This is a genomic window from Pseudomonas sp. NPDC090592, assembly GCF_044769185.1.
Taxonomy (GTDB): Bacteria; Pseudomonadota; Gammaproteobacteria; order Pseudomonadales; family Pseudomonadaceae; genus Aquipseudomonas.
On the sequence record NZ_JBIVXJ010000032.1, the window covers coordinates 1 to 55,774 of the forward strand.

The following is a 55,774-nucleotide window of genomic DNA, read 5'->3' on the forward strand; positions in this document are numbered from 1 at the left end:
AAGCTGCTGCACCTGGTTTACGGGGTGGTGAAGTCGGGGATACCGTTTGACCCCAAAATCCCTCTTGCGGGGTGAGGGTCAAGACGGTATCTACAAGGGACCGCGTAGCATGAGTTGACGCGATTCCCTGTAGGAGCGGCCTTGCGTCGCGATGGGCTGCAAAGCAGCCCCCAGGGCCCTCAAGCCTTGATAAATGCCTGATGCATCTCGGCCAAGGTAGCAAAGTGGAAAGCCGGTTCTTCGGCCATCAACTCTTCCCGGCTACCAAACCCATACCCCACCGCCACGGCCTGCAAGCCATTGCTGCGGGCTCCGATCAGGTCATGCTTGCGGTCGCCGATCATCAGCGTTTGCGCCGGGTCCAGGCCTTCTTCATCCAGCAAATGACGAATCAGCTCGACCTTGTTGGTACGCGTGCCGTCCAGCTCGCTGCCGTAGATCACCTTGAAATGGTGGTCGAAGGCAAAGTGCCGGGCAATTTCGCGGGCGAATTCCCAGGGCTTGGAGGTAGCGATGTACAGCGTGCGGCCCTGCCCGTTCAGGGCTTCGAGCAACTCCGGCACGCCCTGGAATACCAGGTTTTCGTACAGGCCGGTGACGCGGAAGCGCTCCCGGTAGAAGTTGACCGCCTCCCAGGCCTTGGCTTCGTCGAAGCTGTAGAACTGCATGAAAGCCTGCAGCAGGGGTGGGCCGATGAAGTGCTCGAGGCGGGCCAGGTCCGGCTCGTCGATGCCCAGCTTGGCCAGGGCGTACTGGATCGAGCGGGTAATGCCCAGGCGCGGGTCGGTCAGGGTGCCGTCGAGGTCGAACAGGATGTTTTGCTGGTGCATGTACGGGGTCCACTTGAGTGCTTTGTGGCCATCTTCGCGGGCTCGCCCGCTCCCACAGGAATATCACAAGGCCTGAGGCCGGCGCTGTCCCTGTGGGAGCGGGCGTGCCCGCGAATGCGGTCATTCAGGTTGGTCGTAGCCTTCGGCCAGGTGCTGGTCCTTGAGCTTCACGTAGTTGCCGGCACTGTAGGAAAAGAACGCGCGCTCCTTGTCGTTCAGCAACCGGGCCTGCTTTACCGGGCTGCCCATATACAGGTAGCCACTGACCAGGCGCTTGCCCGGTGGCACCAGGCTGCCGGCACCGATGATCACTTCGTCCTCGACGATGGCGCCATCCATGATGGTGCTGCCCATGCCCACCAGGATGCGGTTGCCCAGGGTGCAGCCATGCAGCATCACTTTGTGGCCGATGGTCACCTCGTCACCGATGATCAGCGGGAAGCCGTCCGGGTTGAACGGGCCGGCGTGGGTGATGTGCAGCACGCTGGCGTCTTGCACGCTGGTGCGCGCACCAATGCGGATGCGGTGCATGTCGCCGCGTACTACGGTCATGGGCCAGATCGAGCTGTCTTCACCGATCTCCACGTCGCCCAGCACCACCGCCGAACGGTCGACGAAGGCACGTAGTCCAACTTTCGGAGTGTGTTGCTGGAAGCTTCGGATGGCCATGATAGCGTCTCTCATCTGTGCCGATAGGCAGGCTGCCTGCTGCGGTCGGCGTCGATTGTAATTAAGATGGGGCAGTGTTTCTTCTGCCAAGGTATCCAAACCGTGACTGCGAACAACCCGCTTCTGCAATCCCACGATCTGCCGCCCTTCTCGCAAATCCGTGCCGAACACGTGTTGCCGGCGATCGAAGCGATCCTGGCCGACAACCGTAAAGCCATTGCCGAGATCCTCGACAAGCAGGGCAAGAACCCATCCTGGGCTGGCCTGGTGCTGGCCATGGACGAACTGAACGACCGCCTGGGCGCTGCCTGGAGCCCGGTCAGCCACCTCAATGCGGTGTGCAACAGCGCCGAGCTGCGTGAGGCCTACGAGTCGTGCCTGCCGGCGCTGAGCGCCTACTCTACCGAACTGGGCCAGAACCGTGCGCTGTTCGACGCCTACCAGGCGTTGATCAACAGCCCTGAAGCCGCCGGTTTCGACGTGGCGCAAAAGACTATCCTCGAGCATGCCCTGCGTGATTTCCGCCTGTCGGGTATCGACCTGTCGGCAGACAAGCAGCAGCGCTACGCCGAAGTGCAAAGCAAGCTCAGCGAGCTGGGCAGCCGCTTCTCCAACCAGTTGCTCGATGCCACCCAGGCCTGGACCAAGCACGTTACCGACGAAGCCGCGCTGGCTGGCCTGACCGACTCGGCCAAAGCGCAGATGGCTGCCGCTGCCCAGGCCAAAGGCCTCGACGGCTGGCTGATTACCCTGGAATTCCCCAGCTACTACGCGGTGATGACCTACGCCAGCGACCGCAACCTGCGCGAAGAGCTGTACGCCGCGTACTGCACTCGCGCCTCGGACCAGGGCCCGAACGCAGGCCAGAACGACAACGGCCCGGTGATGCAGGAAATCCTTGGCCTGCGCCAGGAGCTGGCCGAACTGCTGGGCTACAAGAACTACGCCGAGCTGAGCCTGGCCACCAAGATGGCTGAGTCCAGCGACCAGGTGTTGAGCTTCCTGCGTGACCTGGCCAAGCGTTCCAAGCCGTTCGCCGCCCAGGACCTGGAGCAGCTTAAGGCCTACGCTGCTGAGCAAGGTTGCCCTGAACTGGCCAGCTGGGACGCCGGCTACTTTGGCGAGAAGCTGCGCGAGCAGCGCTACAGCGTGTCGCAGGAAGCCCTGCGCGCCTACTTCCCGATCGACAAGGTGCTGGGTGGCCTGTTCAGCATCGTGCAGCGCCTGTACGGCATCGAAATCGCCGAGCTCAAGGGCTTCGACAGCTGGCACCCGGACGTACGCCTGTTCGAAATCAAGGAAAACGGCCAGCAGGTCGGCCGCTTCTTCTTCGACCTTTACGCCCGTGCCAACAAGCGTGGCGGTGCCTGGATGGACGGCGCCCGCGACCGCCGCCGCACTGCGGCCGGCGAGCTGCAGAGCCCGGTGGCCAACCTGGTGTGCAACTTCACCCCGGCCTCACCCGGCAAGCCGGCGCTGTTGACCCACGATGAAGTCACCACCCTGTTCCACGAGTTTGGCCACGGCCTGCACCACATGCTGACCCGTATCGAGCATGCCGGTGTATCCGGTATCAACGGCGTGGCGTGGGACGCGGTCGAGTTGCCGAGCCAGTTCATGGAAAACTGGTGCTGGGAGCCGGAAGGCCTGGCGCTGATCTCCGGCCATTACGAAACCGGTGCTCCCCTGCCTCAGGACCTGCTGGACAAGATGCTGGCGGCAAAGAACTTCCAATCGGGCATGATGATGGTGCGCCAGCTGGAGTTCTCGCTGTTCGACTTCGAACTGCATGCCACCCATGGCGACGGCCGCAGCGTGCTGCAGGTGCTCGAAGGCGTTCGCGACGAGGTATCGGTCATGCGCCCACCGGCGTACAACCGCTTCCCTAACAGCTTTGCGCATATCTTCGCTGGCGGTTATGCGGCGGGCTACTACAGCTACAAGTGGGCCGAGGTGCTGTCGGCTGACGCCTTCTCGCGCTTTGAGGAAGAAGGCGTGCTCAATGCCGAAACCGGCCGCGCGTTCCGTGAGGCGATCCTGGCCCGCGGTGGTTCGCGCGAGCCTATGGAGCTGTTTGTCGACTTCCGTGGGCGTGAGCCTTCCATCGATGCGTTGCTGCGCCACAGTGGCCTCACCGAGAGCGCTGCAGCATGAGCGAGGTTGCTGTGAACAAGACCAAGAAGCGCTTCATTGCCGGGGCGGTCTGCCCGGCGTGCAGCGAGCCTGACAAGCTGATGATGTGGAGCGAAGACGACACCCCGCACCGTGAGTGCGTGGCCTGTGGCTTCACCGACACCCTTAACGAGCAGGGCCTGTCGGTGCCCAAGGAGCTTGGCACCCGGGTCAACCACCTGGCACCCAAGGCTGCGCCGGCCAAGGTACAGACGGTGCAGTTCTTCCCTAATCCGAAGCTCAAGAAGCCGGCAGAGTAAGGGCAGGCTGGCGGACCAGAGGTGCTGGTGGATTCAAGGTTGTTGCGATACTGTATGTAAATACAGTATCTGGAGCAGCCATGAATTCCCCAGCGCCGCTAAAGGGCCGTGGCACGGCACACAATCCGCACAACCGGTTTGCCCCGAACCATTCTGTGGTGGAGGACGACGGCTGGTATCAGGAAGTGCCGCAAACCCAGGGTACCGAGGTACGCAGCGAGACGGCCAAGTCGGTCATCTCCCGCAATACTTCGCCCGACCTGCCTTTCGACCGCTCCATCAACCCCTACCGCGGCTGTGAACATGGCTGCATCTACTGTTATGCCCGCTCCTCCCATGCCTATTGGGACCTCTCACCAGGCCTGGATTTTGAAACCAAGCTGATCGCCAAGACCAACGCTGCCGAAGTGCTCGCGCAACAGCTGAGCAAACCAGGCTATGTGTGTGCGCCGATCAACCTGGGCTCCAATACCGACCCGTACCAGCCGATCGAGCGCGAGCAGTTGCTGACCCGGCGCCTGTTAGAAGTGCTGCTGCGGTTTCGCCACCCGGTGACCATCGTCACCAAGGGTGCACTGGTGCTGCGCGACCTTGACCTGCTGGCTGAAATGGCCCGGCAGCGCCTGGCGCGGGTGATGATCAGCCTGACCACGCTGGACGACGACCTCAAGCGAGTACTGGAGCCACGCGCGGCTTCGCCCAAGGCCCGTTTGCGGGCCATCCGGGTGCTGCGTGAGGCAGGTGTGCCCGTGGGCGTCTTGTGTTCACCGATGATTCCGATGATCAACGACAGTGAGCTGGAGCGCCTGCTGGAGGCGGCCAAGGAAGCAGGTGCGCAGAGCGCGGCCTACATGATGCTGCGCCTGCCGCTGGAAGTGGCGCCGCTGTTCGAACAGTGGCTGCAAGACCACTACCCTCAACGGGCGGCGCATGTGTTGAGCCTGATCCGCCAAAGCCGCGGGGGGGAGCTGTATGACAGCCGCTTTGGTGCGCGCATGCGCGGTGAAGGCGTGTTTGCCGAGTTGCTGGCGCAGCGTTTTGCCAAGGCCATGAAGCGCCTGGACTTCGAAGGGCGGGAAGCGCAGGCGCTGGACTGCTCCGCCTTCTGCCCGCCCGGCGGGCAGATGCCCCTGTTCTGACATGCCCCTGTGGGAGCGGGCGTGCCCGCGAACACCGGCGCAGCCGGTGCCATACACCGAGTTGCTCTCTTCGCGGGCATGCCCGCTCCCACAGGGACTGTGCAGGGCTCGGGCTCCCAAGTGGGGGCCCATTGCCACCCCTGAGTACAACTAATCCGAGTGGATAATTGCGCTAATACATATTGGTGTTTGATGTTTTTTTGCTATTATCCAGTTCCCGCCTTTTCCATCTGGAACACCCGTTCTAGAGCCTTCGAATTAAGTTTCAGTTAAGTTTTCCCCGCTAGCGTAGGAAATCAGTCCACACCGACTGTGATCTATGGCCCGTGCGTGTCATCTAAATCCCTGCATAGCCAGAATCTTTCACCGGTAAAATGGATTTACCTACACACCGTCAAGAGGATGAATCATGCCCGTCAAGGACCCATCCAAGGTCGTTCCGCAGGTCCCCGCGGAGAGCGCCGATGCCGCCCTGAAGCACATTGTCGATGGCTTTCTGCGCTTTCACCATGACGTCTTCCCCGATCAGCAAGAGCTGTTCAAGAAGCTCGCCACTGCGCAAACACCGCGCGCCATGTTCATCACCTGCGCCGACTCGCGCATCGTCCCCGAGCTGATCACCCAGAGCTCGCCAGGCGACCTGTTCGTGACCCGTAACGTGGGTAACGTGGTACCACCATACGGCCAGATGAATGGCGGCGTTTCCAGCGCCATCGAGTACGCCGTACTGGCACTGAAAGTGCACCACATCATCATCTGCGGCCACTCCGACTGTGGCGCCATGCGCGCGGTCCTCAACCCGCATTCGCTGGACAAGATGCCGACCGTCGGAGCCTGGCTGCGCCACGCCGAGGTGGCCCGCACCGTGGTCGAGAACAACTGCTCGTGCGGCAGCGAACATGAAACGATGCAGGTGCTGACCAAGGAAAACGTCATCGCCCAGCTGCATCACTTGCGCACCCACCCTTCGGTGGCTTCGCGCCTGGCCGCTGGCGAACTGTTCATCCATGGTTGGGTGTACGACATCGAGACCAGCAAAATTGAAGCCTATGACGCCGCCAGCGACAGCTTCATGCCCTTGGCTGCTGGCGAGCCAGTCCCCTGCGCCACCCCGAGAGGCCGCTACTAAGCGACCCGTCCACCGCTAGAACCTTGATAGCCGGCTGCACCCTGTAGGGGTGTGGCGCGGCCTTCGGCTGCCTTGAATTCCCTGACTGCCTTGCCGGCACGCCCGCTGGCGGCCCGCGCCTGCGCGTTTGTCAGGGGCAAATGTGCCCACGGCCAGAGGAATGGCCGTGCGACTAAGAAAGGAGAAACACGGTGAACATTACACAGTTGAAAGCGGCCATGCCGCGTGAGTTGCTGGCGTCGGTGGTGGTCTTTCTGGTGGCCCTGCCGTTGTGCATGGGCATTGCGATCGCCTCGGGCATGCCACCGGCGAAAGGCCTGATTACCGGCATTATCGGCGGCATTGTGGTGGGTTTTCTCGCCGGTTCGCCGCTACAGGTCAGCGGCCCCGCTGCCGGCCTGGCGGTACTGGTGTTCGAGTTGGTGCGTCAGCATGGCATGGCCATGCTCGGGCCGATCTTGCTGCTGGCGGGGCTTTTGCAGTTGCTGGCCGGGCGCCTGCGCCTGGGGTGCTGGTTCCGCGTCACCGCGCCAGCGGTGGTGTACGGCATGCTGGCGGGGATTGGCGTGCTGATCGTGCTGTCGCAGGTGCATGTGATGTTTGATACGGCGCCGCAGCCTTCCGGGTTGCAGAACCTGCTGGAATTCCCCTCCACCGTTGCCGCAGCCCTGCCACAGGAAAGCTCAGGCTCCGGCTGGATGGCCGGTGCGCTGGGCCTGGGCACCATTGCCATCATGTGGGGTTGGGAGCGCTTGCGGCCGCAGCGGCTACGGTTCGTCCCTGGTGCCTTGCTGGGTGTTGCAGCGATGACCGCGATCAGCATGTGGCTGGCCTTGCCGGTAAACCGGGTGCAAGTGCCGGCAGACCTGTCCGAGGCCATCGACTGGATTCGCCCGGATGACCTGATGCAACTGGCCGACCCTGCCCTGCTGGTCGCCGCCTTTGCCCTGGCTTTCATCGCCAGTGCAGAAACCTTGTTGTCGGCCGCGGCGGTCGACCGCATGCACAGCGGCCAGCGCTCGGACTTCGACCGTGAGCTGTCGGCCCAAGGCATCGGCAACATGCTATGCGGCGTGTTGGGTGCATTGCCAATGACCGGGGTGATCGTGCGCAGCTCGGCGAATGTGCAGGCGGGCGCGCAAACCCGCGCGTCGGCGATCTTCCATGGCCTATGGCTGCTCGCGTTCGTGGTGGCGTTGAGCAGCGTGCTGCAGCAGATTCCGGTGGCGAGCCTGGCGGGTGTACTGGTGTTCACCGGGGTCAAGCTGGTCGACTTCAAGGCGTTTCGCGGGCTGGGTCGTTATGGCCGCATGCCGATGTTTACCTACGCGGCGACAGCGCTGGCGATCATCTTTACCGACCTGCTGACGGGCGTGCTGCTGGGCTTTGCCCTGACCTTGCTGAAACTGGCGTTCAAGGCGGCGCGGCTGAAGATCAACCTGGTGAGCCTGGAGAAGGCTGGGCATATGGAACTGCGGCTTAGTGGCGCGGCGACGTTCCTCAAGGTGCCGGCGCTGACCCAGGTGCTGGATACCGTACCGGTGGGGACCACGTTGCATGTGCCGCTGGGTAACCTGAGCTACATCGACCACTCGTGCCTTGAGTTGCTGGAGGACTGGCACCGAAGTAATGCTGCGAATGGGTCGCGGTTGTTGATCGAGCAGCGGCGGTTGAAGCGGCGGATCGAGGGGCGGTTGCGGACTACGGCGGGGGTTGGGGCTTGAAGCTGAAGTTTTGTATTGCCTGAACTGGCCTCTTCGCGGGCACGCCCGCTCCCACAGGGACCGCACATAATTCAGATGCTGTGCGGTCCTTGTGGGAGCGGGCGTGCCCGCGAAGAGGCCGGTGCAGGAATATCAGGCCGGCTGACCCAACTCGACACCCAGCTGACGCGACAGGCACGGCCAGCGCTTCCACGCCGCGCCGGTTTGCGGGCTGCTCAATTTCTCGCGATAAGCCTCTACCGACTCCACCGCAAAGCTCTCGTCATTGAGCATTTCATCAACCGAGTGGTGCACCACTTCGTCCAGCTGGTTGGCAAAGGGTTCGCCAATCAACTGGTGAGCAATCAGGTTTGCCACCGTGGTGTCGACCGGAATAAGCGGCTGCTTGAAGTGGCGGATGTACAGGTCGTTCACCTCCTCCACCAGGCGGTGCGCCAGGTACGCCTCATCCAGCAGGCAGTCCAGCCCCACATGCCCGTTCATGACCTCGGGTGGCTGCAGGAAGTAAGCCTCGGCAATTTTCAATACAGGTTTGATCTGCGATTCGATCCCGGCCTCAATGGCGACCTCGTGCGCGGCCTCTAGCAGCTCCGGAACCTGATCGATGTAGGCGCTGACGAAGCGCGCCAAAGTACCCTTGGCGTCCTGCTCAGGCAGTTGGATCGAGGGGTGCAGGTGGGGCAGTTGCAGCTCGAGACGCGCTTTCAATTGGCCGGTCTGGCCTTCATGTTGATGGGCTTGGCTTACCTGCTCGCGTACAGCAGCGATGTTCATGACAACTCCAGGGACATTACGTTTCAAACGGAAGACACTAAATTAGCTCGGTATACAGAATACCTAAGACGCATTTGTTATAAGCCACGCAAACGTGTGCGCTCTCAGGCATATCGAGATGCCATTATATGGCCATGAGCTGTCAAGCCTGCGGTTTCCAGGGCATCTGGCCATTTCGTGAAGTTCATTTCACTGCCTTCATTGCGTGCCATTGGTCGCTGTCTATACTCCCGTTGAACGTGATTCGTTGATGAGGCCCGACTGCTTTTGCAGGGGCTCGGTCGTCGAAGCCAGGCAGTCTTGACCGCCGTTCCCTCTTGCCGCAGGCCACGCCTCCGGGACAACAAGAATTAGAAGGGGAACCCGCAATGATGCGACATCCACATGTCTGGATGGTCCTCCTGTTGTGGTCGGTTTTTGGTCAGGCCAACGCCGCCTGGACCGTGAACATGCACCCGGGGGCGACGGAAGTCTCCAACGCCGTCTTCGACCTGCACATGACCATCTTCTGGATCTGCGTGATCATCGGCATCGTCGTGTTTGGCGCGATGTTCTGGTCGATGGTCATCCACCGCCGTTCCACCGGCCAGCAGGCCGCGCATTTCCACGAGCATACCTGGGTGGAAATCCTCTGGACCGTGGTGCCCTTCCTGATCCTGGTGGTCATGGCCATCCCGGCGACCAAGACCCTGATCGATATCTACGACGCCAGCGAGTCGGACATCGACATCCAGGTCACCGGCTACCAGTGGAAGTGGCACTACAAGTACCTGGGCCAGGACGTGGAGTTCTTCAGCAACCTGGCCACCCCCGCCGACCAGATCCACAACAAGGCCCCCAAGGACGAGCACTACCTGCTCGAAGTCGACCAGCCGCTGGTGCTGCCGGTGGGCGCCAAGGTGCGTTTCCTGGTAACCGCCGCCGACGTCATCCACTCCTGGTGGGTGCCGGCCTTCGCGGTCAAGCGCGATGCCATCCCCGGCTTCGTCAACGAAGCCTGGACCCGTATCGAGAAGCCCGGCATCTACCGCGGCCAGTGCACCGAGTTGTGCGGCAAGGACCATGGCTTCATGCCGGTGGTGGTCGAGGTGAAATCCAAGGCCGACTACGACACCTGGCTGGGTGAGCGCAAAGCCGAAGCCGCCAAGCTCAAGGAACTGACCAGCAAGGAATGGACCCTGGAAGAGCTGGTGGAACGCGGCGACAAGGTCTACCACACCACCTGCGTGGCCTGTCACCAGGCCGAAGGCCAGGGCCTGCCACCCATGTTCCCGGCGCTCAAGGGCTCGAAGATCGCCACCGGGCCGAAGGAAGGCCACCTGAGCCTTGTCTTCCACGGCAAGCCCGGCACAGCCATGGCGGCATTCGGCAAACAGCTCTCGGAAGTCGACATCGCGGCTGTGGTCACCTACGAGCGCAATGCCTGGGGCAACAACAAGGGCGACATGGTCACGCCGAAGGACGTGCTGGCGCTGAAGCAGGCAGAAGCCAAGTGAACCGGGTTACTCGCGGCAATCAATGGGTTGCAGGAGACAGGACATGAGCACAGTGATCGACGACCACGCCCACGGCCATGAGCACGCCCACGGCCCGGCCAAGGGCCTGATGCGCTGGGTGCTGACCACCAACCATAAAGACATCGGCACGATGTACCTGTGGTTCGCCTTCATCATGTTCCTGCTCGGCGGCTCGTTCGCCATGGTGATCCGCGCCGAGTTGTTCCAGCCTGGGCTACAGATCGTGGAGCCGGCGTTCTTCAACCAGATGACCACCATGCACGGCCTGATCATGGTGTTTGGCGCGGTGATGCCGGCCTTCGTCGGCCTGGCCAACTGGATGATCCCGCTGATGATCGGCGCGCCCGACATGGCCCTGCCGCGCATGAACAACTTCAGCTTCTGGTTGCTGCCGGCGGCGTTCCTGCTGCTGGTCTCGACCTTGTTCAGCCCTGGCGGCGGCCCCAACTTCGGCTGGACCTTCTACGCCCCGCTGTCCACCACCTACGCCCCGGCCAGTGTCACCTTCTTCATCTTCGCCATCCACCTGATGGGCATCAGCTCGATCATGGGCGCGATCAACGTGATCGCCACCATCCTCAACCTGCGCGCACCGGGCATGACCCTGATGAAAATGCCACTGTTCGTCTGGACCTGGCTGATTACCGCGTTCCTGCTGATTGCCGTGATGCCGGTACTGGCGGGGGTGGTGACCATGATGCTGATGGACATCCATTTCGGCACCAGCTTCTTCAGTGCCGCTGGCGGCGGTGACCCGGTGCTGTTCCAGCACGTGTTCTGGTTCTTCGGCCACCCCGAGGTGTACATCATGATCCTGCCGGCGTTCGGCGCGGTCAGCTCGATCATCCCGGCGTTTTCGCGCAAGCCGCTGTTCGGCTACACCTCGATGGTGTACGCCACCGGGGCCATTGCCTTCCTGTCGTTCATTGTCTGGGCCCACCACATGTTCGTGGTCGGCATCCCGGTGGTGGGTGAGTTGTTCTTCATGTACGCCACCATGCTGATTGCCGTGCCCACCGGGGTGAAGGTGTTCAACTGGGTCAGCACCATGTGGGAAGGCTCGCTTACCTTTGAAACGCCGATGCTGTTCGCCATTGCCTTCGTCATCCTGTTCACCATCGGCGGCTTCTCCGGGTTGATGCTGGCCATCGCCCCGGCGGACTTCCAGTACCACGACACCTACTTCGTGGTAGCGCACTTCCACTACGTGCTGGTGCCCGGGGCGATTTTCGGCATCTTTGCCTCGGCCTACTACTGGCTGCCGAAATGGACCGGCCACATGTACGACGAAACCCTTGGCAAACTGCACTTCTGGCTGTCGTTCATCGGCATGAACATGGCCTTCTTCCCCATGCACTTCGTTGGCCTGGCAGGCATGCCGCGCCGCATCCCGGACTACAACCTGCAGTTCGCCGACTTCAACATGGTGTCGTCGATCGGTGCCTTCCTGTTTGGCGCAACGCAGATCTTCTTCCTGTTCATCGTCATCAAGTGCATCCGCGGTGGGGCGCCGGCACCGGCCAAGCCTTGGGATGGCGCCGAGGGCCTGGAATGGTCGATCCCCTCCCCTGCGCCCTACCACACCTTCCAGACACCACCGGAAGTGAAATAGGGAACCCGCCATGAAAGGCCTGTCGCTGAAACGCCTGGTAACGCGCCTGCTGATGCTGACGGTGGTGATGTTCGCCTTCGGCTTCGCCCTGGTGCCGATCTACGACGTGATGTGCAAGGCGTTTGGCATCAACGGCAAGACCGGCGGGCAATACGAGGGCAGCCAGGTCAGCGACCCGTCGCGTTCGGTGCGGGTGCAGTTCATGTCGACCAATGCCAGCGACATGGTCTGGGACTTCTATTCCACGGCTGACCAACTGGAGGTCAACCCGGGGGCGGTGAACCAGATGATCTTCATTGCCCACAACCCGACCGACCGGCCGATGAGTGCGCAGGCGATACCCAGCATCACCCCGGCCGAGGCCGCGGCGTACTTCCACAAGACCGAGTGCTTCTGCTTTACCCAGCAGGTGCTGCAGCCCGGCGAACGCATCGAGATGCCGGTGCGCTTCATTGTCGACCGCGACCTGCCGGCCAGCGTGAAGCACCTGACACTGGCCTACACCTTGTTCGACATCACCGCTCGCCACCCGCCGGTCGCTCATGTTGCGGCCCAGGACGTCCAGGGCGCCCGTTAAGGGAAGGAGAACAGCAATGGCAAGTCATCAGCACTACTACGTTCCGGCGCAGAGCAAGTGGCCGATCATTGCCACCATCGGCATGTTCATCACGGTATTTGGCCTGGGCACCTGGTTCAATGACATGAAGGCCGGCCACGCGGATTCGCACGGGCCGCTGATTTTCTTCATTGGTGCGTTGTTCCTGGCCTACATGCTGTTTGGCTGGTTTGGTGCCGTGGTGAAGGAGAGCCGAGCAGGGTTGTACAGCCCGCAGCTGGACCGCTCGTTCCGCTGGGGGATGAGCTGGTTCATCTTCTCCGAGGTGATGTTCTTCCTGGCCTTCTTCGGTGCGCTGTTCTATGTGCGCGTGCTGGCCGGGCCCTGGCTGGGCGGTGAAGGGGCCAAAGGGGTTGCGCACATGCTGTGGCCAACCTTCGAATTCACCTGGCCGCTGCTGCACACGCCTGACCCGAAACTGTTCCCGCCGCCCAAGGAAGTGATCGACCCGTGGCACTTGCCGCTGATCAACACCATCTTGCTGGTGAGCTCCAGTGTGACCATCACCATCGCCCACCATGCATTGCGCCGTGATCACCGAGGGCCGCTGAAATTCTGGATGGCGCTGACCATCCTGCTGGGCCTCAGTTTTATTGCGCTTCAGGCTTTCGAGTACCACGAGGCCTACACCAAGCTGGGGCTGACGCTGGGGTCGGGGATCTATGGTGCGACGTTCTTCATGCTCACCGGCTTCCACGGTGCCCACGTGACCTTGGGCACGATCATCCTGATCGTGATGTTCGTGCGCATTTTGCGTGGGCACTTCAACCCGGAGAAACACTTTGGCTTCGAGGCAGCCAGCTGGTACTGGCACTTCGTTGATGTGGTTTGGGTGGGGTTGTTTATCTTTGTCTACGTACTTTGAAGGCAGATAGAGAACCCTGTGGGAGCGGGCGCGCCCGCGAATGCGTCGGTACATTCAACATCGCATTCGCGGGCATGCCCGCTCCCACAGGGTCAGCTGAAAACTTCAGAAAGGGGCATGAGATACCAGCTGACCGCTGATGAAACCCCAGGCGACCAGGCCGATGGTCAAGGCCGCCAGGGTTACCCGCACGGTCAGCGCTTTCAGCAGGCGGGTCGAGTTTTCATCGTCTTTGACCAGAAACACCAGGCCACTGAACAGGCTGGCAATCGTGGCCATCAGCATCAGGACAATCGCGGCCTTGAGCATGGCGCTACTCCGGGGGGATGCGGTGATGTGGATAAGTATAGCGAGGCGCCCGTGAGGCCGTTTCGCCCAGGCTGGGTACCGACCCTGGTGGTGCTTGCACTTCTACCGGGGCTGATCGCGCTTGGCTGCTGGCAACTTGGGCGGGCCGAGGAAAAGCGCGCATTGCTGGCCAGCTACGCCGAGCGACGTATCGAAGCGCCGCTGGCGACCAGCCAGCTGAATGGCAACGAAGACAACGCCTTGCGCCGCGTGCACCTGTATGGCCGCTTCGACGCCGAGCACAGCGTGCTACTGGACAACCGCATGCGCGATGGCCAGGCCGGTGTCGAATTGCTGCAGCCCTTCCATGACCAGCCCAGTGGCCAGTGGCTTCTGATCAACCGTGGCTGGCTACCATGGCCAGACCGCCGCGTGCCGGTGCATTTCGATACCCCTGCCCAGGCCTTGGCACTGAACGCTTCCGTCTACGTATCGCCCGGTAGCACGTTCCAGCTGCATCCCGACCCTGAAGGCGGCCAGTGGCCCCATCTGCTCACCGCCGTTGATGCCGCGCAGCTATGGCCGCAGTTAGGCCGCGAAGGCTACGCCCATGAGTTGCGCCTGGAGCCCGGCCCGGCAACCTACCGCCTGGACTGGCCGGTGGTGGCCATGGGCCCGGAAAAACACCTGGGGTACGCCGTGCAGTGGTTTGCCCTGGCGACCGCGCTGGTTCTGCTCTACCTCTACTTCGGCTGGCACCAAAACAAGGAGAAACGCCATGGCCACCGCCACTCCACTGGACGTGCCTGAACGTAGCAAACCCAGAGCCCGCGGGCGTTTGCAGCTGTTGCTGATCCTGTTTGTAGTGCTTGGGCCGATGATTCTGGCTACCAGCATGTACAAGCTCAACTTCTGGGTGCCGGAAGGCCGTAGCTACCACGGCGCCATGATCGGCAATGGTGAAACCCGTGCGGATATCGGCGTGGCGGGTGAAGACCAGCGCTGGCAGCTGCTGGTCAGCGCGCCCGAGACCTGCGCCGAGGACTGCCAGCGGCTGGTGTACCTGGCCCGGCAGATCCAGGTCGGCCTGGGCCGCGATGCCAGCCGTGCCAGCCATGCGCTGGCCGCTGCGCAACCGCTGGGCGCCGACTACCAGGCGCTGCTGGGGCGCGAGTACCCGCAACTGCAACGCTACCCGCTGGACGCACCACGCTACTTGCAGAAGGTCGGTGAGCCCGGCCCGCAACTGTGGATCGTCGACCCCCACGGCAACCTGGTGCTGCGCTACGACGGCAAGGGCAACGGCAAGCATGTGCTGGACGACCTGCGCCACCTGCTCAAGCTGTCCAATATCGGCTAGGAGCCTGCCATGGCCAGACCCGGATTCCGCTTAGCTGTGTTCGCCACCCTGCTGGCATTGCTGGTCGTGCTGCTGGGTGCCTACACCCGCCTGACCCACGCCGGCCTCGGTTGCCCCGACTGGCCGGGTTGCTACGGCTTCATCAGCGTGCCCAAGAGCGAAGCCCAACTTGCCCACGCCGAGCTGCATTTCCCGGATCACCCGGTGGAAGAGGCCAAGGGCTGGGCCGAAATGGTCCATCGCTACTTCGCCGGTACGTTGGCTGTGGTAATCGCCCTGCTGGCCTTCCAGGCGGTGCGCCGACATGCCCGCGACGGTCAGCCGTATCGTCTGCCTGTGCTGTTGCTGGGCGTGGTGCTGGCACAGGCGGCCTTCGGCATGTGGACGGTTACCCTGAAGCTGTGGCCACAGGTGGTCACCGCGCACTTGCTCGGCGGGTTCACCACGTTGAGCCTGCTGTTCCTGTTATCCCTGCGTCTATCCCGGGCTTTTGCGCCATTGCCCAAGTTGCCGTTGAGCTTGCGCCGCATCGCTGCGTTGGCGCTGCTGGTGGTGATCGGCCAGATTGCCCTGGGCGGTTGGGTCAGTGCCAACTACGCAGCGGTTGCCTGCATCGACCTGCCCACTTGCCACGGCCAGTGGTGGCCGGCGGCAGACTTCAGCAACGGCTTTCACCTGACCCAGCACGTCGGTCCCAATTACCTGGGCGGGCAACTGGACAGTGATGCGCGCACCGCTATCCACATCAGCCACCGCCTGGGCGCCCTGCTGGTGACCTGCGTGCTGCTGATGCTCAGCTGGAAGCTGCATCGCTGTGGCCTGCCCGGCCTGGCGCGGCTGGTGCTGCTGGCGCTGGCCCTGCAAGTCGGCCTGGGCATCAGCAACGTACTGTTCCACCTGCCGTTGGCTGTCGCGGTGGCGCACAACGCGGGTGGCGCGCTGTTGCTGCTGAGCATGGTGCTGGTGAACTACCGCATTCGCGTGGTCGACAAGGTGCGCGTGGGTGTCGGCCATGGCTGGCGCCTGCGGCCCGTGACCGGTGTGGGCATTTCCCATCAGATGAGGAACGATTCGTGGCGACGCTTCTGAGCGCACGGCGGGCCAATTGGCGCGATTATCTGGAGCTGACCAAGCCCAAGGTGGTGGTGCTGATGCTGATCACCTCGCTGGCAGGCATGTTCCTCGCCACCCGCGCGGGCGTGGACTGGAGGGTGTTGCTGTTCGGTAACCTGGGGATTGGCCTGTGTGCTGGCAGCGCGGCGGTGGTCAACCATGTGGTCGATCGGCGCATCGATGCGTTGATGGCCCGCACCCAAAAGCGGCCCTTGGCCCAGGGCCGGGTCGAGCCACTGCCGGCGCTGTTGTTCGCCCTGGCCCTGGCGCTGTCGGGCATGGCCCTGCTGCTGGTGTTCACCAACGCCCTCACCGCCTGGCTGACGCTGGCTTCCCTGCTCGGGTATGCGGTGCTCTACACCGGCTTTCTCAAGCGCGCCACGCCGCAGAACATCGTCATCGGTGGCCTGGCAGGGGCTGCACCGCCGTTGCTTGGCTGGGTTGCGGTCAGTGGCCATGTCAGTGCCGAGCCACTGTTGCTGGTGCTGATCATCTTCGCCTGGACCCCGCCGCACTTCTGGGCCTTGGCCATCCACCGCAAGGAGGAGTACGCCAAGGCCGATATCCCGATGCTGCCGGTGACCCATGGTGAGCGCTACACCAAGCTGCATATCCTGCTGTACACCCTGATTCTGTTGGCTGTGAGCCTGCTGCCCTATGCCATCCACATGAGTGGCCCGCTGTACCTGGCCTGTGCCTTGGTGCTGGGCCTGCGCTTCCTGCATTGGGCCTGGGTGTTGTACCGTGGCAGCCGGCCGCACGCGGCAATCGGCACGTTCAAGTACTCTATCGGCTACCTGTTCGCGCTGTTCATCGCGTTGCTCCTCGACCACTACCTGTTGCTGAACCTATGACCCGAACCCAGAAAACCGTCTTCATCCTCGTTGCCCTGGTCGCGCTGATCATGGGCCTGACCGTCAACAAGGTGCTAAATGGCCGCGACCAGCCCAACCCCACCGAGCTGATCGATGCGGGCATCATCCTGCTGCCGCAGAGCCGCACCGTGGCCGATGTGACCATGACCAACCAGGATGGCCAGCCAGTACAGCTGGATGACCTGAAGGGCAAATGGTCGTTGCTGTTCTTTGGCTACACCTATTGCCCGGACATCTGCCCGACCACCCTGGCCCAGTTGCGTCAGGTGAAGAGCGAGCTGCCCAAGGAAGCCGTTGACCGGCTGCAGGTGGTGCTGGTGAGCGTGGACCCGAACCGCGACACGCCGAACCAGCTGAAGCAGTACCTGGGCTATTTCGACAAGGATTTTGTCGGGGTGGCAGGGTCGATCGAGGATACCCAGAAGCTGGCCAATGCTTTAAGCATTCCGTTCATTCCGGCGGATACCAGCAAGCCGGGGTATACCGTGGATCACAGCGGCAACCTGGCAGTTGTGGGGCCGGATGGGCGTCAGCGTGGGTTTATTCGTGCGCCGTTCAACAACCAGAAGCTGGTGGCGCAGTTGCCGGGGCTTGTGAAGCGGGATTGATGGGGCTTTAAAAGCTTCGCGGGCACGCCCGCTCCCACAGGTACATCGCTAGCCTCAGGCCTTGTGATATCCCTGTGGGAGCGGGCGTGCCCGCGAAGAATCCAGCGCGATTGTTCGGCTTAGAACGCCGGAACCACAGCGCCTTTGTACTTCTCGTTGATGAACTGCTTCACCTCTGGCGAGTGCAGTGCAGCTGCCAGCTTCTTCATGTCTTCCGAGTCCTTGTTGTCCGGGCGGGCAACCAGGATGTTCACGTAAGGCGAATCGCTGCCTTCGATGGCCAGCGCGTCCTTCTCGGGGTTCAGCTTGGCTTCCAGCGCGTAGTTGGTGTTGATCAGGGCAGCATCGACCTGGGTCAGCACGCGCGGGATGGTGGCCGCTTCCAGCTCACGGAACTTGATGCTTTTCGGGTTCTCGGCAACATCCTTCACGGTGGACAGGATGTTCTTGTTGTCCTTCAGCTTGATCACGCCGGCCTTGTCCAGCAGCAGCAGGGCGCGGCCGCCGTTGGTGGCGTCGTTGGGGATGACCACGGTGGCGCCGGAGGACAGTTCGTCCAGCTTCTTGATCTTGGTCGAGTACACGCCCAGCGGCTCGATGTGCACGCCGGCCACGCTCACCAGGTTGGTGCCCTTGGCCTTGTTGAACTCATCCAGGTACGGCTGGTGCTGGAAGAAGTTGGCGTCCAGGCGCTTTTCGGCCACCTGTACGTTCGGCTGGATGTAATCGGTGAATTCCTTCACCTTCAGCTCCACGCCCTCTTTCGCCAGTTGTGGTTTGACGAAGTTGAGGATCTCGGCGTGTGGTACCGGGGTGGCGGCAACGGTCAGGGTATCGGCGTGGGCCGAGAAGGCCGCGACAGCGGCAGCAACAGCAAGCAGCTTCTTCATCAATCACTCCTTGTGAGGGCCGCGACGGCCCCCGAACGGGTCGGCCGGGCCGACCCCATTGGGGTTACTTACGGGAAAAATGCACGACCAGTTTGTCGCCCACGCTCTGCAGTACTTGAACCAGTACCAGCAGCAGCACCACGGTGACGACCATCACATCGGTCTGGAACCGCTGGTAGCCGAAGCGGATAGCCAGGTCGCCCAGGCCACCGGCACCGACCACGCCAGCCATGGCGGTGTACGACACCAGGGTAATGGCGGTCACGGTAATGGCTGCGAAGATGCCCGGGCGGGCCTCTGGCAGCAGTGCGCTGGTGATGATCTGGCGGGTGGTGGCGCCCATCGACTGGGTAGCCTCGATGATGCCGCGGTCCACTTCACGCAAGGCGGTTTCCACCAGGCGGGCAAAAAACGGCGTGGCACCCACCACCAGCGGCGGGATGGCGCCGGCAACGCCCAGCGAGGTGCCGGTGATCAGCACGGTGAACGGGATCATCACGATCAGCAGGATGATGAACGGCAGCGAGCGCAGGATGTTGACCACCAGCGACAGCAGCGCATACACGCCCTTTTGTTCGAACATCTGCTTGGGCCCGCAGAGGAACAGCAGCACGCCCAGCGGCAGGCCCAGCAGCACGGTGAAGAACAGCGAGCCGAACAGCATGATCATGGTGTCGATGGTGGCCAGCCAGATTTCGGCCCAGTCGACGTTGGCAAAGAAATTCAGGGCGTCCATCAACGCAGTACCTCCATATGTACGTCAGCTGCCTTGAAGCGGGCGAACGCCGCTTCCATGTCACCGCCGATCAGGGCAAGTGTGAGCTGGCCATAGGGGACATCCTTGATGCGGTCGATACGCCCAGCGAGGATGCTGTAGTCCACACCGGTTTCGCGTGCCACGGTGCCCAGCAGCGGCGCGTAGGTGGCGTCGCCCTGGAAGGTAAGGCGCACGATGCGGCCTGGTACGTGGGCGAAGTCGTCGCGCTGCTCGCCTTCGTCGACCTGCTCGTCTTCCTGGACAAAGCGCTTGGTGGTGGCGTGCTGCGGGTGCAGGAACACCTCGGCCACAGAGCCTTGCTCGACGATCTGGCCGGCGTCCATCACTGCCACGCGGTCGCAGACCCGGCGGATCACGTCCATTTCATGGGTGATCAGCACGATGGTCAGCTTCAGCTCACGGTTGATCTCGGCCAGCAATTGCAGGACCGAGGCCGTGGTTTGCGGGTCGAGGGCACTGGTGGCCTCGTCGCACAGCAGGATCTTCGGGTTGGTGGACAATGCGCGGGCGATGCCGACGCGCTGCTTCTGGCCGCCAGACAACTGCGCCGGGTACTTTCTGGCATGGTCCGAGAGGCCAACGCGGGCCAGCAGCTCGGTGACGCGCTTGTCGATTTCGCTGCGCGACAGCTCGCCGGCCAGGGTCAGTGGCAGGGCGACGTTGTCGGCAACGGTCTTGGAGGCCAGCAGGTTGAAGTGCTGGAAGATCATGCCGACCTGCTGGCGGAAGCCGCGCAGCTGGTTGGCGTTGAACGCGGTGACGTCTTCGCCGTCGACGATGATCTTGCCGCCGGAAGGCTCTTCCAGGCGGTTGATCAGGCGCAGCATGGTGCTTTTGCCAGCGCCGGAATGGCCGATCAGGCCGAACACCTGGCCATCTTCGATGGTCAGGCTGGTCGGATTCAGTGCGGGGATTTCCCTACCGGCAACGCGGTAGGTTTTATGTACCTGTTGGAACTCGATCACGTAGCGAACCTTGTGGGGCGCATGGAAATTGGGGTCAGCGGTTAGCTGGGGTCGCGCATTTTAGCCTTTTCCCATAGCTGTTCTTAGCATTTATTTCGTAATGCACCAATCCTTCGGGCATATCGCGACAACCGGTAATCCTGATTGAACGCTCGGCAAAGCCATCCAGTCACTAGTTGAACAAGCCCGAAACGGGCACGCCTGAAGACTGACGAGGAGAGCCGACCATGCCCAGCAAGAAAACGGACGCGCCCAAGCACAGTGAAGCCGCTGGCACACAGACCCCTGACCGGGCCAATACCAATGCCAAGTTGCAGAGCCTGGAAACCTTCCGCAGCGATGCTACCGGCCAGGCCCTGCGCACCAACCAGGGGGTGAAAATTGCCGACAACCAGAACAGCCTCAAGGCTGGCGCACGTGGGCCGTCGCTGCTCGAAGACTTCATCATGCGCGAGAAGATCACCCACTTCGACCATGAGCGCATCCCGGAGCGCATCGTGCATGCCCGTGGTACCGGGGCGCACGGTTATTTCCAGAGTTACGGTAGCCATGCCGAGCTGACCAAGGCCGGCTTCCTGCAGGACCCGGAGAAGAAAACCCCGGTGTTTGTGCGTTTTTCCACCGTGCAGGGGCCGCGAGGCTCGGGCGATACGGTGCGCGATGTGCGCGGCTTTGCCGTCAAGTTCTACACCGATGAGGGCAATTTCGACCTGGTTGGCAACAATATGCCGGTGTTCTTTATCCAGGATGCCATCAAGTTCCCGGATTTCGTGCATGCCGTGAAGCCTGAGCCGCACAACGAAATGCCCACCGGCGGCTCTGCCCACGACACGTTCTGGGATTTCGTCTCACTGGTACCGGAGTCGGCGCACATGGTCATCTGGGCCATGTCCGACCGCGCCATCCCGCGCAGCCTGCGGATGATGGAGGGCTTTGGCGTGCACACCTTCCGCCTGATCAATGCCGAGGGTGTGGCCAGTTTCGTCAAGTTCCACTGGAAGCCGCGCCAGGGCGTGCATTCGGTGTTGTGGGACGAGGCGCAGAAGCTGGCCGGCAAGGACACCGACTACCACCGCCGCGACCTGTGGGAAGCCATCGAGACCGGTGACTACCCGGAATGGGAGCTGGGCGTGCAGATCGTGCCCGAGGCCGACGAGCACAAGTTCGACTTCGACCTGCTCGACCCGACCAAGCTGATCCCCGAAGAACTGGTGCCGGTGACGCTGCTGGGCAAGATGGTGCTAGACCGCAACCCCGACAACTTCTTTGCCGAAACCGAGCAGGTTGCCTTCTGCCCGGGGCATATCGTGCCGGGCATCGACTTCACCAACGACCCGCTGCTGCAGGGCCGGTTGTTCTCCTACACCGATACGCAGATCAGCCGGCTGGGCGGGCCGAACTTCCATGAAATCCCGATCAACCGGCCGGTAGCGCCCAACCACAGCAGCCAGCGCGATGCCATGCACCGCATGACCATCGACAAGGGCCGGGCGTCCTACGAGCCCAACTCGATCGATGGCGGCTGGCCGCGGGAAACACCGCCAGCGGCGCAGGATGGCGGTTTCGAGAGTTATCAGGAGCGTATCGACGCGCACAAGATCCGCCAGCGCAGCGAGTCGTTCGGCGATCATTTCTCGCAGGCGCGGCTGTTCTTCCAGAGCATGAGCCCGACCGAACAGCAGCACATCATCAAGGCCTACAGCTTTGAACTGGGCAAGGTCGAGCGGGAAAGCATCCGCCAGCGGGAGGTGAACGAGATCCTGGCCAATATCGACCTGAAGCTGGCTGCGGCTGTGGCGGCGAACCTGGGGCTGGCGGCGCCCAAACAGGGCACGCTCAAGGTGAAAGGCAGCAAGCTGGCGCAGTCCAAGGCGTTGAGCCAGATGAACCACCCCGGCTCGGTCGGCATCAAGGGCCGCAAGATTGCAGTGTTGGTAGCTGACGGCGTGGATGCTGCGAGCGTAGACAAACTGGTGAAGGCACTGGAGGCACACAGCGCACGGCCCATGCTGTTGGGGCCGACTTCGGCGCCGGTGAAGGCAGCGGATGGCAAGCAGTTGGCGGTGGATGCATCGATGGAGGGGATGCCGTCGATCATGTTTGACGGCATTGTCGTGCCTGGGGGCAAGGCTTCGACGGATGCCCTGGCGGCCAGCGGGTTGGCCAAGCACTTCCTGCTGGAAGGCTACAAACACTTGAAAGCGCTGGTGTTGACCAATGAACTGGTGAAAGCGCTGGGGCTCAAGGAGGACAAGGGTTTGTTGCTGGGAGATGAGCAGAAGACCGTGGATGCCTTTGTCAAAGCGGTAGAGGGGCATCGGGTGTGGGAGCGGGAGGCGGCTGCGCAATCCATCCCTGCCTGATAGGGCCCTTTCGCGGGTGAACCCGCTCCCACGGAGCAGCGATAACGCGGTCATTGTGGGAGCGGGCGTGCCCGCGAACACGGGCGAAGCCCGTGCCATCCACCGCGTTGTCGTCTTCGCGGGCGCGCCCGCTCCCACAGGTACGGCGAAAGGGTCACCCGCGAAGCTTTTACTGCTGATGCGGGACCAGAACCACCTGCGCCGGCAGCGAGCGCTGAATTTCATGCTTCTGTTTCAAACCAAACCCGCTGTCGATCTTGCGCACGCGCTTCTCCAGCAAGGTTTTCAACCACGGCGCGTCGTCGGTGCGCGGTACCTGGAACACCACTTCGCAGTCATAGCTCACCACATCGGCGGCAATGTCATCGAGCTGGCGCCGCAGGGCGCGGCTGTCGGTGGTCTTCAAGGCCACTACCGTGCTTGGCGCTGTCGGGTCGATGATGCGTGCCTTGGGCTTGGCTTCAGCCGCTTTCAAGGCAGCTTCTGCCTTCTCCAGCTCGGCCTTGCGCGCTTGCGACAGGGGGTCGCCGCCGGTCACGGCAGGGGCTTGCGGCATCAGTGCACGGGCACGGGCCAGTGCGGTTGCTGCCGCGTTCACATCGCCCTTTTGCAGCACGATCTGGCTGCGTTGCAGGTAGGCCTCGGCCAACTGGCGCTGGTATTGCTCCAGGCGTGCGTCGTCAGGCGACTGCGCCTGCAAGGCTGCCAGCTGGTCTTCGGCGGTGGCCAGCTCATTGCTGGCGATGTTCTGTTGCAACTGCTGCCAGGCATCGGCTTGGGCAGGTACGGCGGCCTGTTCGACCGGCGCGCTGGAACAGGCAGCCAGGAACAGGGAAAACGCGGCAACAAGCAGATAACGGGAGGCGAACGGCTTCATTCCTGCGACTCTCTATTTGCGCAAAAAGCGAGCAAGTCTACACCCAGGTGCGCACGCTCGAAAACAGGTCTTACAGACCCTTTACCCGGCAAAAGGTTGCAAGGCGTGCCATCACACGCCCTGTATTTCAACGTTTTGGCAGGGCCAGGCTCAGCAAGAATAGCACCGCCGCGCAGACCACGATCGACGGGCCGGCGGGGGTATCCTTGAACCAGGACATGGCCAGGCCCCCGCAGACGGCGGTAACGCCCAGCAGGCTGGCGCCCAGGGCCATCTGCTCGGGGGAGCGGGCGTGACGTTGCGCCGCAGCGGCGGGGATGATCAGCAGCGAGGTGATCAGCAATACACCGACGATCTTCATGGCGACGGCAATGACCACTGCAATCAGCAGCATCAAGGCCATGCGCAGGCCAGCCACGGGCAGACCCTCGACCATGGCCAGCTCTTCATGCACGGTAACCGCCAGCAGCGGCCGCCAGAGCACGGCGAGCAGCAGCAGGACCAGCGCACTGCCGCCGAGGATCCAGGCCAGGTCGGTGGTGCTGATGGCCAGCAGGTCGCCGAACAGGTAGGCCATCAGGTCGATGCGCACGTCGTGCATGAAACTCAGCACCACCAGGCCCAGCGACAAGGTGCTGGGGGCGAGGATGCCGAGCAGGGTGTCGGAAGCCAGCGGTTGGCGTTGCTGCAAGGTAACCAGCAGGATCGCCAGCAACAGGCAGCCGACAGTTACCGCCAGGGCCGGGCTTACATCCAGTACGAAGCCCATCGCCACGCCCAGCAGTGCGGCGTGGGACAGGGTGTCGCCGAAATACGCCATGCGCCGCCACACCACGAAAGAGCCGAGCGGGCCCGCAACGACGGCCAGGGAAAGGCCTGCAAGCAAGGCGTAAAGAAGAAAATCAGCCATGCTTGCAGTGCTCTCCGTGAACATGGGTGCCGGGGGCGACCACCGAACCGTGCAGGTCGTGGCTGTGGTCGTGATGGTGGTGATAAATGGCCAGGCTCGGGGCGTTCTGGCCGAACAGTTCGACGAAGGCCGGGTCGTTGCTGACATGTTCCGGGTGGCCCGAGCAGCACACGTGGCGGTTCAGGCACACCACCTGGTCAGTGGCGCTCATTACCAGGTGCAGGTCGTGGGACACCATCAGCACGCCGCAGCCGTGGCGGTCGCGCAGACGGGTGATGAGGTTGTACAGCTCGGTCTGGCCGACCACATCCACGCCTTGAACCGGCTCGTCGAGTACCAGCAGCTGGGGTTCGCGCAGCAGTGCGCGGGCCAGCAGCACACGCTGCATCTCGCCGCCGGAAATGGTCTGGATCGGGCTGTCGATGACCTGTTCGGCGCCCACTTCCTGCAGCGCCGACAAGGCTGCCGCGCGGTCTACCCCGGGTACCAGGCGCAGGAAGCGCAGTACCGATAGCGGCAGCGTGGCATCGACCTGGATCTTTTGCGGCATGTAGCCGATGCGCAGCTTCGGTTTGCGCCATACCTTGCCGCGGTGCGGCTTGAGCAGCCCGAGTACGGCGCGCACCAAGGTCGTCTTGCCTGCGCCGTTGGGACCGATCAGGGTGACGATCTGGCCTGGGGCAACCGACAGGTCGATGCTGTCGAGTACTGCCTCGCCGCCAAAGCTAACGCCAACCTGCTCCAGGCGGATCAGCGCGTCGCTCATGCCGCGCTCCGGCAGTTACCGCACAGGCCGACCACTTCCACGGTCTGGGTTTCGACGGTGAAGCCCACGCCTTTGGCGCTGTTGATGATGGCCTCGCTGATGCTGTTCTGCTCCAGCTCGATGGCCACGTGGCATTCGCGGCAGATCAGGAACTGGCCCTGATGCACGTGCTCGGGGTGGCTGCAGCCGATGAAGGCGTTGAGCGAGGCGATGCGGTGCACCAAGCCGTTTTCCAGCAGGAAGTCCAGCGCGCGGTAGACCGTAGGCGGGGCGGCGCGGCGGCCGTCCTGCTCGCTGAGCACGGCGAGGATGTCGTAGGCGCCCAGCGGCTTGTGGCTTTGCCACACCAGCTCCAGCACACGGCGGCGCAGCGCGGTCAGGCGCAGGCCCTGGCGGGTGCACAAGGCGTCGGCTTCAGCCAGTGCGCTGTGCACGCAATGGGAGTGATCGTGAGGGCGGTTGGCCAGCGGCGTGATGGACATGGGCAGCGACGGTTCTGGATGGAGACGTTATTATGTTACCTGTTTCTGACGACTCGAGTATCCACCGTGTCCCGATTCCTAGCTCTGTTTGTCGCTTTCATCGCATTCTCCGCCCAGGCCGATGTGCGTGTGCTCACCAGTATCAAGCCCCTGCAGCAGATTGCTGCCGCCGTGCAGGATGGCGTTGGCAGCCCGGATGTCCTGCTGCCACCAGGCGCCTCGCCGCACCACTATGCCCTGCGCCCGTCCGACGTACGGAAGGTGGGCGATGCCGACCTGCTGTACTGGGTCGGCCCGGACATGGAGAACTTCCTGCCGCGGGTGCTGGGCAGCCGCAGCAAGCCCACCGTGGCCGTGCAGTCGCTGACTGGCATGAAGTTGCGTCATTTTGGCGAGGACAGCCATTCCCATGAGGAAGAAGGCCACGACGATCATGACCACGATCACCGCCCAGGCAGCCTGGATGCTCACTTGTGGCTATCGTCGGTCAATGCGCGGGTAATCGCGGCAAAAATGGCGGCTGACCTGGCCCAGGTCGATCCGACCAATGCAGTCCGCTACCAGAGCAACCTGAAGGACTTCGACGAGCGCCTGGACGCGCTGGATGCGCGGATCAAGGCGCGGGTGGCAGGCATTGCCGACAAGCCGTACTTCGTGTTCCACGAAGCGTTCGACTACTTCGAGGCTGAATATGGCTTGAAGCATACCGGGGTGTTCAGCGTGGCGTCCGAGGTGCAGCCGGGGGCGCAGCATGTGGCTGCCATGCGTAAGCGCCTGCAGGAAGTGGGCAAGACCTGCGTGTTCAGCGAACCGCCACTGCGCCCGCGCCTGGCCGAGACCCTGACGGCAGGGTTGCCGGTGCGCCTGGCCGAGCTGGATGCACTGGGTGGTACTGATCCGGTGGATGGCAAGGGCTATGAGCGTTTGCTGGAGAAGCTGGGTGGTGATCTGGCTGGGTGCCTGGAGCAGTTGTAATCCGGGTTTGCCTTGAATCCTGCAGTAGATTGCATCAAGGCGGCCAGGTGCTTGCCTTGATGCTTTCAGCGCCTGCGAGATCGAGCGCCGCCCGCGCGGCGCTTCGCGGGACAAGCCCGCTCCCACATCTGTTTCCGGCCAGTCGCTCCTGTGAGGTCACCTCTGGCCGCCTTGTGTGTCCCATTCGATATCGAAGGGTACGCCACTGCATCTCATCAATCTCCAGCCTTGCACCAAGGCTGCAGCCTATCTGGCACAGGAATAATTGGCCCGAAACAGATGTGGGAGCGGGCTTGCCCCGCGAAGCGCCGCGCGGGCGGCGCTCAATCTCACAGGCGCAGAAACCCTCTAGGCGGGCACCTGTCAGCCCTCACCCAATCCCCCGCCAAGCACCTCCAGCCTCACACCTTCTTCTGCGGATCAGTCGGCGACTCGATCCCATCGAGTATCGCCTCCACTAACCCCTCCGCCAGCTCAATGGAGTGCAGGCTCGACCAATACATGCCACGGCCCTCTTCGCGCAGGTATTCCAAAGCCTTGGAGCCCGTCTCATACGCACCACGCAGGTACAGAGCGACATGGACCAGAGCATCCTCGGCAGAAATGTTCGGGTTTACAGTGAACAGTGGTTCGTGGCCAGCATCGCAGCGGCCAAAGGGGCGAGTAGATGTGCAGGGTAAAGGTGGATCGGGGACAATTTTTTAGCCATCGGAAAATGCTCCTCAATGCCGCCACCCATCACTACCACGTGAATGGGTGGCGGCTGTACGCGAGGTGGTAGACCCGGGCATTTTCCAATCCAGGCAGGCTCGAAAGCCTCCCACGCACAGCCGCCATAGACTGTCATGGAACAAATGCATCCGGGCTACCACACCCGATCGCCAAGTTATTCGGCGATGGATTAAGCCTTAGAGACACTGGTTCCCACTGAGAAGGTGATGGCAGGGGACGCGGCTCGTAGGATATTTCCCAAGCTGCAAGCTGGACAGCCATTCGAGACAAAATCAGAAAAACCTGAAGCAGCGCACGTCCGTTGTAGGAGCGGCCTTGTGTCGCGAAAGGGCCGCAGAGCGGCCCCAGGATCTCAGCGTCGCAGCAGAAATTGCCGGGGCCGCTTTGCGGCCCTTTCGCGACACAAGGCCGCTCCTACAAAGAGCAATCGCGGCTGGGTTCAGAGAGCAAACGGCAGGTGCAAAGCCACCTGCTGGCGCTGTGCCAGGCGCACTTCAAACTCGCTCGGGTCATGGATCATCACATCCATCCCGGCAAACGATTCCGCCGCAATCAGGCGCGACAGCCAGAAGCGCACACAGCCTACCCGCAACATTTCCGGCCACAGTTCGGCCTCGGCTGCAGTGAACGGCCGCAGCGCCGCGTAGGCTGCCAGCAGCGCCTGGGCACGTGGCATATCGATCGCGCCGTGCTCATCCAGGCACCAGTCGTTCACGGTGATGGCGATGTCATACAGCATCGGCCCCGAGCAGGCGTTGTAGAAGTCGATCACGCCGGTCAGGTGGGTGCCTTCGAACATCACGTTGTCGCGGAACAGGTCGGCATGCAGGTTGGCCCGTGGCAAGGCCAGGATCTGCGCCTTGTGCGCGGTGATTTCATCCAGCGCTGGCTGCAGCAGCGCAGCTTGCTCGGCAGTCAGGCGTGGCAGCAGCTCGGAACCGGAGGCCAGCATCCAGTCCAGGCCACGGTCGGTGCGGCGCTCGATGATGTGCTCGCGGGTGGCCAGGTGGATGTGTGCCAGCAGTTCGCCGACCTGGGCGCAGTGCTGGTTGTTCGGCCCCTTGATGTGTTTGCCCGACAACCGCGGTTGCAGCAGCGCCGGCTTGCCGCACAGCTCGCGCAGGCCTTTGCCGTCGCGGTCGCGAATGGCATAGGGCACCGGCATGTCGGCAGCGTGCAGGGTGTCGAGCAGTTCGATGAAGAACGGCATGTCTTCGCTTGGCCCACGCTCGATCAGCGTCAGGACGAACTCCCCCTGTTCGAGGCTGACGAAGAAATTGCTGTTCTCGGTGCCGGCGGCAATGCCCTGGAAGTCGAGCAGACGGCCCAGCTCGTACGGCGCCAGAAAGGTTTCCAGCTCAGGCCGGGTCACGGGGGTGAAGACTGACATGATGAAAAATTGCCCATACGGGCACTTCCGCCGGGAAGTGCCGGGTTGATGTGAACGGTGCGCGTCAGATTACCACTCGAAGATCTTCCAGGACGGAATCAGCATGTCCGGCTGGTCGGATCGAATGAAATTGGCATCAGTGCCATCGGCGCGTACCAGAAAATAAGGCTTGCCGTTTTTCGGCGTGATCTTGATCGCATACAGGAACCCGTTCTGCCGGTATTCCTGGATGGTTTTATCGCCTTCCGTGCGAATGGTCACCTCGGGATCGGCCGAGGGGGCGTCGTCCGCCGCCAGGGTAACGACAGGCATGGTTGCCAACAGGCCGAGCAGTAACAGGCGATTGAGTGTACGCATGATAACCTAGTCCCTTTGTCGTCAATGATTCTGGCTATTCTAGCGCCGGACCCGTCGAAAAGGTTGATTCTGCTCATGAGCCAAGCGCCCCTCGTCCTGGTGGACGGTTCCTCCTACCTGTACCGTGCCTTCCACGCCTTGCCGCCGCTGACCACGTCCAAGGGCATGCCGACCGGTGCGGTGAAGGGTGTGCTGAACATGCTCAAGAGCCTGCGCAGGCAATACCCCGACAGCCTGTTCGCGGTGGTATTCGACGCCAAGGGCGGCACCTTCCGCGACGCCATGTTCGCCGAATACAAGGCCAACCGCCCAAGCATGCCCGACGACCTGCGGGTGCAGGTCGAGCCGCTGCATGCCAGCGTCAAGGCGCTGGGCTACCCGCTGCTGTGCGTCGAAGGGGTCGAGGCCGATGACGTGATCGGTACCCTGGCGCGCAGCAGTGCCACCCAAGGCCGCCCGGTGATTATCTCGACCGGCGACAAGGACATGGCGCAGCTGGTGGACGGCCACGTGACCTTGGTCAACACCATGACCGGCAGCGTGATGGACGTTGCCGGCGTGCACGAAAAGTTTGGCGTCGGCCCGGAACACATCATCGACTTCCTCGCCCTGATGGGCGACAAGGTCGACAACATTCCCGGCGTGCCGGGCGTGGGCGAAAAGACCGCGGTCGGCCTGCTGACCGGTATCGGCGGCGGCCTCAGCGACCTGTACGCCAACCTCGACAAGGTTCCGACCCTGGCCATCCGCGGCGCCAAGACCTTACCGGCCAAGCTCGAGGAGCACCGCGATTCGGCGTTCCTGTCCTACGAACTGGCCACCATCAAGTGCGACGTGCCGCTGGATGTCGAGGTCGAGGCGCTGGTGTGCGGTGAGCCGGACCGCGATGCGCTGCTGGCGCTGTACACCGAAATGGAGTTCAAGAGCTGGGTCGCCGAGGTACAGCGCGAGGCGAGCAAGGCGGGCGATGATCTCGCCCCGGTGGTCGACGAACCGGCGGCCAAGGTTGAACCGAAATACGAAACCATTCTCGACCAGGCCCGTTTCGACGCCTGGCTGGAAAAGCTGCGCCAGGCCCCGCTGTTCGCCTTCGACACCGAGACCACCGGCCTGGACGCTCAGCAGGCGCAGCTGGTCGGCCTGTCGTTCGCCGTCGAACCGCATGAAGCAGCCTATGTGCCGTTGACCCATGATTACGAAGGCGCGCCGGCCCAGCTGGACTGCGAGGCCGTGCTGCTGGCGCTGAAGCCGCTGCTGGAGGACCCGGCCAAGGCCAAGGTCGGGCAGAACGCCAAGTACGACATCAACATCCTCGCCAATGCCTCGCCGGCCATTGAAATGCGCGGCGTGGCCTACGACACCATGCTCGAGTCGTATGTGCTCAACTCCACTGCGACCCGTCACGACATGGACAGCCTGGCGCAGAAGTACCTCGACCACAGCACCATCGCCTTCGAGGACATCGCCGGCAAGGGTGCCAAGCAGCTGACCTTCAACCAGATCAATCTGGACAAGGCCGGCCCCTACGCCGCCGAAGACGCCGATATCACCCTGCGCCTGCACCATGCGCTGCAGGCCCGCCTGGCACAGACGCCAAGCCTGCAGCCGGTGTTGATGGACATCGAGATGCCACTGGTGCCGGTGCTGGCCAAGATCGAGCGCCAGGGTGCGTTGGTCGATGCTGCCCTGCTGCACGTACAAAGCGGTGAGCTGGGCGTGAAAATGGCCGAACTGGAGCAGCGTGCCTTTGAGCTGGCTGGCGAGGAATTCAACCTCGGTTCGCCCAAGCAGCTGGGTTCGATCCTCTACGACAAGCTGGGCATGCCGGTGCTGAGCAAGACTGCCAAGGGCCAGCCATCCACTGCCGAAGCCGTACTCGACGAGCTGGCCGAGCAAGGTTACCCGCTGCCCGAAGTGCTGATGCAGTACCGCAGCCTGAGCAAGCTCAAGAGCACCTACACCGACAAGCTGCCGGGCCAGATCAACCCGCGCACCGGGCGTATCCACACCTCGTACCAGCAGGCGGTGGCGGCCACAGGCCGGCTGTCGTCGAGCGACCCGAACCTGCAGAACATCCCGATCCGTACTGCCGAAGGCCGGCGTATCCGTCAGGCCTTCATTGCCAGCCCGGGCTACAAGCTGCTCGCGGCGGACTACTCGCAGATCGAGTTGCGCATCATGGCCCACCTGGCCAAGGACGAAGGCTTGCTGCATGCCTTCCGCAACGACCTGGATGTGCACCGTGCCACGGCGGCGGAGGTGTTCGGTGTAGCCCTGGAAGACGTCACAACCGACCAGCGCCGCAAGGCCAAAGCCATCAACTTCGGCCTGATCTACGGCATGAGTGCCTTCGGCCTGGCCAAGCAGATCGGTGTCGACCGTAAACAATCGCAGGACTACATCGACCGCTACTTCGCCCGCTATCCGGGCGTGCTGGCCTACATGGAGCGCACCCGCGCCCAGGCCGCCGAGCAAGGCTTTGTCGAAACCCTGTTCGGCCGCCGCCTGTACCTGCCGGACATCAACGCCAAGAACCCGGCCCTGCGCAAAGGCGCCGAGCGCACGGCAATCAACGCGCCGATGCAGGGCACCGCGGCCGACATCATCAAGCGGGCCATGGTCAATGTGGACAACTGGCTGAGCGAGAGCGGGCTGGATGCCCGGGTGATCCTGCAGGTACACGACGAACTGGTACTCGAGGTGCGTGAAGACCTGGTTCAGCAGGTGAAAGATGAAATTCGCCAGCACATGAGCAAGGCCGCGGAACTGGATGTACCGCTGCTGGTAGAGGCAGGAATTGGTGCGAATTGGGACGAAGCTCACTGATTGAGCGGGGAAAGCTGTGTAGGATCTGCGACGTAGTGACGCGGATCCTGGCACCGCTCAGTGCCATTGGTACTGAAGTTTCATGAAACTATCGCAAATAGTTTTGAGGGCTTTGGAACTAAACCGGTGAACCGGAACTCAGAGTAACTGAATGGCTGGTGAAGCCCTTCGATGCTCCTATGTTGTGTTAAGTGTTGGCAGATATCTGGACCCCGCCCTAGCGGTCCGGACTTGGACCCCGAACTTCCCCCTCCCCATACGAAGTCCGGGGTTTTTTTTGCCCGGAATTTGACCTGAGCCTGGTGAGTAACACTGTGGGAGCGGGCGTGCCCGCGAACCTGGGCGAAGCCCAGGCCATGCTCCGCGCTGGATGCTTCGCGGGCACGCCCGCTCCCACAGTAATGTCCGCCAAAGGGGACGATGCGGGCCTCAGGCCACAGGCTTGTCTTCCAGCTCCATCCAGTCCGCCAACACCCGGTAGGCATCTTCCACGCCCAGGCGTTTGGGCGCCGAGAACAGCTGGATGGTCACGCCATCACCCCAACCCTTGCGGATTTCCGACTGCACTTTCAGCAAGGTGTTCTTGCCCGCACCATGGGTCAGCTTGTCAGCCTTGGTCAGCAGGATGTGCATCGGCATGCTGCTGGCCTTGGCCCAGTCGAGCATCATCTTGTCGAAGTCGGTCATCGGGTGACGCACGTCCATCATCAGGATCACGCCACGCAGGCACTCCCGGCTGCCCAGGTAGGCTTCCAGGTGTTTCTGCCAGTGCTGCTTGAGCGGAATAGGCACTTTTGCATAACCGTAACCCGGCAAGTCGACCAAACGCCGTTCATCGTCCAGACTGAAGAAATTCAGCAGCTGGGTGCGCCCGGGGGTTTTCGAGGTACGCGCCAGGCTGGCATGGGTCAGGGTGTTGAGGGCGCTGGATTTGCCGGCGTTGGAGCGGCCGGCGAAAGCCACCTCGTAACCCTGGTCGTCCGGGCATTGTTCGACCTTGGCAGCGCTGAGGGCGAATTTGGCTTTCTGGCAGAGGCCGAGGATGGGGTTCTTGACTTGCATGGGATATCCGATGTGGGTGTTGCCAAAGCCTAGGCTGGCAAGCGGTGTCGTTTCCGTTTGGCTGACAGAAGTATATAATGCCCCAGTTTTTGTGTGCCCATTCTTCCAGCGAAGGAGAACGGGCATGGGGTGCCGAACTATAGCTTGCGCATCAGAACGCAGCGCGTCCCCCAACCCTGTCAGGTCGTTTCGCCTGGCGAAATGGCTGCTAGCTGTCGGTATGTTCCTGCCGTATTTCAGCGCACAGGCTACACAGGATCCCAAGGCGTTGTACAACCGCACGTGTGCGGCCTGTCACGCCGGGCAGTTGCCACAGGCACCCAGGCAGGGTGACCGGGCAATGTGGGAGCCAAGGCTGGCGCAAGGCATGGATGTACTGGTCAAGCACGTGACCCAGGGTTTCAAGGCTATGCCGCCGCGTGGATTGTGCATGGACTGCAGTGCCGAGGACTACCGTTTGGTCATCCTTTGGATGAGCGGCAGTCCCGATACATAACATTTCACCCTTAGCCGTGTTGGATTAGCTGATGAACAAACTAGTCGTGAGTCTGCTGTTGACCCTGGGTGTCGCAGGTGCGGCCACTGCTGCGCAACCTGTCAAAGGCGATGCCGCCGCCGGCCAGGCCAAGACGGCCGTCTGTGGCGCCTGCCACAACCCCGACGGCAACAGCCTGGCACCGAACTTCCCGAAACTGGCCGGCCAGGGCCAGCGTTACCTTGAAAAACAACTGCACGATATCAAGTCGGGCAAGCGCACGGTGCTGGAGATGACCGGCATGCTCGCCGCGTTCAGCGACCAGGACCTGGCCGACATCGCCGCCTACTTCTCCAGCCAGAAAGGCAGCGTGGGTGCTGCCGATCCCCAGCTGGTCGAACGTGGCCGCGCGCTGTTCAATGGCGGCGATCTGGAAAAAGGCATGCCGGCCTGCACCGGCTGCCACTCGCCCAACGGTGGTGGTATCGCCCTGGCCGGCTTCCCGCATCTAAGTGGGCAGCACTCGCAGTACGTGACCAAGCAGCTGACCGACTTCCGCGAAGGCAACCGCACCAACGATGGCGACGCCATGACCATGCGTACCATCGCCGGCAAGCTGAGCAACCACGACATCGAAGCGTTGGCCAGCTACATCCAGGGCCTGCACTGACTGGCGGCCTGGCAGCTTGTGGGAGCAACTGTCTTGCTCAGGATTTGAAGAGCCTGCGCAATCTCTGTGGGAGCGGGCTTGCCCGCGAACACCGGCAAAGCCGGTGCCATCCACTGCGTTGCCTGTTTCGCGGGCGCGCCCGCTCCCACAATGATCGCGTCCCACAGCGAGCGCGATGGTCGTGCCAGATGGCTGCATTAACTTTCAGTTAATGTTGTAGGCCAATGATGAAAGGGCGGCTGGACCGCCCTTTTTTCCGTCCGCTGCCGTTACACTACAGAACTCGCGCCCTTCCCGACCTGTCCCAGTATTGGTCCCGTCGTGGCGACCCATGAATGCTCAGGAGTAAAGCATGCGTAAACTGATTCTCAGCGCTGCGCTGGTCGCCGCCAGCGTATTTGGTATGACTGCCGTCCAGGCCGCCGAGCCTGTTGCCGGCAAGGAATACATCGAGCTGAGCAACCCTGTTCCGGTTTCCGTGCCTGGCAAGATCGAAGTGGTCGAGCTGTTCTGGTACGGCTGCCCACACTGCTACCACTTCGAGCCAACCATCAACCCTTGGGTCGAAAAACTGCCCGAGGACGTCAATTTCAAACGTGTTCCAGCCATGTTCGGCGGCCCATGGGACGCACACGGCCAGATGTTCCTCACCCTCGAGGCCATGGGCGTCGAGCACAAGGTGCATGCCGCAGTATTCGATGCCATCCAGAACAAGCGCAAGCGCCTGACCGACCCGCAGGACATGGCTGATTTCCTCGCCACCGAGGGCGTGGACAAGGACAAGTTCCTCGCCACCTTCAACTCGTTCGCCATCAAGGGCCAGGTCAATCAGGCCAAGGAGCTGGCGAAGAAGTACGAAATCACCGGCGTACCGAGCATGGTCGTCAACGGCAAGTACCGCTTCGACCTGGGTACCGCTGGCGGGCCGGAAGAGGTGCTGAACGTCGCCGACCAGCTGATCGCCAAGGAGCGCGCCGCCAAGTAGGCGGCGCAACCATGCCCCGCTTCAGAACCACGCGTGGCATTGGCCTGCACCAGCCGCAGGTCAACGAGCATCACCTGCAGGCCAGCGGCCTGCCCGAGGATGGTCGCCTGCGGCTGCTCAGTTTCAACATCCAGGTGGGTATCAGCACTGAACGCTACCGGCATTACCTGACCCGCAGCTGGCAGCATTTGCTGCCGCATAACGGGCGGGCCGGCAACCTGCAGAAAATCGGTGAATTGCTGGGCGACTTCGACCTGGTGGCCTTGCAGGAAGCCGATGGTGGCAGCCTGCGCTCAGGCTACGTCAATCAGGTCGAGCACCTGGCTCAACTGGGGGCCTTCCCCTACTGGTACCAGCAACTCAACCGCAACCTCGGGCGTTTCGCCCAGCACAGCAATGGTGTGCTCAGCCGCCTGAAGCCGCAGTTGCTTGAAGACCACCCGTTGCCCGGCCCTGCCGGCCGCGGGGCGATCCTTGTGCGTTTTGGTGAAGGTGAAGATGCGCTGATCGTGGTGATGATGCACCTGGCGCTTGGTGCCAAGACCCGCGCCCTGCAACTGGGCTACATCCGTGAGCTGATTGGCGGTTACCGTCACCAGGTGCTGATGGGCGATATGAACACCCATGCCACCGACCTGCTGGAGCACTCGCCGCTGCGCGACCTGGGCCTGATTGCCCCGCAAGTCGAGGCCACCTTCCCCAGCTGGCGACCTCAGCGTTGCCTGGACCATATCCTGCTCAGTCCAAGCCTCACGCTGGAGCGTGTCGAGGTGCTGGCACGGCCAATTTCCGACCACCTTCCCGTTGCTGTCGAGATTCGATTGCCTGATGCATTGACTGTGGATACGCTGCCGGTCTTGAGCTAATTGCCATCACCGTTTGCGGACCCGGGCATGACTGAAGACGCTGAGCGCTGGAAAGAAAAATACCTTAAGAGCATCGAGCAGCAAGAAAAGCTTGAGCGCCGTTGGGACGCCCGTCTCGACCTGCTGCGCCGTGGCCTGGTGCGTAGCAGCCTGGCTGCCGAAGGCAGTGACAAGGTAGTGGACGCGTGCATGAAGGAAATGCGCGAAGTCATTCGCAGCGACAACATGGACGCCGGCCTCGCTGGGTTGATCCCGCGCCTGGAAAAAGCGGTGCTGGACTCCGAACAGCGCCGGGAAACCCGCATGAACCAGGTCAGTGACGCCTTGACTGCGCTGGTTGGTCAACTGCAAGGCTTGCCGCTGCCCAGCGATATCTCGCGCCCTTTGAAAAAGCTGGCGAAGAAGCTCGATGGTGGTGTTGCCCAATCCCGCGACCTGCCGCCCTTGCTGGGTGAGCTGAGTGGCTTGCAGGGCCGTGCCCTTTCAGCACTTGGCAAACCGGAGGACGAATCCCGGCCCGGCTTTTTGCAGCGCTTGTTCGGTAGCCGCGAAGACGACTCGCAAAGCGACCCAGTGCCTGTGCCGGTAACAGTACCTGCCGGCAACGCGCCCCCTCCGGCCGCGCAGGCCAGTATCGAAGCCCCGCAGCCCGATGATGTGGATGCGCTACAACCGCTGGCAGCCCCTGCCGCAGAAGTAAGCCTGCCGCCCTTGCCGGAGATTCAGGTAGCGGGCCCGGCGCTGATCGAAACGCCTGAAATCCCCGCCTTCCAGCCGCCGCAGGAGGTTGAAGCGCTGGAACCGCAAGCGTCCAACCCCGAACCCCTGGTAGAAGCACAACCGGCACCCACGCTCGAAGAAACATTCGGCGAAGACGGGCCCTATGCCCTGCCCTATGCCGTCGAGCCACCCTACAGCCAGGTTGCCGCGCACATCGAGCAGACCCTGATCGGCCTGCTCGACGACCTCAGCCTGCCCGAACGGCACAAGGCCCAGGCGCTGGCAATGCGCGAGCGGGTTGCCCGTGGCCTGAACTGGTATGAGCTGATCCCGGTGCTGGATGACCTGGCGGTGCTCATGCTGGCAATCACCGACAGTGGCCAGCACGAATTCGAAACCTACCTGCAGCAGCTCAACGAACGCCTGGAAGGTTTTCAGAGCCATTTGCAGGAGGCCAGCGCCGGCCATGCCGACAACAGCACCGCTGCCCGCGAGCTGGATACCCAACTGCGTGAGCACGTCGACGGCCTGCAAAGCAGCGTGCAAGGCGCAGCGGATGTGGACAGCCTCAAGCACATCCTGGATAACCGCCTGGAAGGCCTGCTGGTGACCATGGACGAGCACAAACATGAGCGTGACCGCCGCGAACAGGAACTGGCCGGCCGCCTGCAAGGGCTCTCCGAGCGGGTGGCGAACATGGAGCATGAGGCGCTCGGTTACCGGGAGCACCTGGAAGAACAGCGCCAGAAAGCCCTGCTCGACCCCCTCACCGGCCTGCCCAACCGAGCAGCCTGGAGCGAGCGGGTCGAACGCGAAATACTCGAATGGCAGGAGAACGGTGGCCATCTGGCCATGGCGATCCTCGACCTGGATCACTTCAAGCGCATCAACGACAGCTATGGGCACCTGGCCGGGGACAAGGTACTGAAGATTGTCGCCGACCAACTGCGCAAACGCCTGCGCGGTCGAGACTTCATCGCCCGCTTCGGTGGTGAGGAATTTGTCCTGTTACTGCCGCAAACCTCGCCAGCGGCCGCCGCGCAAGTGGCGGAGGTACTGCGGGCAACGGTGGAGGCCTGCCCGTTTCACTTCAAGGGCGAGCGGGTGGTGATCACCACGTCCATCGGCGTGGGAGCGTTCCGCTCTGGCGAGCGCGGTGACCAGGTGCTCAAGCGCGCTGATGCGGCGCTGTACCGGGCCAAGGAGCTGGGGCGCAACCGCGTCGAACAGGGCTAGCCCTGCGAACCCTGACCCGCGGTAAGCGCAGCCAAGGGGAGCACGTTATACTGTAGCGCTCATTCGCTGAGGCCACTGACGTGCTTTCCACGCTTAAAAAAACGCTGATTTCCTTTTTGCTGTTGTCTGTTGCCGGTTGCTCGACGGGCCTGCGCATCGACCGCAGCCACCCCTCGGCCAACCAGGACAACCGTATCCAGTTCGTTGTGCTGCATTACACCAATGCCTCGCTGGAGCGCTCCCTGGCATTGCTTACCCACGGTGAGGTCAGCAGCCATTACCTGATTGGCGATGGCCCGGCGACGGTGTACCAGTTGGTGGATGAAAACCGCCGTGCCTGGCATGCCGGTGAAAGCCAGTGGCAGGGGCGCACCTGGCTGAACTCTTCGTCCATTGGTATCGAGATCGTCAACCCGGGGTTCACCGACACGCCGAATGGCCGGGTCTGGCACCCTTACAGCGAAGCGCAGGTCCAGTCGCTGATCGCGTTGCTCAAGGACATCGTCAAACGTAACAACATCGAACCGCGGCATATCATTGGCCACAGTGATATCGCACCATCACGCAAGCTCGACCCGGGGCCACTGTTCCCCTGGAAGCGCCTGGCCGATGCCGGGCTGGGTATCTGGCCCGATGCCAGTGCAGTAGCACGCCAGCAGGCTTATTTCAGCGTCAACCCGCCAAGCATTGGTTGGTACCAGCAGGAACTGGCGCGGTTTGGCTATCAGGTCGAGCAGACCGGCGTGCTGGATGCTGCCACTCGCCAAGTGATTGCCGCGTTCCAGATGCGCTTCCGCCCGCAGCGTTTCGATGGCATGCCGGATGTGCAGACGGCGGCAATCCTGCAGGTGCTCAACCGGATGCGTTGAGCCAGCAGTGAGGCGCCCAACGGCGAGGATGATTCTTCATTCAGTTGCTATACCTTGGTAATCAACTGGATGCCTTCGATGTCAGCTCTCATTTCTACGTTGCGCCAATTTTTTTACCGCCCCTGGATGCTGGCCACCTTGGCAGCATTGGCCAGCGCAGCACTTTTGCTCTCTGCCAGCATCGGCATTGCCTTGCAGCAGATGAAGCAGAGCGAGAGCGAACAGATGAACGCCCAGGGCGAGCGCTTTCTCGACCGTCTCGAACAGGTATTCGGCCAGCTGCGTGAGGGGGTGGACCTGTTGCAGGCACAGCCCTTGCGTGGCTGTAGCCCAGCGATGCAGGCTGCTTTGCAGCAGGTTGGCCTGAGTTCGCGCTTCATTTATGAAGCGGCTTATGTGGACGGTGACGTCGCTTGCTCCAACCGTGGCGATGAGCGAGCGTTCGAGCCCCTGCGGGCACCTGACATCCAGGGGCCGACCTACAGTTACTGGTTGAACACCACCACCGAACCCAACGAAAACCTGGCGGCGCTGATGCTGGGTCGGGGCAAGTTCGTGGTCTCCACCTCTCGCGGCCACCTGACCGACGTGGTTGACCTGCCCCCGGGCGGCAGCCTGGTGGTGGTGCTGGACAACGGCGCACGGGCCATCCCCGTGCTGGGCCCTCCACAGGTTTGGCCGCCGCCCTCGGCCTGGTCGACCAGCCACAAGTCGCTGCTCGAACTCAGTGACCGCCTGATCTACCGCATGCCGACCAAGTCGCCGGATTACCAACTGGTGCTGATTGCCCCGCGGGCCAGCCTGCCATTGAGGATGAACGGCATGCTCTGGCTGTTGTTCCCCGGCAGTGTACTGGCGGCCTGCTGCATCGGTTGGCTGGTGTTGCAGCTGATCCTGCAACGGCGCTCGATGAGTTCGGAGTTGCAGAATGCCTTGCGCCGTGGGGAACTGCAGGTGCTCTACCAACCGATCTTCGAACTCGACAGCCGACGCTGCGTGGGCGCTGAAGCACTGGTGCGCTGGCGGCGCCCGGATGGCAGCCTGACCAGCCCGGACTTGTTCATCCCGCTGGCAGAAAACACCGGGCAGATTCGCCAGATCACCGACTTTGTCCTGCAGCGCGTGCTCGAACAGCTGGGGCAGTTGCTGCGCTCGCACCCCAAGCTGTACATATCGGTGAACCTGGCCGCCTGCGATGTGATGGTGCCGCGCATTGGCCGGGTGGCGGCGCGCCTGTTGGCGTTGCATCGAGTGGCGCCCAGCCAGATCGCCTTCGAGGTGACCGAGCGTGGCCTGGTCGACGTGGTGGTTGCCCGTGACAACCTGCAAGCGCTGCGCGCTGTGGGGCATCAGGTGCTGATCGACGACTTTGGTACGGGTTACTGCAGCCTGGCGTACTTGCAGACACTGCCGGTGGACTGCCTGAAGATCGACAAGGCGTTCATCGATGCACTGGGCCACGATGCCGCCAGCAGCGGCGTTGCGCCACATATCATCCGCATGGCCCATGACCTGCACCTGCGGGTGATTGCCGAGGGCATCGAATGTGAAGACCAGGCGGTGCTGTTGAACAGTGAAGGGGTCAATTACGGCCAGGGCTGGCTGTTTGCCCGGCCGCTGAACGCCCGGCAGTTTGCCGAGCTGGTCACCCGCGGGCAGCTGCCGCGGCGGGTGGAACATTGAGGCATCCTGTACCGGCCTCTTCGCGGGCACGCCCGCTCCCACAGGTACTGCACAGGTCTCAGCTGCGACGCTACCTCTGTGGGAGCGGGCTTGCCCGCGAAGAGGCCGGTACAGGCAATACTCAAACCGGCAAGGCCATGTAGAACTGTGTCCCCTGCCCCGGCCGGGAAAACACGCCCATGCGCCCGCCATGCAACTGCACGATCTCCTTGCACAACGCCAGCCCCAACCCCGCGCCACCTTTCTTGCGCCCTACCTGCACGAAAGGCTCGAAGATGCGCCCCTGCTGCCCATAGGCAATACCTTCACCGTTGTCCTCGACACTGATGATTACCCGTTCCGCATGCCGCCGCGCATGCAGGCGGATACGCCCGCCGTTGGCGGTATGGCGGACGGCATTGTGCAACAGGTTGTCCAGTACGCGGTCCAGCTGGGCGACATCGGCCTGGATGCGTGGCAACGGTGGTTCCAGCGCCTTGACCAGTTCGATCTTCTTGTTTGCCGCCTGCTCGGCAAAGCGTAGCTGCGCACGCTCCAGCAGTTCATCCAGAGCGCAGGGTGCCAGGTCTAGCTTCTGCAGCCCGCTCTGGTAGCGGCTGAAGTTGAGCAGGTCGTTAATCAGCTGGGTCAGGCGCTGCATTTCTTCGCCAATGGTTTCCAGCAGGTCGTTCTCGCGCGCCTCGGGTGGGAACTTGACCCGCTCGCGCAACAGGCCGAAGGCCATGTGCATGCCGGTTACCGGCGTGCGCAACTCGTGGGAGGCGCGTAGCACGAACTCACTGCGCACCCGTTCGAAGGCCCGTTGTTCGGTCACATCATGCAGCACCATCACTGCACCAAGGATCGGCCCTTGCGGGTGGCTGACCGGCGTCAGGCTGTAGGTGAGCAGGCGCGTTTCTTCATCCACCTCCATGTTCAGGTCTTCTGGCGGCCGGTCCAGGCTCCCGCCGCGCAGCACCTGACGCAGCTGCTGCTCCAGCTCCGGTCGCCGCAGGGCCTCGGCCAAGCTGCTGCCCACGCGGCTGTCGTTCCAGCCCAACTGGCGCTGCGCCACCGGGTTGAGGTGTTCCAGGCGGCCCTGGCGGTCAATGATCAGCAGGCCATCGTCGATGCTGTCCAGCACGGCTTGCAGGCGTTGCTGGCCGGCCAGCAGTTCATCCACGTTGGTGGCCTGGTGCCTGCGCAAGGCATCGGCCATGAGGCCGAAGCGGCGGGTCAGCTGGTTCAGTTCGGTGGCCTGGGTAACGGGCAGGGTGACGTCAAAGTTACCCTTGCCCAGCTGGTCGGCCGCTTTGGCCAAGGCTTCGATCGGCTGGCCGAAGCGGCGCGCGATGTTGTGCGCGGTGATGAAGCCCAGCACCAGCACCACCAGGCCCATCAGGCCAAGTACACCGCTGACCAACAGGGCGCGGTCACGGCTGTGTTCCTCGTTGCGGGTTATCAGGTCCAGGGCCTGCCTGTGGGCGTCGATAAGGTCGGTGCGCACCTGATTGAACGCTGCGCCCAGCGGCTGCTCCACACCCATGCTGCGCGCCGGTGCAGGGCTGTCGCGGTAAGCCTGGAGAAAGGCCTGATAGTTACTGCTGGCCTTGCTGAAACCGGTGCGCTCGCCGCCTTGCTCCAGGCCCTCGGTAAGCAGGGTCTGGAAGTTGTCCTGCAGCAGCCGCAGGTTTTCCGGGGCGGTGTCTTCATCGAGGATCAGCGTCAACTGTTCGCCAAGGTTCTGCCGCAGCTTCAGCCCCACTTCCAGGGCGTGGGTGGTGTCGCGCACCAGTTGCTGTTGCACGGTGGCCATCTGCAGCACACTGACCAGGCCTAGCAGCAACCCAAGCAAGGCCACGGTGACCAGCGCCGAGATACTCAGGAAAAGCCGCGTGCGCAGCTTCATGGTCGGCCACTTCATAGGTTGTACTGCTTGCGCTTGCGGTACAGGGTGGACGCGTCGATGCCCAGGGTCTTGGCGGCCTGGTCAAGGGTGTCGCTGGTTGCCAGCACTGCGCCGATGTGCGCGCGCTCCAGTTCGTCCAGGCTTAGCGCGGCACCCACGCGCGGGGCATTGCCGGCAGGCTGCTCGCCCATGCCCAGGTGGCTGATTTCCACACGTTCCTGCGGGCAGATGATGCTGGCCCGCTCCACCACGTTACGCAGTTCGCGAATGTTGCCGGGCCAGCGGTAGTTGAGCAGGGCGGTGCGTGCTTCATCGCTGAAGCCCCGAGCGGGCCGGGAGTATTCCTTGACGAAGCGGGCGAGGAAGCGGTCGGCCAGGGTCAGGATGTCTTCACTGCGTTCGCGCAGGGGGGGCAGGTGCAAGGTGATGACGTTCAGGCGATACAACAGGTCTTCGCGAAAGCGGCTTTCGCGCACCATTTCTTCGAGGTTGAGGTTGGTGGCCGCCAGGATGCGGACATCGGCGCGCCGGGTCACGGGGTCGCCGACGCGCTCGTATTCCTTGTCCTGAATGAAGCGCAGCAACTTGGGTTGCAAGGTCAGCGGAAAATCGCCGATCTCGTCGAGAAACAGCGTGCCGCCGTCGGCCTGGCTTACCCGGCCAAGGGTGCTTTCGCTGGCGCCGGTGAAAGCCCCGCGGGTGTGGCCGAACAGTTCGCTTTCCATCAGTTCGGCGTTCAGCGACGGGCAGTTGATGGTGACACAGGCTTTGCGCGCGCGCTTGCTCCAGCCATGGATGGCACGGGCCAACTCGCCTTTACCCGTGCCGGATTCACCCAGGATGAGGATGTTGGCGTCGGTGGTGGCGACCTGGCGGGCAGTTTCCAGCACCGCCATCATGGCCGGGCTGTGTGAGTCGAGGCCGTCCTTGGGTTTGCGCACTTCACCTTCCAGGGCCTCCAGGCGTGCCGAAAGCTGGCGCACTTCCAGCTGCTTGGCGGTGGCCAGGCGCAACTGGTCGGGGCTGCATGGCTTGACCAGGTAATCGGCAGCGCCGGCCTGGATGGCATCTACCGCCGTATCGATCGCCGAGTGTGCAGTGACGATCACTACGCGCATCCAGGGTGCCTGGATGCGCATTTGCGCCAGTACGTCCAGGCCATTGTCCTCACCCAGACGCAAATCCAGAAAGCACAGGTCGAACACCTGGCGCTGCAACAGCGCTTCGGCCTGGGCGGCGCTGTTGGCCGTGGCCACGCTATAGCCTTCGTCTTCCAGGCAATAGCGGAAGGTGCGCAGGATCGCGGACTCGTCATCCACCAGCAGAATGCGGCCTTGGTTGTCCTGGGCTGATTCCATTTCCTGCGCTCCTTAGGGATAGGTCTTCAATTAGTGTGGGAAAAATCGGGCAAGTTGCATGGTCAATTCTGAAGGATTCTGTCCTTTGCATGCTAGCCAATGGCCAAAAGCTGACTGCAGACCGCGATATTCCAATGATTTGCTTAGAGGCAGCGGTGGCACATTGGTTGCGATGATTTTTACCTTTTGCCCAAAAGCGAGGCACTGACATGCCATTTTCCTTTCGTACCGCCGTATTGGCAGCCACATTGTTGCCAGTACTCACCCCGGCATTCGCCGACCCTGTGCAGGACGCGCGCCTGGAAGGCGCCCTGCAAACCGCCCTGTCGCTGAACCGTATGCTCGACTCGTTCCGCATCCGGGTTGAAGTGGACGGCAAGCAGGCACGGCTTTCCGGCGAGGTAGAGAACGAGGTCGAGCGGCAGCTTGCCGAAGATGTGGCCCGTGCCACACGAGGCATCGAACACGTGGAGAACCAGCTGCAGGTCAACGCCCAACTGGTTGAGCGCCCGTTGGAGCTGCGTGCCTACGCCCAACGCCTGGAGGACGCCACCCTGGCGGCGGTGATCCGTGCCCGGCTGTTGTGGAGCCGCACCACCGAAAAGGCGCCTATAGAGGTGCAAAGCAGTGAAGGCGTGGTGACCTTGCGCGGCAAGGTCGACAGTGCCGAAGCCAAGGAACTGGCCGGTGTGGTGGCGCGTACCACCGACGGTGTGCACCTGGTCAACAACCTGGTCAGCCTTGATAGCGCCGCCATGGCCAAGGCCCGCGAAAACCCGGTAGGGGCGCCGGCCGGCCCGCAGCCAAGCGACAGCTGGATCATCGACAAGATCCAGAACAGCTACCGCTTCAGCCGCAACCTCGATGGCCTGAACCTGAAAGTGGCCAGCGAAGAAGGCATGGTGCGGCTGTCGGGCGAGGTGGTCAGTGCCGAGCAAAAAACCATCGCTGTGGAGATCGCCCGGCAGATCATTGGCGTGCGCGGGGTGGATGCCGATTTGCTCAAGGTGGCGACCAAGGTTGAAGGCTGATCGTGCAATTCGCACGACCACAGGGGCGGCATCGTGCAGTATACGTGCCCGGCGAGTGACTGTTATGTGGTTAACTCATTGATTTATAAGGATTTTATAAAAGTAAAAATACTGGCATGCAGGCTGCAATTACCTGTTCAGGTTTGAACAAAAATTACAGCAGGAGGAGCCGGCATGAACCGCCAATCCGTCAACCGCTCGCAGAACGCCGCACTGCCCCTGCGCCAGATGCTGTCACTCGGCATGGCGCTGCTGCTGACCTTGGCCGCTGGCCTCTTCTACTACAGCTGGCAGACCGCGCGTCTGGCTGATCAAGTGGCAGCGCAGACTGCCCTGTTGACGCAAATTCAGGCTTCCCGTGCCAACACCCTGGTCAAAGCCGCTGACCCATTGCCAGCCGGCCAGGCCACTGCCTCACCGGCCACTCTGGAAACTGTCGTACCCCAGGACCGCTGGGTCTTCTGACCTGCCGGCCGGACCGATTCTGAAAAAGCAAGGAGAACCACCATGCTGAGCTGGGCTATCACTTTCCTCATCATCGCCATTGTCGCTGCCGTACTGGGCTTCGGTGGTATCGCCGGCGCTGCGACGGGCATCGCGAAGATCCTGTTCATTGTCTTCCTGGTGCTGTTCGTAGCTTCCTTCTTCTTTGGACGTGGACGAGGTTGAAGATGGGCAGGAAGCTTACTGCAGCCCTGGCTGGCGCCCTGTTGCTGGGCGCCAGTGCGGCGGCGATGGCGGCCAATGACGGCCAGGTCCGGGTCGACCAGCTGCTCGGCTCGGACCCGGAGTACCGGGAAACCTGGCAGGACACGATCAAAGGCGAGGAACGCCTGCCCGATTGGGTGGTCAATCTGACCGGCAGTGCCCAGCAGCAGATGTCCGCCGTTACCGAAGACGGCGACAAGTACTTGGTCGGCCCGCTGTGCGAGGCGCAGGACAACTGCACCTACAAGCGGCTGATCGTTGCCTTCAGCTGGGACAAGGATGATGCCTACGGGATGCTCGTGGAAGTGCCCGAGGGCTTGCCGAGCGACAAGTCGCCCACCCGCCACGCGCAGTACCGCTGGCTGGGCAAACCGGACGACGGCATGAAGGCGATGCTGCAGGAGCAGCTCAAGCGTGACCCTAACTGGTACTGAGCATTTATTGCGGGTACTGATGAAAGGTCACCGACTGTCACGTAATAGAAGCTGAACCTTTCTATATTTCAGCCTTCTATGATGCGCCGCCCCGAGGAGGGGTTGCACATGACCAAGGGGTCGGGCTGTTCTGATTGTTACAGGATCGGAGTGGCCTAGGGGTACAGGGAGTGCCTCCAGCAATGGGCCGGGTCAGGAAAGGCGGAATCGGAAGTATCAGGTCGGCGGTGTCATAGGGGATACCTGACCAGACCTGACTTCCGAGGAGCCACGCAGGAATCGCCGCATCCCTTGCGTGATTTTTCTCCTGAGACACATTTTGTCTCGACCGTACATCAACTTTTTTTCGACCTCGATGGCGCTTCTTCAAGTGTCATTTCCGCCATTCGGATTGTCGAACAAGCCATCTTCTTCGCCCTTTTCATACCGTCAAATCTGCCTAAATATGGCGGTTTGGTCTTGTTCGGGATTCCGAACGTTATAAATCAAGCACTTGCGAGCGACCGGTTTTGGTGCAAATTCGTATGCGTAAACGGCATGGGGTATGCGTTTCCGGCATTAGATTTCCCCCTTCCCCATCGCAATAGTTGCCGCCTTTTTCGCTGGCCAGAGCACCCTGTCGCTCGCCTGCGCTGTCCTTACATGAAGTCGCCGGATGGAATGATCCACGGCCTGTGACCTTGCCAACTGCTCTGTCACGGGCGTTTTCGTCCGGTGCCATGACCACTAGAACAAAGGGTAAAGACATGAAGAAGGCAAAACTGAGCCTCGCCTGGCAGATCGTCATCGGTCTGGTCCTGGGCGTTGCAATCGGCGCGCTGCTGAACCACTTCAGCGCGGAAAAGGCCTGGTGGATCAGCAACGTCCTCCAGCCCGCCGGTGACATCTTCATTCGCCTGATCAAGATGATCGTCGTCCCGATCGTGATTTCGTCGCTGATCGTGGGTATCGCCGGGGTTGGCGATGCGAAGAAACTGGGCAGCATCGGCCTGAAGACCATCATCTACTTCGAGGTGGTGACCACCATCGCCATCGTTGTCGGCCTGGTGCTGGCCAACCTGTTCCATCCGGGCGCCGGCATCGATATGAGCACCTTGGGTACCGTGGACATTTCCAAGTACCAGGCCACTGCGGCCGAGGTGCAGCATGAGCACGCCTTCATCGAGACCCTGCTGAACCTGATCCCGTCGAACATCTTCGCAGCGCTGATGCGTGGCGAAATGCTGCCGATCATCTTCTTCTCGGTCATGTTCGGCCTGGGCTTGTCGAGCCTGCAGGCAGAGCTGCGCGACCCGCTGGTACGCACCTTCCAGGCCGTATCGGAAACCATGTTCAAGGTCACCCACATGATCATGAACTACGCCCCGATCGGCGTGTTCGCCCTGATCGCCGTGACCGTGGCCAACTTCGGCTTCAGCTCGCTGCTGCCGCTGGCCAAGCTGGTGCTGCTGGTGTACTTCGCCATCGCCTTCTTCGCCTTCATGGTGTTGGGCCTGGTTGCCCGCGTGTTTGGCTTCTCGGTGATCAAGATCATGCGCATCATGAAAGATGAGCTGATCCTGGCCTACTCCACCTCCAGCTCCGAAACCGTGCTGCCGCGCGTGATCGAGAAGATGGAGAAGTACGGTGCGCCGAAGTCGATCTGCTCGTTCGTGGTACCGACTGGCTACTCCTTCAACCTGGACGGTTCGACCCTGTACCAGAGCATCGCGGCCATCTTCATTGCCCAGCTGTACGGTATCGACCTGTCGTGGAGCCAGCAGCTGCTGCTGGTCCTGACCCTCATGGTCACCTCCAAAGGTATCGCTGGCGTACCGGGCGTGTCGTTCGTGGTGCTGCTGGCCACCCTGGGCAGCGTGGGCATTCCGCTGGAAGGCCTGGCCTTCATCGCCGGTGTCGACCGCATCATGGACATGGCCCGTACCGCGCTGAACGTTGTAGGCAACGCCCTGGCTGCGCTGGTCATCGCGCGTTGGGAAGGCATGTACGATGCCGCCAAGGGCGAGCAGTACTACGCCTCGCTGATGGCCGGCAAGCAGGAAGCCGCAGTGGTTGGCGAAGCCGTCAAGCGCTAAGCCTGATAGCTGTTTGACAAAAAGCCCCGATTTGTCGGGGCTTTTTGTTGTCTGTGAGATCTTGAGATGGTCGCGGACTCTTGTAGGAGCGGCCTTGTGTCGCGAAAGGGCCGCAAAGCGGCCCCGGCAATTTGTGCAGCGAAGCTGAAATTCTGGGGGCGCTGCGCACCCCTTTCGCGACACAAGGCCGCTCCTACAGAGGACCGGGTGAGCTTCGGAATACGCTATCATTCGGGCATTTTTCAGGGGGAACACACGGATGCTCAACGGCCTTTGGCTCGGCTTTTTCCTGGTGGCGGCAGTGTCCGCCCTGGCCCAGTGGGTAGTGGGTGGCAATGCCGGGATCTTCGCGGCGATAGTCGAAAGCATCTTCGCCATGGCCAAGCTGTCGGTCGAGGTAATGGTGCTGCTGTTCGGCACGCTGACCCTGTGGCTGGGCTTTCTCAAGATCGCGGAAAAGGCCGGCATCGTCGAGTGGCTGGCCAAGGTGTTGGGCCCACTGTTCGCCCGCCTGATGCCGGAAGTGCCGCCTGGCCACCCTGCCCTGGGCCTGATCACCATGAACTTCGCCGCCAACGGCCTGGGCCTGGATAACGCGGCCACGCCGATTGGCCTGAAGGCCATGCGTGCGCTGCAGGAGCTGAACCCCAGCAGTACCACCGCCAGCAATGCGCAGATCCTGTTCCTGGTGCTCAACGCCTCGTCGCTGACGCTGCTGCCGGTAACCATCTTCATGTACCGGGCCCAGCAGGGCGCGCCAGACCCGACCATGGTGTTCCTGCCAATCCTGCTGGCTACCAGCGTCTCGACCCTGGTGGGCCTGCTGTCGGTGGCAGTCATGCAGCGCTTGCGACTGTGGGACCCGGTGGTGCTCGCCTATTTCATCCCCGGCGCTTTGCTGCTGGGCGGTTTCATGGCCTTCCTCGGCACCCTGTCGGCTGCCGCGCTGGCCAGCCTGTCGTCGATTTTGGGCAACCTCACGCTGTTCGGCGTGATCATGCTGTTCCTGGTGATTGGTGCCCTGAAGCGGGTCAAGGTGTATGAAGCCTTTGTCGAAGGCGCCAAGGAAGGCTTCGATGTCGCCAAGAACCTGCTGCCCTATCTGGTAGCGATGCTGGTGGCGGTCGGTGTGCTGCGCGCTTCTGGCGCCCTGGAACTGGCCCTGGACGGTATCCGCCATGCGGTGAACTGGATGGGCCTGGATACCCGCTTCGTCGAGGGCTTGCCCACCGCGCTGGTCAAGCCGTTCTCCGGCAGCGCAGCGCGGGCGATGCTGATCGAGACCATGCAGACTCAGGGCGTGGACAGTTTCCCCGCGCTGGTAGCGGCAACCATCCAGGGCAGTACCGAAACTACCTTCTACGTGCTGGCCGTGTACTTTGGCGCGGTGGGTATCCAGCGCGTGCGGCACGCGGTCGGTTGCGCACTGCTGGCCGAGTTCTCAGGCGTGGTTGCGGCGATCTTCGTCTGCTACTGGTTCTTCGCCTGACGCTGCCTCCTGTGGGAGCGGCCTTGCGTCGCGATTGGGGCGCGCAGCGGCCCTTGGGTTTCAGCGTTCATGCAAAAATTGCCGGGGCCGCTTTGCGGCCCTTTCGCGACACAAGGCCGCTCCCACAAAGGCGAGTATGCCCTCAGTTAGCGGCAGGCTTGCCCGCCTGGGCAATCGTCCACCCTACCACCTGCCCGCTCAGCTGATCACACGCCTGACCAAACCCGGCTACCACCGCTGACACTTGCTTGTCAGCCAACGGCTGGCGGATCTCGAAGCGCTTGCTGGCGAGGATGCGCTGGGTGCGGCCCTGAACCAGGCGCGCGTCATAGCGAATCACCACCTCCACCGCGCCGCCCGGGCGGTATTCACTCTGGAAAGCTTGTAGCTCGCCAGCCAGCTCGTAGTCGGCCTGCAGGTTGCTGTCGTCGGCGCTCAGGCGCTGTACCTGGCCATCGCGCTGGAAACCATCGAGCAGGCGGTTGCGCAGCAGCACCGGGGCGGCATCGCTCCAGCGTGCACCTTTGTAGCTGCTGACCACATCGCCCTGGGGAATCACGGCAATGCGCGGGCCGGCCAATACTTCACTGGCCAGCGGCTTGTTCAGCCGCAGTGACCAGTCCAGTGGCGCTGCCGTGCGGCTGGGCTGGTTCACCGGCAGGCGATAGAGGTCGACGGGTTCGCTTTTGGGCAGGATCGAGCAAGCACTGACCAGGCTCAGCGAGGCTGCCAGGGCCAACAGGCGCAGCGACGGTTTCATGGCTGGAACTCCTTGTTGTTGTCGCGGCCGAGCAGATAGCCGCTCGGGTCGGCCTCCAGTTGCCGGGAAATGCCCTTGAGGGCGTTAAGGGTTTCGCGCAGTTCGCGAATGGCAGGTGTGAGTTGGTTCAGGCCCTGGGCGCCGTCGCCAATGGCCTCGCTGTTGTTTTTCAGCAGATAGTTGATGGTGGCAGTGCTTTCGGCCAGCGACTGCATGGCCTGCTCGGCGCTGCCGATCGCCTGTTTGCCTTCGCTGCCCAGCAGGCCGTTGGCATTGCGCATCAGCGCCTGGGTTTCGGCCAGGGTGGCGCTGGCCTGCTTGCCCACCTGCACCAGTTGCTCGATGGCCTCGGCGATACTGCCGTGCTGGCCGGCGAATGCTCCGGTGGTCTTGTCGAGGTTGGCCAGGGTGCTGCTGAGGTGGCCAATGTTGTCCTCGGAGAACATCTGGTTGGCGTTGTGCAGCAGCAAGTTGATGTTGGTGACGAGGTCGCTGCTGTCGTTAAGCAGGCGCGAGATCGGCGACGGCGAGGCGATGATCACCGGTAGCTTGCCGTCCTTGCCCTTGAGTTCGGGGCTTTGCGGGGTGCCGCCGCTGAGCTGGATGAACGAGTTGCCGGTCACGCCGGCCAGGGTCAGCTTGGCCTGGGTATCTTCCTTCACCGGGGTGTCGCCGCTCAGGCGCACCCGGGCCAGTACCCGGCGCGGGTCGTTCGGGTCCAGGCGCAGGGTGGACACATCGCCCACCTTGATGCCGTTGTACTGCACCGGGCTGCCGCGTGACAGGCCGGAAACGGCTTCGTTGAACACCACCTCGTAATCCTTGAAGGCGTCATCGACACTGGACTTGGTCAGCCATAGGCCAAACAGCATGGCACCCGCCACCACCAGAACGGTGACAAGGCCTATGAGAACGTGATGGGCTCGGGTTTCCATTGCTCAGCGCTCCTGCCCGGCACGGCTGGCGGCCTGTTCGGCTGCGCGCCCGCGTGGGCCATGAAAGTATTCTTTGATCCAGGCGTCGTTGGTCTGCTCGACCTCGGCCAGCGGGCCGGCTACCAGGACCTTTTTCTGCGACAGCACCGCGATGCGGTCGGTGATGGTGTACAGGGTGTCGAGGTCGTGGGTGATGAGGAACACCGACAGGCCCAGGGCATCGCGCAGGGTCAGGATCAACTGGTCGAATGCGGCGGCGCCGATCGGGTCCAGGCCGGCGGTGGGCTCGTCGAGGAACAGGATGTCCGGGTCCAGTGCCAGGGCGCGGGCCAGCGCCGCACGCTTGATCATGCCTCCCGAAAGCGAGGACGGGTACTTGTCGGCGGCGGATATAGGCAGCCCGGCCAAGGCCAGCTTCACGCCGGCCAGGTGCTCGGCATCGGCGCGCGACAGCCCGGCGTGCTCGATCAACGGCAAGGCGACGTTTTCGGTCACCGTCAACGAAGAGAACAGCGCGCCCTTCTGAAACAGCACGCCAAAGCGCCGTTCGACCAGCGAGCGCTGTTCTTCGCGCAGGCCCGCAAGGTCCTGGCCGAACACCTTGATCAGCCCTTCATTGGGCCGGCGCAGGCCGATAATACTGCGCAGCAGTACCGACTTGCCGCTGCCCGAACCACCGACCACAGCCAGGATTTCGCCTCGGTACAGGTCCAGGTCCAGGTTTTCATGCACCACCTGGCGGCCGAAGCGGTTGCAGATACCACGGGCTTCGATCACGTTTTCCCGATCAGTCACCAGCCCATCTCCATGAAGAACAGGGCGGCCACGGCGTCCAGCACGATGACCACGAAAATCGACTGCACCACCGCCGAGGTGGTGTGTGCGCCCACCGATTCGGCGCTACCGCTGACCTTGAAGCCTTCGAGGCAGCCGATGGCGGCGATCAGGAAGGCGAAGAATGGCGCCTTGGCCAGGCCCACCAGGAAGTGCTGCACGCCAATGTCGCTTTGCAGCAGCGACAGGAACATGGCCGGCGAGATGTCCAGTGACAGGGCGCAGACCACTGCACCGCCAACGATGCCGCAGATCATCGCGATGAAGGTGAGCAAGGGCAGCGAAATCAGCAGTGCCAGTACCCTTGGCACCACCAGCAGCTCCATGGGGTTCAGGCCCAGTGTGCGGATGGCGTCGATTTCCTCGTTGGCCTTCATCGAGCCGACCTGCGCGGTGAACGCGCTGGCAGTGCGGCCGGCCATGAGAATGGCTGTGAGCAGTACGGCGAACTCGCGCAGGAATGAGAACGCCACCAGATCGACGGTGAAAATGGTCGCGCCGAACGCGGCCAGCACCGTGGCACCGAGAAACGCCACCACAGCGCCGACCAGGAAGGTCAGCAAGGCGACGATGGGGGCGGCGTCCAGGCCGGTCTGTTCGATGTGTGCCACCACCGGGGTGAGGCGCCAGCGGTGTGGCGTCAGGGCGCGGCGCAGCAGGGTTTCGAGGATGACACCGATGAAACCGAGCAGCTGCATGGAGTCTTGCCACAGGGTGCCGACGGCGCGGCCGATGCGCTCCAGTAGCATCAGCAGTACGTTGCGCTCGGGCTCCTTGACCGGGATGCAATAGTCCTGGACCGAACAATAGACGTTCTTGAGCAGTGCGCGGCTGGCGTCGGGCAGGTCCTCGGTACAGTGCGACAAACGTTCGGAACCAAGCAGCTCGGCCAGCAGTGAAGCCCCTGCGGTGTCCAGGCGGCCCAGTTGGCTTAGGTCGGCGACGGTGTCGGCAGTAAATTGCGCGCGCAGAGGCTCGCTCTCGCGCTTGAGGCTGGCGTAGTGCGCCAGGGTCCAGTCACCGGTTATGCGCAGGCAGGCCGGTTGGCGACTGGCGTCCAGGGTGGCGCTGGGGGTGGTCGTAGGCTCCATGCAACTGACTCGGCGCTAAGGCTTAGGGGCTGATCATAGCGCAGCGGGCATGGGCTGTTTGGTGATTATGTGCTGTGTATTGATGCCCCGGGGGCCGCTTTGCGGCCCATCGCGACACAAGGCCGCTCCTACAGGTGATCGCGTACCCTTTCATTTACTGCGCTGGGGTGTCGTCGACAACTGTGAAGCGCAGCACGCCAATCACCTGGCCATCTTCGGTCAGCACCCTCACCTGCCACTTGCCCACCGGGTTTGGCGGGAAGTTCTGCTTGTGGGTCCAGGCGCGGTAGCCTTCCTTGCGCCCGCCATGGATATCCAGGGCAATGCGGTCGACCTCTTTACCGTCCTTTTGCCACACATGGTAGATCCGTTCGTTCAGGCCGCGTGGTGCGTTGATGGCGGTATAGGCGTACAGGCCGCTGCTGCGGATGCGGCTGGCGGCGATTTCGTCCAGCGACTCGCCTGGCTGGCGGTTGATGACTTCGGTACTTACCGCTACGTCGGTCATCCACAAGGTTGCCGGTGGCACCCACGAACGCAGCAGCCAGCCGCCAGCACCGACCGACAGGGTAACCAGCACCAGGGCCACGCCACGCCGCCAGGTGTTGATCGGGAAGCTGCTGGCCAGGCTGGGGAACGACAAAACCATGGCTGCAATCAGCGCCAGCTTGAAGCTTTGTGCAGTGGTCAGGTGCAGGATGATCGGCAACGCGGTCAGTAGGGCCGCGAACAGCGTCAGGGTATGCAGCGCTAGGAACAGCCAGCGGCGCGGGGCCAGCCACTTGTAGTACAGCGGGTCGGTGATCGAGATCAGGCCCGCTGCCCCCAGCAAACCGGTGAACACCAGCTGGCCGCTGTTCCAGGTGGTGGTGATGAAGAAGAACGGCAGCACGAAGAACAGCGTTTCCTGGTGGATCATCTGGGTCGCGTAGCGCAGCAGCGGCTGCGGGATTTCGCGGTTGAAGGTACGCGCGAACAGGCCGGTGAGGGTGTTTTCCAGCATCAGCCAGACCCAGCTGACCAGCATCAGGATGGCGACCCAGCTGGCCAGGCCAGCCTGGCGGTCGACCAGGATGAAGCTGCCGATGCCGGAGAGGAAACCGCCGAGCGCGATGATGCCGGGGTAGCGTTTGAGCAGTTCGATGATGCGCAGGGCGACTTGGGGAATTTGGGGCATTGGGGGCTACAACAGGGAGGAATGGGGTGGCTGTGCCGGCCTCTTCGCGGGCATGCCCGCTCCCACAGGGTTCGGTGTTAACGCGATCATTGTGGGAGCGGGCGAGCCCGCGAAAGGGCCGGTAATGGCAAAAGGATACCGCCGATTCACCGCTGCCGTGTAGCACCACTCGGCCGTTCAGGCCCATGCCGGCGCCAGCGCAGCAACCCCGCCGCCAGAATCAGCCCCACCAGCAAGGCGACCAGCCCGTATAGCTCGTCATAACCCAGCAGCGGCTTCTCGATCCGTACATATCCGTCTTCCTTGAGCAGCGCCTTCAACGCCTCATTCGCCTGCTCCAGGCTGACCTGGCGCAGCTTGCGCACCGGGTTGGCAAAGCGTCCGTCGGTATAGTCGTTCAGCGCCCCCCAGTAGTAGTCGGCCAGGGCGCTGTTGCCTTGGGTGCTCCAGCTTTCCTTGGCCGCGCTGGCGTTCTTGATGCGGGCAAAGGTGTCCGGGTCGAGGCCTTCCTTGCGCAGGTGGTCGAACAAGCCCTGCATCACTTCGACCGCCTTGTCGATGTCATCACGCTCCAGGTCGGCATTGAGGCTGAGCAGGCCTGTGTCGCCAAAGCTCTCGCGGTGTACCGAAGGGCCGTAGGACAGCCCGTTGCGCAGGCGTAGCTGGTCGTACAATGCCCAGTCCAGATACCGCGACAGCAGGTCGAGGGTGGCCTGGTGGTCGTTGTCCAACACGGGCTCGATGAACAGCCAGTGCAGCTTGACGCTGTCGCCCAACCAGCCACGGGTCAGGTCGCGACGATGCTCGGCCTGTTGGGTGATGCTCTCCAGGTCGCGGCGTTCTTCCGGTTCGGTGGCGGGTAGCTCGCCAAACGTGCGCTCCAGGTAGGCGGGCAGCAGGCGGTCGAGGCCACCGACCATGATCAGGGTCATGTTGTTGGCGGCGTACCAGTGGTCGCGCAAGGCCTGTACCTGCTCCAGGGTCATGTCGTCGATGTTGGAGCGCTCAGGGCATTTCAGGCCCAGTTCGGTCGCCAGCTGGTCGCTGGCCGGGTGGCCGATGTCCTGACGGTCAAGCCAGCGTTGCAGGTGACCATAGTGGCCGCCATCCTCGCGTTCGATGATGCGCTTGGCGGTGGCGAGGGCCTTGGCGTCGATACGGGTGTCGCGGACGACTGCCAGTAGCAGGTCGAGTACTTTGCGCTGGTTGCGCGCCGGGGCCTCGATGACGAAGGTGGTGTCGGCGCTGCTGGTGTAGGCATTCCACTCGCCACCCAGCGATTGCAGGCGCTCTTCCAGGCCACCCTCGCCGGTTTCGTCGATGCCGCTGAACAGCAAGTGTTCCAGCAGGTGCGGCAGCTCTTTCTGCTCGCAATCGAAGTCGTCCAGGCCCACCCCGACCACCAGGCGGATCGCCACATGGTCGCTTTCGTAGCCGTTTTTCAGGATGACCTGCAGCCCGTTGGGCAACAGGTAGCCCTCGACCCGAGAGCGGTCGAGGGCCAATGAGGGCAGGCTGCAGATCAGCAGGCAAACGAACATCAGGCAACGCATGGGCGAGCTTGGG

At 62.6% G+C, this 55,774-nt stretch carries 53 protein-coding genes and 1 pseudogene; 31 read left to right on the forward strand and 23 right to left on the reverse strand.

All coding sequences use genetic code 11. The annotated features are described in order from the left end of the window. Positions 1-179: 179 nt before the first annotated feature. Both ACIQUI_RS23260 and ACIQUI_RS23265 read right to left on the reverse strand, forming a co-directional pair. Entirely contained in the window at positions 180-830 is a 651-nt protein-coding gene (locus ACIQUI_RS23260) for an HAD family hydrolase (protein ID WP_403203046.1), read from the reverse strand. 120 nt (positions 831-950) lie between these two features. After that, positions 951-1,499: a gamma carbonic anhydrase family protein gene (locus ACIQUI_RS23265; RefSeq protein ID WP_016497395.1), complete on the reverse strand. Its 549-nt coding sequence runs from the start codon at positions 1,497-1,499 to the stop codon at positions 951-953. 66 nt (positions 1,500-1,565) lie between these two features. Here ACIQUI_RS23265 and prlC point away from each other — a divergent pair, with 66 nt between their 5' ends. The 5 genes from prlC to ACIQUI_RS23290 all read left to right on the forward strand — a co-directional run bounded on the left by prlC (position 1,566) and on the right by ACIQUI_RS23290 (position 7,923). Continuing rightward, positions 1,566-3,653: an oligopeptidase A gene (gene prlC, locus ACIQUI_RS23270; RefSeq protein WP_403203048.1), complete on the forward strand. Its 2,088-nt coding sequence runs from the start codon at positions 1,566-1,568 to the stop codon at positions 3,651-3,653. After that, entirely contained in the window at positions 3,650-3,931 is a 282-nt protein-coding gene (locus ACIQUI_RS23275) for a YheV family putative zinc ribbon protein (RefSeq protein WP_016712822.1), read from the forward strand. The genes prlC and ACIQUI_RS23275 overlap by 4 nt, the downstream gene beginning before the upstream one ends. An 80-nt stretch (positions 3,932-4,011) precedes the next feature. Further along, positions 4,012-5,070: a PA0069 family radical SAM protein gene (locus tag ACIQUI_RS23280; RefSeq protein WP_403203050.1), complete on the forward strand. Its 1,059-nt coding sequence runs from the start codon at positions 4,012-4,014 to the stop codon at positions 5,068-5,070. A gap of 409 nt (positions 5,071-5,479) precedes the next feature. Beyond that, positions 5,480-6,199: a carbonic anhydrase gene (locus ACIQUI_RS23285; RefSeq protein ID WP_201206648.1), complete on the forward strand. Its 720-nt coding sequence runs from the start codon at positions 5,480-5,482 to the stop codon at positions 6,197-6,199. Between the two features lie 218 nt (positions 6,200-6,417). Further along, a complete protein-coding gene (locus ACIQUI_RS23290) occupies positions 6,418-7,923 on the forward strand; it encodes a SulP family inorganic anion transporter (RefSeq protein ID WP_403203104.1) in 1,506 nt (501 codons plus the stop codon). A gap of 132 nt (positions 7,924-8,055) precedes the next feature. On the opposite strand, the gene ACIQUI_RS23295 is transcribed toward ACIQUI_RS23290, so the two are convergent. Beyond that, the gene (locus ACIQUI_RS23295) at positions 8,056-8,697 is read right to left on the reverse strand and encodes a hypothetical protein (RefSeq protein ID WP_403203052.1); all 642 of its coding nucleotides are present in this window, start codon (positions 8,695-8,697) and stop codon (positions 8,056-8,058) included. Positions 8,698-9,065: 368 nt separating this feature from the next. On the opposite strand from ACIQUI_RS23295, the gene coxB reads away from it, so the two are divergent. From coxB to ACIQUI_RS23315, 4 genes are read left to right on the forward strand one after another with little or no spacing between them, the layout of a single operon-like run. After that, entirely contained in the window at positions 9,066-10,193 is a 1,128-nt protein-coding gene (gene coxB, locus ACIQUI_RS23300; protein ID WP_403203054.1) for a cytochrome c oxidase subunit II, read from the forward strand. Between the two features lie 43 nt (positions 10,194-10,236). Further along, positions 10,237-11,826, forward strand: a complete 1,590-nt coding sequence (gene ctaD / locus ACIQUI_RS23305; protein WP_403203056.1) for a cytochrome c oxidase subunit I — start codon at positions 10,237-10,239, stop codon at positions 11,824-11,826. A gap of 10 nt (positions 11,827-11,836) precedes the next feature. Then, positions 11,837-12,403, forward strand: a complete 567-nt coding sequence (locus ACIQUI_RS23310) for a cytochrome c oxidase assembly protein (RefSeq protein WP_198751925.1) — start codon at positions 11,837-11,839, stop codon at positions 12,401-12,403. Positions 12,404-12,419: 16 nt separating this feature from the next. Then, on the forward strand, positions 12,420-13,307 hold the full coding sequence (locus ACIQUI_RS23315; RefSeq protein ID WP_403203058.1) for a cytochrome c oxidase subunit 3: 888 nt from the start codon (positions 12,420-12,422) through the stop codon (positions 13,305-13,307). Between the two features lie 105 nt (positions 13,308-13,412). Here the strand turns inward: ACIQUI_RS23315 and ACIQUI_RS23320 are convergent, their stop codons facing one another. Continuing rightward, the gene (locus tag ACIQUI_RS23320) at positions 13,413-13,616 is read right to left on the reverse strand and encodes a twin transmembrane helix small protein (protein ID WP_391131948.1); all 204 of its coding nucleotides are present in this window, start codon (positions 13,614-13,616) and stop codon (positions 13,413-13,415) included. A 51-nt stretch (positions 13,617-13,667) separates the two neighbouring features. Between ACIQUI_RS23320 and ACIQUI_RS23325 the strand changes: the two genes are divergently transcribed. Genes ACIQUI_RS23325 through ACIQUI_RS23345 form a run of 5 tightly spaced genes read left to right on the forward strand, consistent with a single transcriptional unit; the run spans position 13,668 to position 17,551 of the window. Further along, positions 13,668-14,405: an SURF1 family protein gene (locus tag ACIQUI_RS23325; protein WP_403203061.1), complete on the forward strand. Its 738-nt coding sequence runs from the start codon at positions 13,668-13,670 to the stop codon at positions 14,403-14,405. Continuing rightward, the gene (locus tag ACIQUI_RS23330; protein ID WP_403203062.1) at positions 14,374-14,955 is read left to right on the forward strand and encodes a hypothetical protein; all 582 of its coding nucleotides are present in this window, start codon (positions 14,374-14,376) and stop codon (positions 14,953-14,955) included. The genes ACIQUI_RS23325 and ACIQUI_RS23330 overlap by 32 nt, the downstream gene beginning before the upstream one ends. 9 nt (positions 14,956-14,964) lie before the next feature. Next, complete coding sequence (locus ACIQUI_RS23335) at positions 14,965-16,044, forward strand: heme A synthase (protein WP_403203063.1); 1,080 nt, start codon at positions 14,965-14,967, stop codon at positions 16,042-16,044. Then, positions 16,029-16,922: a heme o synthase gene (gene cyoE / locus ACIQUI_RS23340; RefSeq protein WP_403203064.1), complete on the forward strand. Its 894-nt coding sequence runs from the start codon at positions 16,029-16,031 to the stop codon at positions 16,920-16,922. Before ACIQUI_RS23335 ends, cyoE begins: the two co-directional genes overlap by 16 nt. Further along, a complete protein-coding gene (locus tag ACIQUI_RS23345; protein ID WP_060499831.1) occupies positions 16,919-17,551 on the forward strand; it encodes an SCO family protein in 633 nt (210 codons plus the stop codon). The genes cyoE and ACIQUI_RS23345 overlap by 4 nt, the downstream gene beginning before the upstream one ends. 119 nt (positions 17,552-17,670) lie before the next feature. Here the strand turns inward: ACIQUI_RS23345 and ACIQUI_RS23350 are convergent, their stop codons facing one another. The 3 genes from ACIQUI_RS23350 to ACIQUI_RS23360 all read right to left on the reverse strand — a co-directional run bounded on the left by ACIQUI_RS23350 (position 17,671) and on the right by ACIQUI_RS23360 (position 20,184). Beyond that, on the reverse strand, positions 17,671-18,441 hold the full coding sequence (locus ACIQUI_RS23350) for a MetQ/NlpA family ABC transporter substrate-binding protein (RefSeq protein WP_403203065.1): 771 nt from the start codon (positions 18,439-18,441) through the stop codon (positions 17,671-17,673). A gap of 64 nt (positions 18,442-18,505) precedes the next feature. Then, positions 18,506-19,177, reverse strand: a complete 672-nt coding sequence (locus ACIQUI_RS23355; RefSeq protein WP_012269918.1) for a methionine ABC transporter permease — start codon at positions 19,175-19,177, stop codon at positions 18,506-18,508. After that, a complete protein-coding gene (locus ACIQUI_RS23360; protein WP_403203066.1) occupies positions 19,177-20,184 on the reverse strand; it encodes a methionine ABC transporter ATP-binding protein in 1,008 nt (335 codons plus the stop codon). Before ACIQUI_RS23360 ends, ACIQUI_RS23355 begins: the two co-directional genes overlap by 1 nt. 227 nt (positions 20,185-20,411) lie before the next feature. On the opposite strand from ACIQUI_RS23360, the gene katE reads away from it, so the two are divergent. Next, entirely contained in the window at positions 20,412-22,547 is a 2,136-nt protein-coding gene (gene katE / locus ACIQUI_RS23365) for a catalase HPII (RefSeq protein ID WP_403203067.1), read from the forward strand. A gap of 169 nt (positions 22,548-22,716) precedes the next feature. Here katE and ACIQUI_RS23370 read toward each other — a convergent pair whose 3' ends face one another. The 4 genes from ACIQUI_RS23370 to zur all read right to left on the reverse strand — a co-directional run bounded on the left by ACIQUI_RS23370 (position 22,717) and on the right by zur (position 25,582). Further along, positions 22,717-23,424: a PA5502 family lipoprotein gene (locus ACIQUI_RS23370; protein WP_403203068.1), complete on the reverse strand. Its 708-nt coding sequence runs from the start codon at positions 23,422-23,424 to the stop codon at positions 22,717-22,719. A gap of 127 nt (positions 23,425-23,551) precedes the next feature. Further along, positions 23,552-24,334 carry a zinc ABC transporter permease subunit ZnuB gene (gene znuB / locus ACIQUI_RS23375; protein WP_019099207.1) on the reverse strand — a complete coding sequence of 261 codons (783 nt, stop codon included), beginning with the start codon at positions 24,332-24,334 and terminating at the stop codon, positions 23,552-23,554. Then, on the reverse strand, positions 24,327-25,100 hold the full coding sequence (znuC, locus tag ACIQUI_RS23380; RefSeq protein ID WP_403203069.1) for a zinc ABC transporter ATP-binding protein ZnuC: 774 nt from the start codon (positions 25,098-25,100) through the stop codon (positions 24,327-24,329). Before znuC ends, znuB begins: the two co-directional genes overlap by 8 nt. Continuing rightward, positions 25,097-25,582, reverse strand: coding sequence for a zinc uptake transcriptional repressor Zur (gene zur / locus ACIQUI_RS23385; RefSeq protein ID WP_403203070.1), 486 nt, complete (start codon positions 25,580-25,582; stop codon positions 25,097-25,099). The genes znuC and zur overlap by 4 nt, the downstream gene beginning before the upstream one ends. A gap of 18 nt (positions 25,583-25,600) precedes the next feature. On the opposite strand from zur, the gene ACIQUI_RS23390 reads away from it, so the two are divergent. Continuing rightward, the gene (locus ACIQUI_RS23390; RefSeq protein ID WP_403203071.1) at positions 25,601-26,557 is read left to right on the forward strand and encodes a zinc ABC transporter substrate-binding protein; all 957 of its coding nucleotides are present in this window, start codon (positions 25,601-25,603) and stop codon (positions 26,555-26,557) included. A 401-nt stretch (positions 26,558-26,958) separates the two neighbouring features. Here the strand turns inward: ACIQUI_RS23390 and ACIQUI_RS23395 are convergent, their stop codons facing one another. From ACIQUI_RS23395 to ACIQUI_RS23405, 3 genes are all read right to left on the reverse strand, one after another. Next, positions 26,959-27,255 carry a hypothetical protein gene (locus tag ACIQUI_RS23395; protein ID WP_403203105.1) on the reverse strand — a complete coding sequence of 99 codons (297 nt, stop codon included), beginning with the start codon at positions 27,253-27,255 and terminating at the stop codon, positions 26,959-26,961. Between the two features lie 473 nt (positions 27,256-27,728). Beyond that, complete coding sequence (locus ACIQUI_RS23400) at positions 27,729-28,679, reverse strand: homoserine kinase (RefSeq protein ID WP_403203072.1); 951 nt, start codon at positions 28,677-28,679, stop codon at positions 27,729-27,731. Between the two features lie 69 nt (positions 28,680-28,748). Continuing rightward, on the reverse strand, positions 28,749-29,036 hold the full coding sequence (locus tag ACIQUI_RS23405) for a DUF2782 domain-containing protein (protein WP_010951520.1): 288 nt from the start codon (positions 29,034-29,036) through the stop codon (positions 28,749-28,751). Positions 29,037-29,111: 75 nt separating this feature from the next. Between ACIQUI_RS23405 and polA the strand changes: the two genes are divergently transcribed. Then, positions 29,112-31,862, forward strand: a complete 2,751-nt coding sequence (gene polA / locus ACIQUI_RS23410) for a DNA polymerase I (RefSeq protein WP_403203073.1) — start codon at positions 29,112-29,114, stop codon at positions 31,860-31,862. Positions 31,863-32,291: 429 nt separating this feature from the next. Here polA and yihA read toward each other — a convergent pair whose 3' ends face one another. Further along, positions 32,292-32,924 carry a ribosome biogenesis GTP-binding protein YihA/YsxC gene (gene yihA / locus ACIQUI_RS23415; RefSeq protein ID WP_019099202.1) on the reverse strand — a complete coding sequence of 211 codons (633 nt, stop codon included), beginning with the start codon at positions 32,922-32,924 and terminating at the stop codon, positions 32,292-32,294. Positions 32,925-33,117: 193 nt separating this feature from the next. Here yihA and ACIQUI_RS23420 point away from each other — a divergent pair, with 193 nt between their 5' ends. The 7 genes and pseudogenes from ACIQUI_RS23420 (at position 33,118) to ACIQUI_RS23450 (ending at position 40,428) form a co-directional block, all read left to right on the forward strand. Continuing rightward, positions 33,118-33,420: a c-type cytochrome gene (locus tag ACIQUI_RS23420; protein ID WP_403203106.1), complete on the forward strand. Its 303-nt coding sequence runs from the start codon at positions 33,118-33,120 to the stop codon at positions 33,418-33,420. A gap of 31 nt (positions 33,421-33,451) precedes the next feature. Then, positions 33,452-34,069: a c-type cytochrome gene (locus ACIQUI_RS23425; RefSeq protein WP_403203074.1), complete on the forward strand. Its 618-nt coding sequence runs from the start codon at positions 33,452-33,454 to the stop codon at positions 34,067-34,069. A 352-nt stretch (positions 34,070-34,421) separates the two neighbouring features. Further along, on the forward strand, positions 34,422-35,054 hold the full coding sequence (gene dsbA / locus ACIQUI_RS23430; protein ID WP_403203075.1) for a thiol:disulfide interchange protein DsbA: 633 nt from the start codon (positions 34,422-34,424) through the stop codon (positions 35,052-35,054). Between the two features lie 33 nt (positions 35,055-35,087). After that, positions 35,088-35,920, forward strand: a pseudogene (locus ACIQUI_RS23435) (endonuclease/exonuclease/phosphatase family protein). 27 nt (positions 35,921-35,947) lie between these two features. Continuing rightward, positions 35,948-37,876, forward strand: a complete 1,929-nt coding sequence (locus ACIQUI_RS23440) for a diguanylate cyclase (RefSeq protein ID WP_403203076.1) — start codon at positions 35,948-35,950, stop codon at positions 37,874-37,876. Positions 37,877-37,956: 80 nt separating this feature from the next. Then, positions 37,957-38,745: an N-acetylmuramoyl-L-alanine amidase gene (locus tag ACIQUI_RS23445; protein WP_403203077.1), complete on the forward strand. Its 789-nt coding sequence runs from the start codon at positions 37,957-37,959 to the stop codon at positions 38,743-38,745. Positions 38,746-38,823: 78 nt separating this feature from the next. Next, positions 38,824-40,428, forward strand: coding sequence for an EAL domain-containing protein (locus ACIQUI_RS23450; RefSeq protein ID WP_403203078.1), 1,605 nt, complete (start codon positions 38,824-38,826; stop codon positions 40,426-40,428). A gap of 121 nt (positions 40,429-40,549) precedes the next feature. Here the strand turns inward: ACIQUI_RS23450 and ACIQUI_RS23455 are convergent, their stop codons facing one another. After that, on the reverse strand, positions 40,550-42,331 hold the full coding sequence (locus ACIQUI_RS23455) for a KinB sensor domain-containing domain (protein ID WP_403203079.1): 1,782 nt from the start codon (positions 42,329-42,331) through the stop codon (positions 40,550-40,552). Then, positions 42,328-43,674, reverse strand: coding sequence for a sigma-54-dependent response regulator transcription factor AlgB (algB, locus tag ACIQUI_RS23460; protein ID WP_403203080.1), 1,347 nt, complete (start codon positions 43,672-43,674; stop codon positions 42,328-42,330). The genes ACIQUI_RS23455 and algB overlap by 4 nt, the downstream gene beginning before the upstream one ends. A 209-nt stretch (positions 43,675-43,883) precedes the next feature. Between algB and ACIQUI_RS23465 the strand changes: the two genes are divergently transcribed. The 7 genes from ACIQUI_RS23465 to ACIQUI_RS23495 all read left to right on the forward strand — a co-directional run bounded on the left by ACIQUI_RS23465 (position 43,884) and on the right by ACIQUI_RS23495 (position 49,411). Further along, positions 43,884-44,705: a BON domain-containing protein gene (locus ACIQUI_RS23465; protein ID WP_403203081.1), complete on the forward strand. Its 822-nt coding sequence runs from the start codon at positions 43,884-43,886 to the stop codon at positions 44,703-44,705. Between the two features lie 174 nt (positions 44,706-44,879). Beyond that, positions 44,880-45,170: a hypothetical protein gene (locus tag ACIQUI_RS23470; RefSeq protein ID WP_403203082.1), complete on the forward strand. Its 291-nt coding sequence runs from the start codon at positions 44,880-44,882 to the stop codon at positions 45,168-45,170. 42 nt (positions 45,171-45,212) lie between these two features. After that, positions 45,213-45,374, forward strand: a complete 162-nt coding sequence (locus ACIQUI_RS23475; protein WP_003252966.1) for a DUF1328 domain-containing protein — start codon at positions 45,213-45,215, stop codon at positions 45,372-45,374. A 2-nt stretch (positions 45,375-45,376) separates the two neighbouring features. After that, positions 45,377-45,847: an inhibitor of vertebrate lysozyme family protein gene (locus tag ACIQUI_RS23480; protein ID WP_403203083.1), complete on the forward strand. Its 471-nt coding sequence runs from the start codon at positions 45,377-45,379 to the stop codon at positions 45,845-45,847. A gap of 291 nt (positions 45,848-46,138) precedes the next feature. Continuing rightward, positions 46,139-46,525 (forward strand): hypothetical protein, encoded by a 387-nt coding sequence (locus ACIQUI_RS23485; RefSeq protein ID WP_403203084.1) that lies wholly within the window; start codon positions 46,139-46,141, stop codon positions 46,523-46,525. Between the two features lie 68 nt (positions 46,526-46,593). After that, the gene (gene gltP / locus ACIQUI_RS23490) at positions 46,594-47,922 is read left to right on the forward strand and encodes a glutamate/aspartate:proton symporter GltP (protein ID WP_403203085.1); all 1,329 of its coding nucleotides are present in this window, start codon (positions 46,594-46,596) and stop codon (positions 47,920-47,922) included. 259 nt (positions 47,923-48,181) lie between these two features. Beyond that, positions 48,182-49,411 carry a nucleoside recognition domain-containing protein gene (locus ACIQUI_RS23495; RefSeq protein WP_403203086.1) on the forward strand — a complete coding sequence of 410 codons (1,230 nt, stop codon included), beginning with the start codon at positions 48,182-48,184 and terminating at the stop codon, positions 49,409-49,411. A 142-nt stretch (positions 49,412-49,553) separates the two neighbouring features. Here the strand turns inward: ACIQUI_RS23495 and ACIQUI_RS23500 are convergent, their stop codons facing one another. From ACIQUI_RS23500 to ACIQUI_RS23525, 6 genes are all read right to left on the reverse strand, one after another. Continuing rightward, complete coding sequence (locus ACIQUI_RS23500; RefSeq protein ID WP_403203087.1) at positions 49,554-50,171, reverse strand: ABC-type transport auxiliary lipoprotein family protein; 618 nt, start codon at positions 50,169-50,171, stop codon at positions 49,554-49,556. Further along, positions 50,168-51,106 carry an MlaD family protein gene (locus ACIQUI_RS23505; protein ID WP_403203088.1) on the reverse strand — a complete coding sequence of 313 codons (939 nt, stop codon included), beginning with the start codon at positions 51,104-51,106 and terminating at the stop codon, positions 50,168-50,170. The genes ACIQUI_RS23500 and ACIQUI_RS23505 overlap by 4 nt, the downstream gene beginning before the upstream one ends. Before the next feature lie 3 nt (positions 51,107-51,109). Further along, on the reverse strand, positions 51,110-51,901 hold the full coding sequence (locus tag ACIQUI_RS23510) for an ABC transporter ATP-binding protein (RefSeq protein ID WP_403203089.1): 792 nt from the start codon (positions 51,899-51,901) through the stop codon (positions 51,110-51,112). Then, positions 51,898-53,031 (reverse strand): ABC transporter permease, encoded by a 1,134-nt coding sequence (locus ACIQUI_RS23515; protein ID WP_403203090.1) that lies wholly within the window; start codon positions 53,029-53,031, stop codon positions 51,898-51,900. The genes ACIQUI_RS23510 and ACIQUI_RS23515 overlap by 4 nt, the downstream gene beginning before the upstream one ends. Positions 53,032-53,185: 154 nt before the next feature. After that, complete coding sequence (locus tag ACIQUI_RS23520) at positions 53,186-54,208, reverse strand: DUF5924 family protein (protein ID WP_403203091.1); 1,023 nt, start codon at positions 54,206-54,208, stop codon at positions 53,186-53,188. A 146-nt stretch (positions 54,209-54,354) separates the two neighbouring features. Then, on the reverse strand, positions 54,355-55,761 hold the full coding sequence (locus ACIQUI_RS23525) for a M16 family metallopeptidase (protein WP_403203092.1): 1,407 nt from the start codon (positions 55,759-55,761) through the stop codon (positions 54,355-54,357). Positions 55,762-55,774 lie beyond the last annotated feature (13 nt).

What these genes read in the sequence shown, in the direction of transcription:
- ACIQUI_RS23260 (WP_403203046.1), bottom strand. Translation starts at nt 830, where the DNA reads ATGCACCAGCAAAACATCCTGTTCGACCTCGACGGCACCCTGACCGAC.
- ACIQUI_RS23265 (WP_016497395.1), bottom strand. Translation starts at nt 1,499, where the DNA reads ATGGCCATCCGAAGCTTCCAGCAACACACTCCGAAAGTTGGACTACGT.
- prlC (WP_403203048.1), top strand. Translation starts at nt 1,566, where the DNA reads ATGGGGCAGTGTTTCTTCTGCCAAGGTATCCAAACCGTGACTGCGAAC.
- ACIQUI_RS23275 (WP_016712822.1), top strand. Translation starts at nt 3,650, where the DNA reads ATGAGCGAGGTTGCTGTGAACAAGACCAAGAAGCGCTTCATTGCCGGG.
- ACIQUI_RS23280 (WP_403203050.1), top strand. Translation starts at nt 4,012, where the DNA reads ATGAATTCCCCAGCGCCGCTAAAGGGCCGTGGCACGGCACACAATCCG.
- ACIQUI_RS23285 (WP_201206648.1), top strand. Translation starts at nt 5,480, where the DNA reads ATGCCCGTCAAGGACCCATCCAAGGTCGTTCCGCAGGTCCCCGCGGAG.
- ACIQUI_RS23290 (WP_403203104.1), top strand. Translation starts at nt 6,418, where the DNA reads ATGCCGCGTGAGTTGCTGGCGTCGGTGGTGGTCTTTCTGGTGGCCCTG.
- ACIQUI_RS23295 (WP_403203052.1), bottom strand. Translation starts at nt 8,697, where the DNA reads ATGAACATCGCTGCTGTACGCGAGCAGGTAAGCCAAGCCCATCAACAT.
- coxB (WP_403203054.1), top strand. Translation starts at nt 9,066, where the DNA reads ATGATGCGACATCCACATGTCTGGATGGTCCTCCTGTTGTGGTCGGTT.
- ctaD (WP_403203056.1), top strand. Translation starts at nt 10,237, where the DNA reads ATGAGCACAGTGATCGACGACCACGCCCACGGCCATGAGCACGCCCAC.
- ACIQUI_RS23310 (WP_198751925.1), top strand. Translation starts at nt 11,837, where the DNA reads ATGAAAGGCCTGTCGCTGAAACGCCTGGTAACGCGCCTGCTGATGCTG.
- ACIQUI_RS23315 (WP_403203058.1), top strand. Translation starts at nt 12,420, where the DNA reads ATGGCAAGTCATCAGCACTACTACGTTCCGGCGCAGAGCAAGTGGCCG.
- ACIQUI_RS23320 (WP_391131948.1), bottom strand. Translation starts at nt 13,616, where the DNA reads ATGCTCAAGGCCGCGATTGTCCTGATGCTGATGGCCACGATTGCCAGC.
- ACIQUI_RS23330 (WP_403203062.1), top strand. Translation starts at nt 14,374, where the DNA reads ATGGCCACCGCCACTCCACTGGACGTGCCTGAACGTAGCAAACCCAGA.
- ACIQUI_RS23335 (WP_403203063.1), top strand. Translation starts at nt 14,965, where the DNA reads ATGGCCAGACCCGGATTCCGCTTAGCTGTGTTCGCCACCCTGCTGGCA.
- ACIQUI_RS23345 (WP_060499831.1), top strand. Translation starts at nt 16,919, where the DNA reads ATGACCCGAACCCAGAAAACCGTCTTCATCCTCGTTGCCCTGGTCGCG.
- ACIQUI_RS23350 (WP_403203065.1), bottom strand. Translation starts at nt 18,441, where the DNA reads ATGAAGAAGCTGCTTGCTGTTGCTGCCGCTGTCGCGGCCTTCTCGGCC.
- ACIQUI_RS23355 (WP_012269918.1), bottom strand. Translation starts at nt 19,177, where the DNA reads ATGGACGCCCTGAATTTCTTTGCCAACGTCGACTGGGCCGAAATCTGG.
- katE (WP_403203067.1), top strand. Translation starts at nt 20,412, where the DNA reads ATGCCCAGCAAGAAAACGGACGCGCCCAAGCACAGTGAAGCCGCTGGC.
- ACIQUI_RS23370 (WP_403203068.1), bottom strand. Translation starts at nt 23,424, where the DNA reads ATGAAGCCGTTCGCCTCCCGTTATCTGCTTGTTGCCGCGTTTTCCCTG.
- znuB (WP_019099207.1), bottom strand. Translation starts at nt 24,334, where the DNA reads ATGGCTGATTTTCTTCTTTACGCCTTGCTTGCAGGCCTTTCCCTGGCC.
- znuC (WP_403203069.1), bottom strand. Translation starts at nt 25,100, where the DNA reads ATGAGCGACGCGCTGATCCGCCTGGAGCAGGTTGGCGTTAGCTTTGGC.
- zur (WP_403203070.1), bottom strand. Translation starts at nt 25,582, where the DNA reads ATGTCCATCACGCCGCTGGCCAACCGCCCTCACGATCACTCCCATTGC.
- ACIQUI_RS23390 (WP_403203071.1), top strand. Translation starts at nt 25,601, where the DNA reads ATGGAGACGTTATTATGTTACCTGTTTCTGACGACTCGAGTATCCACC.
- ACIQUI_RS23400 (WP_403203072.1), bottom strand. Translation starts at nt 28,679, where the DNA reads ATGTCAGTCTTCACCCCCGTGACCCGGCCTGAGCTGGAAACCTTTCTG.
- ACIQUI_RS23405 (WP_010951520.1), bottom strand. Translation starts at nt 29,036, where the DNA reads ATGCGTACACTCAATCGCCTGTTACTGCTCGGCCTGTTGGCAACCATG.
- polA (WP_403203073.1), top strand. Translation starts at nt 29,112, where the DNA reads ATGAGCCAAGCGCCCCTCGTCCTGGTGGACGGTTCCTCCTACCTGTAC.
- yihA (WP_019099202.1), bottom strand. Translation starts at nt 32,924, where the DNA reads ATGCAAGTCAAGAACCCCATCCTCGGCCTCTGCCAGAAAGCCAAATTC.
- ACIQUI_RS23425 (WP_403203074.1), top strand. Translation starts at nt 33,452, where the DNA reads ATGAACAAACTAGTCGTGAGTCTGCTGTTGACCCTGGGTGTCGCAGGT.
- dsbA (WP_403203075.1), top strand. Translation starts at nt 34,422, where the DNA reads ATGCGTAAACTGATTCTCAGCGCTGCGCTGGTCGCCGCCAGCGTATTT.
- ACIQUI_RS23440 (WP_403203076.1), top strand. Translation starts at nt 35,948, where the DNA reads ATGACTGAAGACGCTGAGCGCTGGAAAGAAAAATACCTTAAGAGCATC.
- ACIQUI_RS23450 (WP_403203078.1), top strand. Translation starts at nt 38,824, where the DNA reads ATGTCAGCTCTCATTTCTACGTTGCGCCAATTTTTTTACCGCCCCTGG.
- ACIQUI_RS23455 (WP_403203079.1), bottom strand. Translation starts at nt 42,331, where the DNA reads ATGAAGTGGCCGACCATGAAGCTGCGCACGCGGCTTTTCCTGAGTATC.
- algB (WP_403203080.1), bottom strand. Translation starts at nt 43,674, where the DNA reads ATGGAATCAGCCCAGGACAACCAAGGCCGCATTCTGCTGGTGGATGAC.
- ACIQUI_RS23465 (WP_403203081.1), top strand. Translation starts at nt 43,884, where the DNA reads ATGCCATTTTCCTTTCGTACCGCCGTATTGGCAGCCACATTGTTGCCA.
- ACIQUI_RS23470 (WP_403203082.1), top strand. Translation starts at nt 44,880, where the DNA reads ATGAACCGCCAATCCGTCAACCGCTCGCAGAACGCCGCACTGCCCCTG.
- ACIQUI_RS23475 (WP_003252966.1), top strand. Translation starts at nt 45,213, where the DNA reads ATGCTGAGCTGGGCTATCACTTTCCTCATCATCGCCATTGTCGCTGCC.
- ACIQUI_RS23480 (WP_403203083.1), top strand. Translation starts at nt 45,377, where the DNA reads ATGGGCAGGAAGCTTACTGCAGCCCTGGCTGGCGCCCTGTTGCTGGGC.
- gltP (WP_403203085.1), top strand. Translation starts at nt 46,594, where the DNA reads ATGAAGAAGGCAAAACTGAGCCTCGCCTGGCAGATCGTCATCGGTCTG.
- ACIQUI_RS23495 (WP_403203086.1), top strand. Translation starts at nt 48,182, where the DNA reads ATGCTCAACGGCCTTTGGCTCGGCTTTTTCCTGGTGGCGGCAGTGTCC.
- ACIQUI_RS23500 (WP_403203087.1), bottom strand. Translation starts at nt 50,171, where the DNA reads ATGAAACCGTCGCTGCGCCTGTTGGCCCTGGCAGCCTCGCTGAGCCTG.
- ACIQUI_RS23505 (WP_403203088.1), bottom strand. Translation starts at nt 51,106, where the DNA reads ATGGAAACCCGAGCCCATCACGTTCTCATAGGCCTTGTCACCGTTCTG.
- ACIQUI_RS23515 (WP_403203090.1), bottom strand. Translation starts at nt 53,031, where the DNA reads ATGGAGCCTACGACCACCCCCAGCGCCACCCTGGACGCCAGTCGCCAA.
- ACIQUI_RS23520 (WP_403203091.1), bottom strand. Translation starts at nt 54,208, where the DNA reads ATGCCCCAAATTCCCCAAGTCGCCCTGCGCATCATCGAACTGCTCAAA.
- ACIQUI_RS23525 (WP_403203092.1), bottom strand. Translation starts at nt 55,761, where the DNA reads ATGCGTTGCCTGATGTTCGTTTGCCTGCTGATCTGCAGCCTGCCCTCA.